Origin of the sequence: Micrococcus sp. Mcc89, assembly GCF_024519795.1 — a bacterium.
Classification (GTDB): Bacteria; Actinomycetota; Actinomycetes; order Actinomycetales; family Micrococcaceae; genus Micrococcus; species Micrococcus luteus.
In genome coordinates this window covers 1-57,330 of the sequence record NZ_JALJRI010000051.1, presented here as the reverse complement: position 1 = coordinate 57,330, position 57,330 = coordinate 1, and the positions used below count along the sequence as shown (strand labels likewise).

The following is a 57,330-nucleotide window of genomic DNA, read 5'->3' as shown; positions in this document are numbered from 1 at the left end:
CCCACTCGAGACCCAGAGGCAGCAGACCCATGACCCGCACCGCAGTGATCACCGGCCTCGGCGCCACCACGCCCATCGGCGGCGACGTGCCCACCTTCTGGTCCCACGCCCTGCAGGGCGTCTCCGGTGCGCGCACCATGGAGCACGACTGGGTGGAGAAGTACGAGCTGCCCGTCACCTTCGCGGCCGAGCTGACCGTGCCCACCTCCGAGGTCCTCTCCAAGGTGGAGCAGAAGCGCCAGGACCCGGCCACCCAGATGGCGACCGTCGCCGCGCGCGAGGCCTGGAAGGACGCCGGCCTCGAGGGCGCGGAGGTCGACGGCGACCGGCTCGCCGTGGCCTTCGGCACCGGCATCGGCGGCGTGTGGACCCTCCTGGACGGCTGGGACACCCTGCGCGAGCGCGGCCCGCGCCGCGTGCTGCCCATGACCGTCCCGATGCTCATGCCCAACGGCGCCGCCGGCGCGCTCTCCCTCGAGTTCGGCGCCCGTGCCGGCGCCCGCACGGTGGTGTCCGCGTGCGCCGCCGGCACCGAGGCGCTCGAGACCGCGCTGCTGCTCGTCCGCTCCGGCCAGGCCGACGTCGTGATCTGCGGCGCCGCCGAGGCCGCCGTGCACCCGCTGCCGATGGCCGCGTTCGCCGCGATGCAGGCGCTGTCCAAGCGCAACGACGACCCGCAGGCCGCGTCCCGCCCCTACGACGTGGACCGCGACGGCTTCGTCCTCGGCGAGGGCGCCGGCGTCATGGTGATCGAGTCGGAGGAGCACGCGAAGGCCCGCGGCGCCCGCATCTACGCCGAGCTGGCCGGCGCGGGCGTCAGCTCCGACTCCCACCACATCACCGCACCCGAGCCCGAGGGCCTGGGCGCGACCCGTGCGATGCGCGCCGCACTGAGGTCGGCCGACATCACCCCCGAGGACGTGTGCCACGTGAACGCCCACGCGACGTCCACACCGAAGGGCGACGCGCCGGAGTACCTGGCCATGCGGGCCGTGTTCGGGGATCACCTGGAGCAGGTGCAGGTCTCGGCCACGAAGTCCCAGACCGGCCACCTGTTGGGCGCCTCCGGCGCGATCGAGTCGATCCTCTCGGTGCTCGCCGTGCACCACGGCCAGGCGCCCGTGACCATCAACCTGGACCACCAGGACCCGGAGATCCCGCTGAACGTGGTCACCGGCTCCCCCGCCCGCCTGCCCGAGGGGCCGCGCGTGGCAGTGAAGAACTCGTTCGGGTTCGGCGGCCACAACGCGGTGGCCGTGTTCCGCAGCGTCTGAGCCGGAGCGCCGCCGGCCGGGCGAAGGCTCAGACGGCGCGGTGCAGCCAGCGCACGTTGGCGTGGGCGGCGGCCAGCCGGAACGGCTCGAGCTCATCGTCCCAGGCCTCGCCGAGCGCGAGGGAGAGTTCGTGCATCAGCACGCTGGGGTCGCCCGCGCCGGCCTCGTAGGCGTACCGGATGCGGTTCTCGGAGACCATGATGTTGCCGGAGACGTCCGTGGTGGCGTGGAAGATGCCGAGGTCCGGGGTGTGGGACCAGCGCGAGCCGTCGACCCCGGCGGACGGCTCCTCCGTGATCTCGAAGCGCAGGTGCGGCCAGCCACGCAGGGCGGAGGCCAGACGCGCGCCGGTGCCGGCGCGCGCCGTCCAGTGCACCTCGGCGCGGTGCTGGCCGGGCGCGACCGGCTGACCCTCCCACTCCACCGAGGTCGCGGGGCCGAGCACGGAGCTCAGCGCCCACTCCACGTGGGGGCAGAGGGCGGTGGGGGCGGAGAGGATGTGGACCACGCCGCGGGTATGGGTGCTGGTCATGGATGCCTCCGGGTGTGCGATGCGGTGCGTCTTCCCCTACGACCACGTCGCGGCTCCGGTGGATCCTGGGGCCATTGTGCACCAGGGATGCCGGGCCGGCAACGAGGCGGCGCGGCGCCCTGCGTGTCGTGGCGGCGCAGGGGACGGGCCGGGGGTGCTCCGGGGAGGCGTCAGGCGCGTGGGTGGGCCTGCCGGTAGCCCTCGCGGAGGCGATCGATCGAGACGTGCGTGTAGACCTGCGTGGTGCGCAGGGACGCATGCCCCAGCAGCTCCTGCACGCTGCGCAGGTCGGCGCCGCCGTCGAGGAGGTGGGTCGCGGCCGTGTGGCGCAGCGCGTGCGGCCCGCGGGCCGCGGTGTCCCCCAGGCCCTCGAGCGCCCGGTCGACGACGGTGCGCGCCTGGCGCACCCCCAGCCGGCCGCCGCGCGCGCCGAGGAAGAGGGCGGGGCCGGAGTCCGGCCGGGCCAGGCGGGGGCGACCGAGCCGCTGCCACGCCTGGAGGGCGCGGCCCGCGGGTGCGCCGTAGGGGACGGTGCGCTGCCGGTCGCCCTTGCCGGTCAGCCGGACGACGCCGCGGCCGGCCTCGAGGTCGTCCACGTCGAGGGCGGAGAGTTCGGCCACCCGGGCGCCGGTGGCGTAGAGCAGCTCGAGCAGGGCGGCGTCCCGCAGGGCCAGCGCGTGGGCGACGGGATCGTCGCCCGCGGCGGCGTCGTCCACACGCTCCTGGGCGGCCGCGAGGAGCCGCCTCGCCTGCTGCTCCTGGAGCACGTGGGGCAGCGTCCCCTCGGGTCGGGGCGAGCGCAGCCGCAGGGCGGGGTCGTCCGAGCGCAGGCCCTCCCGGCGCAGCCAGGCCGTGAAGGTGCGGATGGCGGCCACCCGGCGGGCCAGGGTCGCGCGGGCGAGGCCGGCCCCGCTCATGGCCGCCAGCCAGCCGCGCAGGTCCTCGATGTCCAGCTCGGCGAGGACGTCCGGTGCGCTGGGCGCGTGGCGGGCGGGGGCGTCGTCGTCCGCTGCGGGCGTCCCCGAGGTGCCGGCTGTGCCGGCGACGTGGTCGATGAGGGCGCGCAGATCGGCGAGGTACGCGCGCACGGTCTGGGGGCTGCGGTTCCGCTCGTGGCGCAGGTGCTCCTCGAACGCCTCGAGCCAGGCCGTGTCCCGGGGCGAGGGGGCGCGCGGGACCGGGGCGGGACGGGCGGAGGACGACGGGGCCATCCCCCCACTCTGCCATCCGCCCCAGGGCGGCGCCGCCCGGGAGCACGCGGCCGGAGGTCATCCCCGCCGCCACCGGTCCTCGACCCGTTCGGCCAGGCCCGCCCGCTGCAGCCGGGACAGGCAGGCCAGGACGGTGGGCAGCGCGAGCCCGGCGCTGACGGTGATCCGATCCACGGGCACCGCCTGGCGCAGGGGCAGCGCCTCGTGGACGAGGGCCTCCTCCATCGTGAGCCCGTCGGTGGGCCGCGCGGCGGGCTCGGGAGCTGCCCGGGTAGAGGCCCTCCCGCCCGCGCCGCCGCTCCGGGCGGGCCCCTGACCGAGCAGGGCGAGGGCCTCCTGCTCGGTGGTCACGAGACGGGCGGGGCTCTCCTGCAGCAGACGGTGGCAGCCGGCGGAGCTGGGCGAGGTCACGGGGCCGGGGACCACGCCCACCTCGCGGCCGAGGCCGAACGCGTGGCCCGCCGTGTTCTGCGCTCCCGACCGCCAGCGCGCCTCGACCACCAGCACGGCCCCCGCGAGCGCGGCGATGACCCGGTTGCGCTGCAGGAACCGGTACCGCGTGGGACTCGCACCGGGCGGCATCTCGGACACGAGCAGCCCGGCGGCCATCACCGCGCGAAGCAGGTCCTCGTGGCCGGCCGGGTAGAACCGGTCGAGGCCGCCGGCCAGCACCGCCACCGTGGGCGGGACGCCGTCGCGATCCGCCGCGTCTTCCGGTGCGGCGGGCGCCTGCAGCGCGGCCCGGTGGGCGGCGCCGTCGATGCCGTACGCACCGCCGGAGATCACGCACGCGCCCTGCTGGACGGCGTGGGCGGCGCAGCGGGCGGTCACGGTCCGTCCGTACGCGGTCGCCTCCCGGCTGCCGACGACGGCGAGCATCCGGTCCGCGGGAGGCAGCGTTCCGGAGCCGCGGAACCACAGGCCCAGGGGCGCCTCCTCGCCCAGGTCCGCCAGGGCGGCGGGCCAGGCGTCGTCCTCGGGGATCAGCAGGCCTCCCCCGAGCCGGTGCAGAGTCACGAGGTCACGCTCCGGCTCCAGCCGGGCGGCCCGGGGCGCCCAGCGGGCCAGCCCCGCGGCCCAGCGCCGGGGCAGCGTGTCGGGCGCGCCGGCGAGATCGGCGAGCAGATCGCGCTCGGCGGGCTGGATCGTCTCCCGGCCCGTGAGCAGGGCGAGCGCCCGCTCCGGCCCCAGCGCCGTGACGGTCTGCACCGCGAGCGCGTCCCCGGGCTCGACCAGCCGGGTCAGGGCGGCGCGGGCGAGCCGGGCGGCGTCCGGCCGGCGCGGCCCGGCGACGTGGTCTGCCGCCGGGGTGACGTAGGTGGTCATGCGTCCTCCTCGTTCTGGTGGCGCAGCGTGAGTGCCACGTCGGTGTCCTCGGGTGCGGGCCGTTCGGCGCCGCGCAGGTCTGCCAGGGTCCAGGCGAGGCGCAGGACGCGGGCGTGGCCGCGCGCGCTCAGCAGGCCCTGGTCGACGGCGTCGTCCGCGGGCCGGCGGGCCGCCCGGGGCACGGCGTACGGGCCGTGCCGCAGCACCCCGGCGGGGACGTGCGCGTTGCGGCGCAGCCCGGACGGGGCGAGCCCGCGCTCGGCGGCGGTGGCCCAGCGCCGGGCCTGGCGGTCGGCGGCCGCGGCGACCCGGGCGGCCACCTGCGACGTGGTCTCGGACGCGGGCGCCCCCGTGAGCTGCCGCGCTTCGACGGGCCGCACGGTGACCTGCAGGTCGACGCGGTCCAGCAGCGGCCCGGAGAGCCGCTGGGCGTAGCGGCGGCGTTCGGGCACGCTGCACCGGCACTCGACGCCCGTGCCACCGCCCTTGCCGCACGGGCAGGGATTGGCGGCCAGCACGAGCTGGAACCGGGCCGGGTAGACGACGGCGCCGAGGGCCCGGTGCAGCAGCACCTCCCCGGACTCGAGGGGCTGGCGCAGCGCCTCGAGGGTGCGCCGTTCGAACTCGGGGGCCTCGTCCAGGAACAGCACGCCGCCGTGGGCGAGGGAGGCCGCCCCCGGCCGGGCGAGGCCGCTGCCGCCGCCCACGAGGGCCGAGCGGGACGCCGAGTGGTGGGGTGCCTCGAACGGCGGGGTCCGGTCGATGTCACCGTCGAACCCCTGGGACGTCCCGCCCCTGCGCCGGACACGGGCGTCGCCGCCGCGGAGAGAGCGCAGGGCAGCGCATTCGAGCGCGGTGCGCCGGTCCAGGGGCGGCAGGATTCCGGGCAGGCGCTCGGCGAGCATGGTCTTGCCCGCCCCCGGGGCGCCCATGAGCAGCAGGTGGTGGGCGCCGGCAGCGGCGACCTCCAGCGCGAACCGGGCCTCGGCCTGTCCGGCGACCTCGGCGAGGTCGGGCACCGCACGGGCCGGCTCCGGTTCCGGGGCTGTCACCTGCCGTCGGGCCGGGCGGTGGGGCGGCTCTCCGTCCGGTTCCCCGCCGAAGGCGCGGATGACGTCGTGCAGATGGGCGAAGCCGCGGACCTCGGCGCCGGGGACCAGTCGGGCCTCGGCCTCCGCATCCTCGGCGACGACCACCTCGGAGCACCCCGCGTCGACGGCGGCCATCACCATCGCCACGGTCTCCGGCGAGCGGTGCAGGGCGCCGTCGAGGCCGAGCTCGGCCAGGAACACGGGTCCCTCGACGTTCCGCACCCGCCCGTCCGCGGCGTAGGCCGCCAGGACGATCGCCAGGTCGTGGCAGGCGCCCCGCTTGTGCACCCCCGCCGGCAGCAGGTTCACGGTCAGGTGCCGCCGGGTCAGGGGCAGTCCGGCGTTGCGCGCGGCGGAGCGGATGCGATCCCGGCTCTCCTGCAGCGCCTGGTCCGGCAGGCCGAGGAGGGTGAACCCGGGCAGGGACTGGGCGATGTCCGCCTCGACGTGCACGACCTCCCCGCGCAGACCCGCCAGGGTGATGGAGCGGGTGCGTCCGATGCCGCTCACGGCCGCACGTCCTGCAGCAGATCGAAGCGGATCCCTCCCGTGCGCGGCACCAGCACGGCGACGGCGTCGACGCGCCAGGGCGTTCCCCGGCGGTCCGCGGCGTGGGCCCGCACCCACGCCGCGGTGAGGCGGTGCAGCCGGGTGAGCTTGCGCCGGTCGATCGACTCGAACGGATCGCCGAAGGCCAGGCCCGAGCGGGTCTTCACCTCGACGCCCACCCACCAGCCGGCGTGGTGGGCCACGATGTCCAGCTCTCCGGCCTCGCCCCGCCAGTTGCGGTCGGCGATCACGTAGCCGCGCTCGGCGAGCCAGCGCGCGGCGGCGTCCTCACCGAACCGGCCCAGCGCCGTGTGCGCGCGGCTGGCGCGCCTCTCTCCGGGCGGCTGCGCCCCGATCTGTTCCGCGGTCCCCGTCATCCCGACCACCTCCTGGGCACCAGGGTGGTCCCGGGCGAGGCCGCGGGGTGGGCGGCGGCGGGGATTGTGCGGGGCCGGACGCCTGTGCAGGAGTGGACGTCGGCGTCCCGTCCTCTGGACCGCTCAGGGGTGGGTCAGCTCGGCAGCTGGCCGTCCGGCGGGACCGTCAGGTCCTCGGTGGGCAGCTCCTCGATGTTCACGTCCTTGAAGGTCAGCACCTTCACGCGCTTGATGAACCGCTGCGTGCGGTACACGTCCCACACCCAGGCGTCCTCGAGCAGGATCTCGAAGAACACGTCCCCGTCCGCCTGGCGGGGCGTCAGCCGCACGTCGTTGGCGAGGTAGAAGCGCCGCTCGGTCTCCACGACGTAGCGGAACAGGCCCACCACGTCCCGGTACTCGCGGTAGAGCAGCAGCTCGGCCTCGGCCTCGAAGTCCTCGACGTCGTCTGCGCTCATGACATGCCTCCTCAGTGTTCGCCGCGCACCCGCGACAGTCCGGGCACGCACGGCCTCCATCCTCCCCCGTCCGGGGGTCGCACGTCGAACGGGCGGCCTCGCCCGGCCCCGGGGGCTCAGTCGAACAGCGTGGGCGGCGCCTGCGCGGGCGCGCCCGGCAGCCCGAGGTTCCAGCTGCGCCGGTGCTGCTCGCTCGCCCCGCGCTCGGCCAGGGCGGCCCGGTGCGCGGCTGAGCCGTACCCCTTGTTCCCGGCCCATCCGTACCCCGGGTGCGCCGCGTCGAGGGCGATCATGACGTCGTCGCGGGCCACCTTCGCGGCGATCGATGCGGCCGCCACCGTCGCGCACCGGTCCTCGGCCCGCACCAGCATCGTGGGCTCGGGCGGCAGCGGGCGCGGCGCGGGCGCGGGGCCGGCGTCGGGATCGGAGCGGCTCAGCCAGTCGTCCCGGCCGTCGAGCACGAGGGCGACCGGCTCCTGCCCCACCGCGGCGCACAGCGCCGCCCACGCCCGGCGCCCGGCGAGGCCGAGGGCCGCCGAGATCCCGAGCGCGTCGATCTCCGCGGGGCCGGCCTCCCCGAGCGCCACCCCGGCCGCCCAGTCCTCGATCTGCGGGACCAGGGCGCGCCGGCGTCGGTCCGTGAGCGCCTTGGAGTCGCGCACCGGAGGGATCTGCCCCGCGGCGGGCAGCCACGCGGCGCACACCCCGACGACGACGGGCCCGGCCAGCGCGCCCCGGCCCACCTCGTCCATGCCCGCCACCAGCACCCGGTCCACTCCCCGCGCGGCGAGGACCGGCGCGGCCAGCCCCGCCTCGACGTCCAGACCGGCGCGCACCGTCGGCCGGCCGCCGCCCCGACGGACGGTCACGTGCGAGCCTCCGGCACGGGCGCGTCCGGCACGGCGGCGAACGCGTCGGGGTCGGCGCCGGCGCCGCCGACCCGGTCCAGCGGCCAGACCACGAACCGGGCGCGGCCCACCACGTCGTCGAGGGCCACGAACCCGCCCCCGGGCCCGGCGCGGTGCGCGCGGGAGTCCGCCGACGCCGAGCGATGGTCGCCGAGCACCCACAGCCGCCCCGCGGGGACGGTCACCTCGAACGCCTCCTGCGCGGGCGTCTCCCCCGGCGCGAGGTACGGCTCCTCCACGGGCACCCCGTTCACGCGCAGCGTCTCCTCGCCGGGCGTCCAGGAGACGATGTCCCCCGGCAGCCCGACGGCCCGCTTGATCACGTGGCCGCCCCCGGGCAGCCAGCCCTTCGTGTCCTCGAACACCACCACGTCACCGCGGCGCACCGGGAACGGATCGGGGGTGAGCAGCGTGGCGACCACGCGGTCGCCGGCCCGCAGCCCGGGCTCCATGGACGAGGACGGGATGGCGTACATGCGCGCCAGGAAGGCCCACGCCAGCACGCAGGCGAGCACGGTCACGGCGGCCGCGATCAGCGCGGTGCGGCGCCCCGTCACGGCGTGTCCCCGGAGGGGGCGTCCATGGTCCCGCGGCGGGACAGGGGCCACACGACCTCCGCGGCCCGGCCCTCGACCCGCTCGAGCGGGATCAGCCCGCCGCCGGGGGCGCCCAGCAGTGCGCGGGAGTCCCGGGAGGCGGCGCGGTGGTCGCCCAGGACGACCATGCGCCCGTCGGGCACCTCGAAGGACCAGGTCCCCGCCGCGGCCGGCTCGTCTGCGGTCACGGGCCTGCCGAGATACGGCTCGTCCAGCGGCTCGCCGTTGCGCAGCAGCCGGCCGTCCGGGGCGCAGCACTCGAGGCGGTCCCCCGGCAGGGCCAGCACGCGCTTGACGAAGACGTCCTCGGCCGCGCCGACGCCCCACCACCGGGCGACGTCCTCGAGGCCGCGCTCGAGCGATCCGGCCGAACGGTACGGCGCCAGGCTGCCGGCGCCGTCGAACACCACCACGTCGCCGTGGTGCAGGCCCTGCCCGCCGGCCGCGGCGGCGTCCACCCGCACGCGGTCGCCGGGCTGCAGGGTCGGCTCCATCGACCCGGAGGGGATGAGGTAGACGGGGCCGGTGAGGGCTCGCAGCACCGCGGCCACCACGACGGCGGCCACCACGGTCAGGCCGAGCCACGCCCACCAGCGGCTCGTGCCGGAGGCGGGGGCCGCCGTCGGGCCCGAGGAGGAGCCGGCCCCGGACGCGACGGAGCCCCGTGACCGGCGGGGGTCACGGGGCTCCGAGGTGCGCATGGGTCGATCACCGGTCGGCGGGGCCGACCGGGATGATCACTTGGCGTCGGCGCGCTTCTCGCGGATGCGGGCGGCCTTGCCGTGGCGGTCGCGCATGTAGTACAGCTTCGCGCGGCGCACGTCGCCCTTGGTGACGACCTCGATCTTGTCGATGACCGGGGAGTGCACCGGGAACACGCGCTCCACGCCGATGCCGAAGGACACCTTGCGGACGCGGAAGGTCTCGCGCACGCCGTAGCCCTGACGGCCCATGACGTAGCCCTGGAACACCTGGACGCGGGCGGTCTTGCCCTCGATGATGTTCACGTGCACCTTGACGGTGTCGCCGGGGGCGAACTCCGGGATGTCGTCGCGCAGCGTCTTCTTGTCGAACGAGTCGAGAATGTGCATGTCGTCTCTCCTGGCGGATGCCACAGGTCAACCGCGTGGTATGCGGGCGCACGGCCCGTCCACGTCCGCATGACGAGGGGGCCGGGTCCCGAGCCGAGGGCCGGGCTCCGCACGTGGGGTGCGGTCCCGGGGTCCGATCCGTTGACGCGCGCCCCCTGTGGCAGGTCGGGCGTCCGGCGGACACGAGGACCCATTATGCCACAGCCGACGACGTCGCGACGCCCCTCCGGCCCGTCGGGCGCGGCGGGTCAGTCCTCGGAGTCGTACGCCGCCCACAGGTCCGGTCGCCGCTCGCGCGTGCGCTCCTCCTGCTGGGCCCGACGCCAGGCCGCGACCTTGCCGTGGTCGCCCGAGAGCAGCACGGGCGGCACCGCACGGCCCCGCCAGTCCGCGGGCTTGGTGTAGACCGGGTACTCCAGCAGGCCGTCCTCGTGGGACTCCTCGACGAGCGAGGCCGGGTTGCCCACGACGCCCGGCACGAGGCGGCCGACGGCCTCGATCATCGCCAGCGCCGCGACCTCGCCGCCGTTGAGCACGTAGTCGCCCAGCGAGACCAGCCGCACCTCGAAGAGCTCCTCGGCCCAGCCGAAGACGCGCTCGTCGATCCCCTCGTAGCGGCCGCACGCGATCGCCACGTGCTCCCGGCCCGCCAGTTCCCGGGCGAACCGCTGGGTGAAGCGCTCCCCCGAGGGCGTCGGCACGAGCAGCACGGGGCGGTCCCCCGGCTCCGCCGACGACGACTCGGCGGGGGCCGGTGACACGGGCCCCTGGGCCGCCACGTGCTCGAGCGCGAGCGCCCACGGCTCCGGTTTCATCACCATGCCGGCGCCGCCACCGTAGGGCGTGTCGTCCACGGTGCGGTGCCGGTCGGAGGTGAAGTCGCGCAGGTCGTGGACGTGCACGTCCACGAGGCCCTCGCGGCGGGCACGGCCCAGCAGCGAGACGTCGAGCACCGCGAGGTACTCGGGGAAGATCGTGACGACGTCGAAGCGCACCGCTCAGTCCTCCGCATCCGCATCGGCGGGGCGTGCCACGGCGGGCCCGTCTGCGGCGTCCTCGTCGACGCCGGTGGCGAGCTCGAGCAGCCCCGGCGGCGGGGTCAGCACGAGCACGCCGGCCTCGGGGTCGATCTCCGGGACGATCTCCTCGACGAAGGGCACCAGGGCCTCCTCCTCGACGCCGTCCAACGCGACGTGCAGCAGATCCTGGACCGCCCCGGTGGTCAGGGCCGTGACGACGCCGACGCGCTCGCCCTCGACCCGCACCTCGAGGTCCACGAGGTCCTCCTCGTACCACTCGTCGGACTCCTCGGGCGCGGCGGGAACGGCGAACAGCTGGGCGCCGCGCAGGGTCTCGGCGACGTTGCGGTCCGGCGACTCGCCGAAGCCGACCACGAGGATCTGCTTGTTCCACCGGGCCCGGGTGACGGTGAGCTCCGCCGGAAGGCCCGGGGCGCCGTCGCGCACCACGAGGCGCTCGCCGGGGGCGAAGCGGGCGTCCGGGTCGTCGGTGAAGACCTGCACGGTCACCTCGCCGCGGATGCCGTGCGGCTTGCCGATGCGGGCGACGCGGACGAGGTCGTCCTGGGCTGCGGGACTCATGGGCTCTCCTGGGTGGGACGGTCGGTGGCGGGAGGGGGCGGGGCCGCAGACGACGACGGCCCGCCGGCCCGGTGAGGGGCGGGCGGGCCGTGCGTCACGGGCCGTCAGGAGCGGCGGTCGGTCTCCACCACGTCCACGCGGACGGGGTGGCCGGCCAGGCCGTCCAGCACGGTGCGCAGCGCGGTGGCGGTGCGACCCTGGCGGCCGATCACGCGACCCAGGTCCTCGGGGGCCACGCGGACCTCCAGCATGTCGCCGCGCCGCTGGGAGCGGGCGTCCACGCGGACCGCCTCGGGCGTGTCCACGATGCCGCGCACCAGGTGCTCGAGGGCCTCGGTCAGCATGGTCACTCGGACTTCTCGGCGTCCTCGGCCGGCGCCTCAGCGGCCTCCTCGGCCGGAGCCTCGGCGGCCTGCTCGGACTCGGCCGGGGCCTCCTCCTGCTTCGGCTCCTCCGGCAGGATGACCGAGCCCTTCTCGGGGGCCACGAAGGCCTCCTTCTCGGACTTGGACTTCAGGGTGCCCTCGGCGCCCGACTCGCCCTTGAACTTCTGCCAGTCACCGGTGACCTTCAGCAGCGCGGCGACCTGCTCGGTCGGCTGGGCGCCGACGGAGAGCCAGTACTGGGCGCGCTCCGAGTCGATCTCGATGAACGAGGGCTCCTCGGTGGGGTGGTACTTGCCGATCTCCTCGATGGCACGGCCATCGCGGCGGGTGCGCGAGTCCATGACGACGACGCGGTAGAACGGGGCGCGGATCTTGCCGAACCGCTTCAGACGAATCTTGACAGCCACGAGTGTGGTTCTCCTTCAGTGGATCTGGGGGGCCGGGGCACGACGCCGCGTGGGGGCAGCGGGCGTCGACGACCTGGCACACGGAACGGAGCGCAGCGGAGGATAGAGGGTCGTCCGGGCTCACGCTCAGTACCGTGCCATTCTGCCAGATCGGGCGGGCCGGTGCACACCCGGCGCGCCGCGACCGGGCAGCGGGCGACTCAGCGGTCCTTGAGGTACTTCTCGAAGCCCGCCGGCAGGTTGAGGGTGGACGGGTCGAAGCCGTCCATCCCCGCGCCGTCGCGGCCGAACACCGCCCCGGCCTGTGCCTGGGCGGCGCGGGCGCGCCGCTCCTCGATCGCCTTGCGCTCGGCCGCGGCCTTGGCGGGGTTGCCGGACTTCACGCGATCGCGCTTGGCGTTCTTGCCCTTGCCCTTCGCCTTGCGGGAGGCGCCGCCCGGCATGCCGGGCATGCCGGGGATGCCACCGCCGGCGGCCATGCGCTTCATCATCTTCTGCGCCTCGGCGAAGCGCTCGAGCAGGCCGTTGACCTCGGACACGCTCACACCCGAGCCGCGGGCGATGCGGGCACGGCGCGAGCCGTTGATGATCTTGGGGGCCACGCGCTCGTGCGGGGTCATCGAGTGGATGATCGCCTCGACGCGGCCGATCGACGACTCGTCGAACTGCTCGAGCTGCTGCCGCATGCCCTGGGCGCCCGGCATCATCATGAGCATCTTCTTCAGCGAGCCCATCTTCTTGAGCTGCTGCATCTGGGCGAGGAAGTCGTCGAGGGTGAAGTCCTCCTGGTCCGCGAACTTGCGGGCCATCTTCTCGGCCTCGCTGCGGTCCCAGTTCTGCTCGGCCTGCTCGATCAGGGAGAGCACGTCGCCCATGTCGAGGATGCGCGAGGCCATGCGGTCCGGGTGGAAGACCTCGAAGTCCTTCAGGCCCTCGCCCGTGGAGGCGAACATGATCGGCTTGCCGGTCACGTGGCGGACGGACAGCGCGGCGCCGCCGCGCGCGTCGCCGTCGAGCTTGGTGAGCACGACGCCGGTGAAGCCGACGCCCTCGTTGAACGCCTGGGCCGTGGCGACGGCGTCCTGGCCGATCATCGCGTCGATGACGAAGAGCACCTCGTCCGGGTCCACGGCGGCGCGGATGTCCGCGGCCTGCTGCATGAGCTCGGCGTCCACGCCGAGGCGGCCGGCGGTGTCGATGATGACCACGTCGTGGTACTTGGTGTTGGCCTCGGCGACGCCGTCGCGGGCCACCTGCACCGGGTCGCCCGTGGCGGCCTCGAACTCGGAGGAGACGCCGGGGTGCGGCGCGTAGACCGGGACCCCGGCGCGCTCGCCGCCGACCTGCAGCTGCTTCACGGCGTTCGGACGCTGGAGGTCGCAGGCCACGAGCAGCGGGGTGTGGCCCTGGGACTTGAGCAGGTGGGCGAGCTTGCCGGCGAGGGTCGTCTTGCCGGCGCCCTGCAGGCCCACGAGCATGATGACGGTGGTGCCCGTCTTGGCGTGCTGGATGCGCCGGGTCTCGCCGCCGAGGATGCCCACGAGCTCCTCGTTGACGATCTTCACGACCTGCTGGCCCGGGTTCAGGGCCTGGGCCACCTCGGCTCCGAGGGCGCGCTCCTTGATCTGCGCGATGAACTGGCGGACCACGGGCACGGCGACGTCGGCGTCCAGGAGGGCGCGGCGGATCTCGCGTGCGGTGGCGTCGATGTCCGCCTCGCTCAGCCGCCCCTTGCCCTTGAGGCTGCGGAAGGTGGCTGTGAGGCGGTCGGACAGGGAGTTGAACACGGCGGGTGTGATCCTTCGAAGCGGGGTCGACTGATCCGGACGCGGTCGGTCGCGGGCGCCGCGGCATCCACCGCGGCGCCCGCCAAGCCTAGCAACCGACCGGCCTCACCCGTCCGCGGCGGCTCACCGCGCCTCCGCGGGGACGGGCACCCCGCCGAAGCCGACGTCGTAGGCCGACTCGTCGTGCAGGGTCAGATCGACGCCCCGCTCCTCGTCCTCCTTGCTCACTCGCAGGCCCATGGTCCCGCGCAGGACCAGGGCGATGACCGTGGTCACCACGGCGGTGAAGACCACGGCGACGAGCACGGCCACCGTCTGGGCCACCAGGAGACCGGCGTCTCCGCCGTAGAACAGGCCCGCCCGGCCCTCGTCCGGCAGGGCGAAGAAGCCGATCAGCACGGTGCCCAGGATGCCAGCGGTGAGGTGCACGCCGACGACGTCGAGCGAATCGTCGAAGCCGAGGCGGTACTTGAGGTTGACCGCGAGCGCGCTGGCCGCACCGGAGACCAGGCCGATCACCACGGCCCCCAGGGGGCTCACATAGGCGCACGCGGGCGTGATGGCGACCAGTCCCGAGACGATCCCGGACGCGGTGCCGATCGAGGTCGGCCGGCCGCGGCGCAGCCACTCCACGAACACCCAGCCGAGCATGCCGGCGGCGCCGGCGGCGAGGGTGTCCACCCAGATCAGTCCGAGCTCGTCGACACCGCCCGCCGCGCCCCCGTTGAACCCGAACCAGCCGAACCAGAGCAGGGCCGCACCGAGCATGGTGAACGGGACGTTGTGCGGCCGGTGGCCGGGGTCCACGCCGAAGCCGTGGCGCTTGCCCAGCAGCAGCGCGAGCACGAGGGCGGCCACGCCGGCGCTGATGTGCACCACGAGGCCACCGGCGAAGTCGAGGGCCTCCCCCAGGCGGGCGCCGATGGCGCCGTCCTCGGAGAGGAGCCCGCCGCCCCACACCATGTAGGCCAGCGGGGCGTAGACGACGGTGGTCCAGACGGGCACGAAGACGCACCACGTGACGAACTTGAACCGGTCGGCCACCGCGCCGGAGATGAGGGCGACCGCGATGATCGCGAAGGTGGCGCCGTAGGCCGCGGCGACGAGCCCGCCCTCGGCCATCGTGCCGGTCAGCCCGAGGTCACCGGCGGGGTTCCCCACCACCCCGGCCCACCCGTCGCCACCGGTCATCCCGTGGACCCACAGGACCCAGACGACTCCGACGAGGCCCATCGAGACGAAGGACATCATGATCATGTTGAGCGAGGACTTCGCGCGGGTCATGCCGCCGTAGAAGATGGCCAGTCCGGGTGTCATGAGCAGGACCATCGCCGCGCTCGTCACCATCCACACTGTCCCTGCGTCCAGGACGTTCGACTCCTCCATGGGGGTCTCCTTCGGTCCGGGCCGCGAGCCGGGGGCGAACGCCCGTCCCGCGGCGTCGCTGCCCGGCCCCGATCGGGGCCGATGGAGGGACGATACCGGAGAAGTGGGCCACGCCACACGTCGATGACGTCTCCGTGACAGAACAGGGCCCCTCCCGACGTCGTCGGGAGGGGCCCTGGACCGGGTGCGGGACGTCAGTCGGTCAGCAGCGCGTCCACGAAGCCCTCGGCGGTGAACGGCGCGAGGTCATCGGGGCCCTCGCCGAGGCCGATCAGCTTGACGGGCACGCCGAGCTGGCGCTGGATGGCGATCACGATGCCGCCCTTGGCGGTGCCGTCCAGCTTGGTCAGCACGATGCCGGTGACGTCCACGACCTCGGCGAACACCTTCGCCTGGGTCAGGCCGTTCTGGCCCGTGGTGGCGTCGAGCACGAGCAGGACCTCGTCCACCTCGGCCTGCTTCTCGATGACGCGCTTGATCTTGCCGAGCTCGTCCATGAGGTTGGCCTTGTTCTGCAGGCGGCCCGCGGTGTCCACGAGCACGACGTCGACGCCCTCGGCGATGCCGCGCTCCACGGCCTCGAAGGCGACGGACGCCGGGTCGGCGCCCTCCTTCTCGGAGCGGACGGTCTCGACGCCCACGCGGGCGCCCCACGTGGCGAGCTGCTCGGCGGCGGCGGCGCGGAAGGTATCCGCGGCGCCGAGCACGACGGTGCGGTCCTCCGCCACGAGCACACGGGCGAGCTTGCCCACGGTGGTGGTCTTGCCGACGCCGTTGACGCCCACGACCATGGTCACGGCGGGGCGGTCGCCCTTGCGGGTCGCGGCGAGACGGCGGTCCATCGAGGGGTCCACCATCGCCACGAGCTCCTCGCGCAGCAGGGTGCGCACCTGCTCCGGGTCCCGCGTGCCCTCGACCGTGACACGGGCCTTGAGGCGGTCGACGAGCTCCAGGGTGGGCTCGGTGCCGAGGTCCGCCATCAGCAGCGTCTCCTCGATCTCGTCCCACACGTCGTCGTCGATGCGGTCCTGGGACAGCAGCGCCAGCAGACCCTTGCCGAAGACGTTGTTGGACTTGAGCAGGCGGGCCCGCAGGCGGGCCAGGCGCGAGCCGGCGGCCTCGGGCCGCTCGTACACGGGCTTCGCCGGGGCGGTCTCCACCTCCTCGACGACGGCGGGCTCCGGCTCGGCGACGACGGGCGGCGCCTCGTCGACCTCGGGGCGTTCCAGGACGGCGGTGGAGCCCGACGGGGCCGCGTGTCGCGGACTCGGGCGCGGGTCGTCCGCGTCCCGCACTCCCTGGTACGAGCCCTTCGGCGGGGCGGGGCGCCGGTCCAGCAGGCCGACGAGCACGCCGCCCAGCAGCAGGGCGGCCACGACTGAGACTATGAGCACGATTTCCACGGGTCCAGTCTGTCACACGGGCCGTCGCCCGCCCCGGGCTGCACACCCGGCGCCGTGCGAAGATGGCGGTCATGCCGTTGTCGTCCGCCCGCTCCTCGCGGGTCCCCCTGCCCCGTGAGATCAAGGTCCTCGTCGCCGCCGCGTTCATCATCGCGATCGGCTTCGGGATCATCGCCCCGCTGCTGCCGCAGTACGCGAGCTCCTTCAACGCGTCCGCGACGGCCGTGGCCGCCGTCGTCTCCGCGTTCGGGCTGACGCGGCTCCTGTTCGCCCCGCTCTCCGGACGCCTGACGAACCGCCTCGGCGAGACGCCCGTGTACATGACCGGTGTGCTGATCGTGGCCGCGTCCATGTTCCTCATCGCCTTCGCGCAGACGTTCGAGCAGCTGCTGCTCTTCCGCGCCCTCGGCGGCGTCGGATCCACGCTGTTCACGGTGTCCGCCATGGCGTTCCTGGCGGCGAAGTCACCGCCGACGATGCGCGGACGCGTCTCCGGTGCGTACGCCTCCGCCTTCCTCATCGGCAACATCGTGGGGCCGATTGTGGGCTCCGCCCTGGCGGTCTTCGGCTTCCGTGCGCCGTTCCTGATCTACGGCACGTCGCTGGTGATCGCCGCGGGGATGGTGTTCGTCCTGCTGCGGGACACGCGGCGCGCGGACCGCGGCACCGGCGATCCCCGCCCGACGATGCCCCTGAAGGAGGCGTTCGGCCTGCCGTCCTACCGCGCGGCGCTCGCCTCGTTCTTCGCGAACGGCTGGGCGACGTTCGGTGTGCGCAACTCGGTGATGCCCCTGTTCGCGGCCACCGCCTTCGCCGGCACTGGGCTGCTGGGCTGGCAGGTGGACGGGGCCTTCATGGCCGGACTCGCCCTCTCCGTGTTCGCGCTGGGCAACGTGGTCGCCGTGACCTTCTCCTCGCGACTCTCCGACGTGCACGGCCGCAAGCCGCTGATCCTCACCGGCCTGCTCACCATGGCCGCCACCACCGGGGTGATCGGCTGGATGAGCTCGCCCGCGCTCTTCCTGCTCGCGTGCCTGCTGGCCGGCGCCGGCACGGGCACCCTCAACGCCCCGCAGCAGGCGGCCATCGCCGACGTCGTGGGCCAGGGACGGCGCTCCGGCGCTGTGATGTCCGCCGCCCAGATGTCCGCCGACCTGGGCGCCATCTCCGGCCCGCTGCTGGCCGGCCTCGTGGTGGACACCGCCGGCTACGGGTGGGCGTTCGTGCTCACCGGCGGCGTCATCCTGCTCGGCGCCCTCGCGTGGTGGCGTGCTCCGGAGACCAATCTGCCGATCGTGCCCGGCGGGCCCCGCACCGGGTCCCTGCCGCTGGTCCGCCCGGAGGACGCCCGGGTGACCCCGCGCGAGGACGGGTGAGGCCGGGGCACGCCACGAGGCCGCCGTCCCCGCGGGGACGGCGGCCTCGTGCGTGGACGGGGGTGTCCCCGTCCGGGAGTGCGATGCTGCTCAGGCGCCGTCGAAGGCCGGCAGCCGCTCGCCCACGCCGAGCAGCTCGGCGATCGCCGAGACCGTGCGCTCGGCCGCGCGGCCGTCGCCGTAGGGGTTCACCGCCTGGGACATCGCAGTGTACGCGGCCTCGTCCGTCACCAGGCGGGTGACCTCGGTGACCACGACCTCCTCGTCCGTGCCGATCAGGCGCACGGTGCCGGCGGTCACGGCCTCGGGACGCTCGGTGTTCTCGCGCATCACGAGGACGGGCTTGCCCAGCGACGGAGCCTCCTCCTGGACGCCACCGGAATCCGTCAGCACGACGGTGGCCACGGACAGCAGGTGGGTGAACTCGCCGTAGGCCAGGGGCTCGGTCACGAGCACGTTCTCGCGGCCCTCGATCTCGGGAAGGATCGCTTCGCGAACCACCGGGTTGCGATGCGCCGGCAGCACGAAGGTGACCTCCGGGTGGTCCGCGGCCAGGCGGGCCAGGGCGCGCCCGACGCCGCGCATCGCGTCGCCCTGGTTCTCGCGCCGGTGGGTCGTCACCAGGACGACGCGACGGCCGGACGCCTCCAGCTCGGCCAGACGCTCGTCCTCGAACGGCACCTGGTGGCTGACGGCCTCCAGCAGCGCGTCGATCACGGTGTTGCCCGTGACGTAGATATCCTCCGCGGCCACGGCCTCACGCAGCAGGTTGTCCCGGCTCACGGTGGTCGGGGGCAGGTGCAGCGCCGAGATCTGGCTGGTGATCTTGCGGTTGGCCTCCTCCGGGAACGGGGAGAGGATGTCGAAGCTGCGCAGGCCCGCCTCGGCGTGGACCACGGGGATGCCGCGGTTGAAGGCGGCGACGGCGCCCGCCGTCGAGGTCGTGGTGTCGCCCTGGACCACGACGGCGTCCGGCCGCTCCTGCTCCAGGACGGCGTCGAGCCCGTCCAGGGTGCGGGCAAACACGCCGTTGAGGGTCTGCCGGGGCTGGATGATGTTGAGGTCGTGGTCCGGGACGATGCCGAACAGCTCGTTGACCTGGTCCAGCATCTCGCGGTGTTGCCCCGTGACGGTCACCACGCACTCGAACCGCTCGTCGGCCTGCAGCGCCTTGACGATGGGGGCCACCTTGATCGCCTCCGGGCGGGTTCCGTAGATGGGCATGATTTTCTTCACGGTGTTCCTCGCTGCATCGACGACGGCTCAAAGGGGAGGAGATCAAGTCCAAGCGGCGGGACCTCCAGACGGCTTCACCATAGTCGAAGCCAACAATCCGACCCCCTCAGCAGCTGCGTTCCCGCGCCGCCGTCTCCTACACTAAGGAGGCGGTCGACGCGCCTCCCGCGCGCGGCATCGCCGTCGTGGGGCACCGTCAAGAGAAGTCCCGCATCGACGGCCGGTCCCCCACTCGGGTGGCCCACGCTCAGAAAGGCAGGCGCGAACCGATGACCACACGGCGACCAAGACGACCCTCCGAACCCGTCGCCAGCGCGTTCCGCGCCGCGGCCGTCCAGGCTTATGGTGACGCTTCGCACCTCTCACCTGTCACAGGTCGCCCTGCCCCTCGCCGCTATCTGGTGGAGCTCTGGCAACGCCGACACTTCATCTGGTGGCAGTCCCGAGGACGGCTCGTCACAGGAAACGACGACAGTCGTCTCGGGTCGGTATGGCTCATCCTTCGCCCAATGCTCGACGCGATCTTCTACTGGCTGATCTTCGGTTTGCTTTTGCGTTTCGACCACGGAATGGACAATTTCGTCGCCTTCGTCATCGTGGGTGTGTTCATGTTCCAGATGACCAGCGCCGCATTGACATCTGGCACGCGGACCATCGCGTCGAACCTGTCCTTGACCCGCGCCTTCCGGTTCCCACGCATGGCGCTGCCCTTGGCCGATCTCGTGTACGACGTGCTCCAGCGACTACCGGCGATCGCAGTGATGTTCATCCTCGTCATAGCGATCCCCCCGCATGAGACACCTGAGTGGTCCTGGCTGGTCTTCCCGGGTGTCCTGGGGCTGCACGTGATCCTAAACTTCGGCATCATGCTCCTGCTGGCGCGGCTCAGCACCCTCCTTCCGGATGTGAGCCGCATGGTGCCGTTCGTGTCCCGTCTCCTGATGTACGGCTCCGGAGTCATCTTCCCGATAACGCGTTTCACGGACAACCACCCCGCCCTCCATGCGATCATCCAACTCAACCCGTTGTATGTACTGATCACGATGTACCGTCAGGTCATCATCGAGGGGGTGACGCCGCCGGCGTCGAGCTGGGCGATGCTCGCCGCGTATGCAGTGTGCCTGACGATTGTCGGCGGCATTGTCTTCTGGCTCGGAGAGGAGTCGTACGGCCGTGACCAGTACCGCTAACCAGGACCATGCGCAGCCGCCGGAAGCGTTCGAGGGGGGGCACCTAGCTTCGACTGGCGGCCTCAACCTGCTCGCTACGGACATCATCCTCGATTACCCCGTGAGGATCGCTCGGGACGAGAAATCTCGCGGGCTCTTTTCTCGGGGCGGTGAACTGGACGTCGTCCATGCTGTGAGGGGGGTGTCCTTGGCCGCACGGAAGGGCGAATTCATCGGACTCGTCGGACGCAATGGGTCCGGCAAGAGTGCCCTGCTCCGCGTCCTGGCAGGCGTTGAGGCGCCAACATCTGGGGAGGTCTTTGCCGCTTCTGCGCCCCAATTGATGGGTGTGGGGGCAGCGCTCATGCCCAACCTCACCGGTCTAGACAACATTCGTATCGGTCTACTCGCGATGGGCTTGACCCCAGCCGAGGTCCACGACCGAATCCCACAAGTCGCTGAGTTGGCCGACATCGGAAAATCCATTCGCATGCCCATGCGTACATACTCCTCCGGCATGCGGGCCCGCCTGCGCTTCGCGATCTCAGTAGCGTCGCAACCCGACATCATCATGATTGACGAAGCACTTGCGACCGGCGACGACGCTTTCCGGGAGCGGTCCAATCAAGCAATGCGAGACCTGATCGCCCGGTCTGGCACAGGCTTCCTCGTCAACCATTCCGCCGGAGTGATCCGAGAGATGTGCACCCGCGTCGTCTGGATGGATGAGGGCGCAATCATCGAAGACGGAGACACCCTCGATGTCATGCAGCATTACAGCTATTTCATGAGCGCCCTACGCAAGCACGGGGAAGAGAAAGCGCTCGAAGCCCGGGCACGGTACGAGACGACCGAGGCAGAACGCATCGTTGCTCTCAAGGGCACCACGGGTCATTAAAAGAAGGGGACCGTCTCACACGAGAGACGGTCCCCTTCTTTCTCCGGCGCTACGTCACCGCCGACCCTCTACCACGGCCAGGATCTGGGCACCGATCTCCTCGGGCGAGAAACGCTCCCGCATGAATGCTTGGGCCCGCTCAGACTCCTCGAGGAAGAGGGCCGGGTCTGAAGAGTACCTGCGGATCCGGTCGGCCGCGTCGCGGACGCCCTCGACGACCCATCGATCGTCGTAAACGGCCTCAGCCCCCGCCCACGGAAAGATCACCGGCACACAGCCCGCTGCACCACCTTCCGCGATCGCCTGATGCGTTCCTTCGTGGTCGCTCGTGGACAAGATGATGCCTGGCTTGGCGCGGTACCACTCCGCGATGTCATAGGAGTGTCCGCCGAACCGGACGGCTTCGCGGAGCACCGCAGACGATTCAATCCGCAAATACTGCGCCTCAAAATAACTCCGCTCAGCAGTTCGCTTCATGAGCCACGCGTACTCGTGGTACTCCTTACCCATGACGTCGAGACGGTAAGTCGGGTCGTGCGACGCCAGCAGTTCGGTCACGTCGAGCGCGAGGTCCAGACGCTTCGAATGTGGCACGGAGCCAACAAGACCGAGGGCATGCGGATCCGGTGCGTTCCGAGGCGCCGCAAATCGCTCGAAGTCGAAGGTGTTGCCGATGACCACGGACCGATCCACCGGCACTCCGAAGAGCAACTGCGCCCGCCGCATGCCGACGGGTGACACGAACACGAAGGTGTCCACGGCGGACAGGTCGGCGTCCTTGAGGTAGCGAGTGCGAAGTTCCTGGGCGTGGAGGCGCACCACAAGCCGCTGGTCGTCCTGCTTGTGGTGGCTGTACCACTTCACGTTCCCGAGCGCCCACTCACAGAAGATGACATCCGCTTCGGCGAGGAGTCGGAGGCTGCGTTCCTCGTCGTGGATATCGTGCCCGTCCCACTGGTCGACGATGACACGGTGACCCGCGGCTTCGAGCTGCGCCATGATCTGCGGCAGGAACTTCAGGTCATGGCCAGCGACGAGGACGTTGAGAGGCACCGTCTGAGTCTCCCCTACGGGTGGCCCCGCCTCTCCAGACGCAACGGGCGGAAGGGGGTCTGCCTCCTCGTGGACGACCGCGGTGTCGATCGGGACAGCCGTCGAGTCCGTGTAGGTCACCTTGCCGACGTGTTCGACGACGTGCTGCCAGGCAAAGACCTCGTCATCGGCTAGGGCAGGTCGCTCCCCGAGAACAGAGCCGGCGTAGACGTCGGCGTCCACCAGTACAGTGCCCTCATCGATGTCCGCCGTCAGGGCAGCGATTCGCACGTGTGCGTCGCCCGGCGACCATTCGACGGTGCGAGTGCCCACGGCCTTCCAATGCCCGAAATGCAGAGCGAGCGAGAAGTCCTCCACGAGGTGCTCGTCCAGAGCAGGGGCGCCCTCACGGTGGATGACGACGTTCCGGATGCCGGCCTCTTGCAGCTTTGCCGCCCTCTCCGGAGGAGCGGCGAGGACGACGGGACTGGCGGCATCAACGCCCTCGGTTGTGTCGGTCACCAGGTACAAGGCAGGACGCATGGTCTGGGCCTCGAACAACGGTACGTCTGCGGCGGCGCACTCGACTGCGATCGGCGCGGCCTGCGGACTGCGGACTCGGAACCCAGCGACGCGCATCATGTACACCAAACGGTGAGCACACGTGTGCGTCTCGTAGACGTGGCGGAACGCCTCCCAAAGGCCGGCGTGCCGACGCTGCTCAGACGACTTCCAGCCCTCCAGATAGGCCGCAGCCTCATCGGGGGTGGTCACGGTCGGGACGGTGCCCGCCAACGTCTCGTCTACGCCACGGCCCGCAGAGCTGAGTACCGTCGACCCAGACGCGGTGATCTCCACGACCCGGCGAGAGAACATGCTCGGCGAGTCCACCACCGAATTGCCGTTCAGGTGGATCGGGTGGGCCTTATAGGCCTGGCACATCTCGGGATAGCTCAGGCTTCCTCGGGCGTACCGGCGGAAACGGTCCGGCAGGCGGTACGGCGAGTTGGGATCGTTGTGCACCCGCTCGTAGATCGCCAAGCCGTGTGGGGCAGACTCATAGAACAGGAAATCCAGCCCCTGTTTACGGGTCGCATACTTGTCCCCGTAGTAGGTCCCGCCATACGCGATAGCTTCGTCTTGTGCCCGGGTGCTGGGTAGCGGGTTGTGCAACAGAGGCTGCGCCGCGAACGGGGCCGAGGCGACGGTCGTGATCTGGTTGTCCGGAAGCGCGTTGTAATCAACAATGGTGCGCGCGTCCGTCGTGAACACGTAGTCGCACAGGGCTGCGGTGCGCTTGAACCGATTGAAATGGACCGGATCCTCCTTGTTCCAGAACATCACGGGGATTTCGTGAAGCCTGCAATGCGCGATCAGCTCGACCACCGGCGCGTGAGTCTCGTCATCGTAATACCCAATGATCCCGGTCCAGGCGCTGTCGTTGCCTCGCCAAGCGGACTCAATGAACAGCGCATCCACGCGGTGGTCTTCGAAGGTCTCGCGCCAGTCCTCAGGCCGCACACGCAAGGCGGTCAACTCGGGGACGAAGGTGTCCGTCGTGAATTCGTCGCCGATGAAGGCGACTGTGTAATCGGTGAGCGGGCGTTCTGCGTCGTCCAGTGAGGCCCGGAACTCCTCGGCCAAGGCCATTAGTGAAGCGGCGATGCGCTCGCCCGTGACTGGCCAGCGCCGATTCTCCTTGACCCAGCGTCGAGCACGAACCCCCATGGCGCGAGCAGCATCTGGGGCGGCGAGAGTTTCGCGCAGACGCTCGACGAGGCTCGCCAGGTCGTCCTTCTGGAAACTGACCGCAGTGTCTCCATCAGGCCCGCAGAACACCTTGTGCGGCGAGACATCGGAGAGGACCACCGCCCCGCCGACCGCCATCGCCTCCAGCGGCTTCAATGGCGAAACGAGCTCGGTCACCGGCAAGGACTTCCGGGCCAGGGGGAACACATCGATGCTCGAGAGGTACGCTGGCATGTCTGCGTTCGGAACGTTCATGACGAACCGCGTCTCAGGATCAAGACCGCGTGTGGCGATCCTCGCCTTCAACGTATCGAGATATGCGCCCCCGCCGATGATGAGGAAGTTGAACCGGACTCCCTCTGCCTTGAGTGTCGCGAGCGCGTCGGTGACGAGATCGAGGCCTTCGTAATCGGTGACGCTGCCCGCGAAACCCACGACTGGAGCCTCCGTATCGGTGAATCCCAGGCCGCGCAAGAGCGCGTGATCCTTGCCAAGAGGGGCGAACACCTCTGGGTCAACGCAGTTGGGCGCGACGGTGACCTTGTCCGCATCGATGCCGCGGGCAGCAAGGTCTTCACGCATCTCATCCGTGATGACGACCACTCGGTCGGCTTCGCGGGCGACGAGGTCTTCATAGCGGCGGTCAAGCCGATACTGGTCCGACTGCTCCCAGCCCGGCCGGACGGATGCCGCAGACACTTCCCAGAATCCGCGCATCTCATACACGAACGGCACCCCGAGCCGACGGGCTGCGATCAGGGCGGGCAGAGCGGACAGATAGTTCGAGGCGGCCAGGATGAACTCGGGCTTCTCGATCATGGCTTCGCGGACGTACGCATCGGCAGCCACCTGGAAGAAGACGTCGAGATCGCCCTCCCATGCAGGGAGACCAGGGTTGTGCACGTGGCGTACGCCGTCGATCTCCGACACATCACGACGCTGCTTGACAGGCACTCGCCGCCCGGGGACGACCGACTTCTTGTCCCAAGGCTTGCCTGGCAGGGGCGCTACGACCACGTCCAGCCCTTGGGCCACGAGCCCTGCGGCGACGCCCTTGGTCCGGGACGTGTAGCCATTGGTCACAGACACGGGTGACATGCCCACGGCGTAGAGCACCCGGCCTCGCACGGGGAGGTAATTGCAGGTGCGGTGACGTGCGGGAAGCGGGTAGTCCGCTTCAAGAAGGCGGTTGAGAGAGTCGACGCGACGAACGAAGTTCTCTTCAGAGTCGGTCAGGCCCGACTTTCCACGAAGCTGATCCAGCACCTCCCGCGCGCCACTGAGGTCCCCGCGTTCCTGGATGAGTTTGCGCGCCAGCGGCAGGCCCGCGGCGACGGTCCTCCGGCGGGCGAAAGCGGCCTGGAGCGAGTCGAGCGACTCTTGCGTCGATATTCGACGCCCCGTGGCGGGCCGCGTCCCCCCGCGGCCCGCCACAGCGGAAGACCCCATGCGTGCAGCACGGGCGGTGCGGTTGATCTTTGCGTTGAGACGGCGGTGATACATGATCATTACGAACACCGCAGCGCACAACATCCAGAACAGCGCGACGATGAGGATCGCGTGGTCCACCAGGAAGGCGAGTACCGAACCCACGACAGCGAGCAGAATAAAAAGCCCCATGACGAGTTGCTGGCGTCGTGAGAAGCGAAGAAAGAGTTGGATCATGGGTGCGATTCCTCGGGTGCTGTAATCGGCGGGGCAGGTCTGGCGTCTCTGCGACGAGCAGTCAGGTGACGAGCCGGGGCGGGAAGTCGATGACGGACGTGACAATGTCATCGCGCGTATAACGTGCTACCCATCCGAGTTCCTTCTCAATGAGCGAGACGTTGGCTGTCAAGGCCCCCGGGTCACCCGGGCGGCGGGGCTGGATGTCGTAATCAAGATCCACGCCGGGGCGGCGGCGGAAGGCATCTACGACTTCGAGAACGCTGCTTCCGCTTCCGGTGCCCACGTTGTAGATCCGGGTCGCTGGGTCGGTGCTGCCCTGGACCGCCGGCAGGGCCGCCAGGTGCGCCTCGGCCAGGTCGACGACGTGGACGTAATCGCGTACACATGTGCCGTCGACGGTGGGGTAATCGTCGCCGAAGACCGAGAGACGCTGGCCGCGAGTGATGACATCACGGATCGCCGGCATGAGGTTCGTCGTCGTGGTATCGGCCAGAATGGCGTCTTCCGCGCCGGCGACATTGAAGTAGCGCAATGCCACCGCCCGGAGACCCCAGGCGCGGGAAGCGTTCGCGAGAGCTAGCTCACTCACGAGCTTGGACTGGCCGTACGGATTGATCGGCACCGTCGGGGTGTCCTCGAACACGATCGACGAGTCCGGCTCACCATAGACCGCTGCCGACGAGGAGAAGATCATCGACGCGGCTCCCGCAGCTCTCATGGCAGCCAGCACGTTTACAGTTGCACCGACGTTCGACCGAAAATAATCCTCCGGCTGCACGACGGAGTCCGCGACGACCTTCTTCGCGGCGAAGTGAACGACGACGTCAATCGACTCTTCTTTAAGGAGAGTGGTCAGCGCAGCTACGGCCGCGTCGCTCGCGAGGTCGATCGTGTACACGGGGACATCGGCCGGAACGCGCTGTCTGAGGCCTGTCGAGAAGTCGTCAACGACGACGATGTCGGCCCGGCCCTGTTGCCGTGCTACGGAGACGAAGTGAGACCCGATGTATCCGGCGCCGCCGGTCACGAGCAGGCGCATGTTGTCCTCCTTGGTCGTGGTACTGCCCGTCTGGGACATACGGGGCGGGGCAGCCGTCACCGACCGCCCCGCCACAGGTGCCGAGTTCGTGTCAGCGCCACTGGCCGCGCGTGTCGATGACCTTCTTGCCCTCGGTGGTGGCACCGAGGCTGGCGAACGCATCGTGGTCCACCAGTAGCAGGACGACGTCCGCCTCCCGAATGCCGTCCTCGGCCGGGACCAACTCCACGTTGTCACGGCCGGCCAGCGCAGCGGGCAGCTCCTCCACGTGCGGCTCCACGACGAGGATGCGCGAACCGGTGAACTGCTGCGCCACCTCGATCGCGATGTTCAGGGCAGGCGATTCACGCAGATCGTCGATGTTCGGCTTGAATGCCAGACCGAGGACGGCCACCACGGGGGCACGGCCGGTGGCCTGCTGCACGTCGAACGCGGCGGCCTTGGCCTGGTCCACGACCCACTTCGGCTTGCCGTCGTTGATCTCGCGGGCCGCACGGATGATGCGGGCCGTCTGCGGTGCGGCGTCGACGATGAACCACGGGTCCACAGCGATGCAGTGGCCGCCCACGCCGGGGCCCGGCTGGAGGATGTTGACACGGGGGTGGTGGTTGGCAAGCTCGATGAGCTCCCACACGTCGATCCCCAGGTCGGAGCAGATCAGGGACAGCTCGTTCGCGAAGGCGATGTTCACATCACGGAACGAATTCTCGACCAGCTTGGCCATCTCCGCGGTGACGCAGTCCGTCACGAGGATCTCCCCCTGACAGAACGCCTCATACAGCTGCTTGGCGCGCTGCGCGGCCTCCGGCGTGGACCCGCCCACGATGCGGTCGTTCGTGACGAGCTCGATCATGACCCGGCCGGGCAGCACCCGCTCCGGGCAGTGGGCGAAGTCCAGGGTGACGCCGTCCAGGTCCGGCCGTGCCTCGCGGATGACGGCGGCCATGTGCTCGGTGGCGCCGGGGGGCGAGGTGGACTCCAGGATCACGAGCTCGCCGCCGCGCAGCTGCGGGGCGAGACCGCGGGCCGCAGCCTCGATGTAGCCGAGGTCCGGCGAATGGCCGTCCTTGAAGGGCGTCGGGACCGCGACGATGTACGCGTCGGCCTGCGGCGTCTTCAGGGACGCGGACAGTCGACCGGCCTTGACGTTGCGCTCCACGAAGTCCGCCAGGTCCGGCTCCACGAAGGGCACGGTGCCTGCGTTGACCGCGTCCACGGTGCGCTGGCTGACGTCCACGCCGTGCACACGCACGCCGTTCTCGGCCAGGATGGCAGCTGTCGGCAGCCCGATGTAGCCCAGGCCGATCACGGCCACGTCCTTGATCTGCGTCGTCATCTAGAGGTCCTCGTTCGTCTAAGCGGTGGCAAGGGCAGAATCCGGCGCGGGCCGGACTCCCCGTGATGCTCTGTCGAGTATAAGGATTAGTTCAGGCAGACGGCGCCGTCACGCCCAGGCGCCGGTAGAGGGCGTCATAGCGCCGGGCGTTCGCCGCCCAGGTCCGATGCCCGAGCACCCACTCCCGCGCCCTGGCTCCGAGGCCGCGGGCCGCGGCGGGGTCGTCGAGTAGCGCCGCCAGGGCGGCGGCCCACGCCTCCGGTTCCTCGGCCGGCAGCACCCGTCCGGTCACGCCGTCCTCGACGATCTCGCTCAGCGCGGGCAGGTCCGAGACGAGGACGGGCCGGGACGTGGCCATGGCCTCCAGCGGCTTCATGGGCGTCACCGCCCGGGTCACGCCCGTGTCCTTGCGAGGCACGCAGAAGACGTCGAGGGCCTGGTGCCACACGGGAGCCAGGGAACGGTCCACCCGTCCCGGCGCGAGCAGCCGATCCTCGATCCCCAGGTCGGCCGCAAGCCGGCGCAGGGCCGGCAGGGCAACGCCGTCCCCCACCACGGCCAGCCGCAGGCGCGGCCTCTCGTCGACGAGCGCGGCGACGGCACGCACAAGGTCGTCGAGTCCCTCGTACGGCACCACGGAGGAGACGGTGCCGACGATCTCGTCGTCCATGGACAGCCCGAGACGGCGGCGAGCATCCTCGCGTGGGGCGGGCTCCTCCAGGAAGGCGCCCCCCACCCCGTTAGGGCTGAGCACGACGGCGTCCCGGTCCATGCCGGCCGCGGCGATGCGGCGGGCCATCTGCTCACCGAGCGTCACGACGCCGTCGGCAGAACGCACGGCGTCGTCCTCGCGGGCCGTGAACAGGGCGTAGCGGTCGGAGCGCAGCGCCTCGGGTCCGCGCGTCGAGGCCCAGGTGTCCGCCAGCTGCCCGCGCACCTCGTACACCCACGGGACGCCCACGGCCTCCGCGACCGCGCGGGTCACCACGGCGTTGACCCAGTGGGTGGTGGTGTGCAGGACCGCCGGGCGGCGCTCGAGGACCAGATCGAGGAGCATCCGCGCGTGCTGAGCCAGCCGTCCGTCGAATCCCCGGGCCAGGCTCGAGGGCAGGAGGCGGTGGTACACGATGCCGTCCACCATGTCGCGTCGGGCGGCGGTGAGCACGCCGGTCTGGACCGGCCAACCGAGCCGGGTGACGGCCTCTACGTGCCAGCCCTCGTCCCGCAGCGCGCACGCGAGGCTGTGGCTGCGTTGCGCGTATCCGGAACCGGTGTGGGGCAGGGAGTTGGTCAGGACGAACAGTGCCGAGCCCGGGCGGGGCCGATATCCAACGGCCCGGTCCCGGTCTGCCCGCGGCAACGGCAGGGCGCCCCCGCGCAGAGCACGCACCTCGGAGGCGAACCGGGCTCGCACGACACCGTCCCGGCCGGTGCCGCCGAGCAGGGAGATGGCCGCCTCGACGTCACCGCGGTGCCAGGCCACGCGGGCCCTTGCGGCGGCCAAGCCCGGCGTGTCGACGGGCACGGCGTCGAGGACGGCTTGGGCCCGGTCAGGCTCCTGCGCGGCCGTGAGCACGTCCGCCAGTCGCACCCGATCTGGCGCGCCGGCGGACGGCAGGACCGCCTCGACGTGCTCGAGGAGGTCCACGTGCCGGCCGGCGGCCGCGAGACCCATGGCGCCTAAGACCACGCCGGGGCGTGCGGGCAGGGACTCTGCCAGGCGCCCCAGGCCCACGCGTGCCGCGAGCGGCAGGCGACGGCTGATCTGCAGGCCCAGGACCGCCGGGTCGTCCCGCAGGTGGTCGACCACCGTCCGCAGGACGAGTGGCGCGTGGCCGAGTGCGCGGACGGAATCGAGGAGGATGGAGGTCATGCGTGTCTCCTGTAGTCGGGGACGAGCTGCCCCAGCAGCCGGACGTAACGCCGGGCGACGCTCGGCAGGTCCGCGTGCCGTCGGACCCACGGGCGGCCGCCCTCCCCCACATCAGTGCGAGCCGGATCGTCGGCGAGCGCGGTCAGATGCGCGACGAGGTCAGCTACCCGTGGGCCGATGACGTCGGCTCCCCCGGCGTCCTCGAGGGTGCGGGCCGCCTCGCCGGTGACCATCCCGGTGACGTGCCGGCCGACGGCGAGCACCTCGTAGGTCTTCGACGGCACCGTGTGGCGGAAGCTGGGCCAGTCAGGCCGCAGCGCCACGACGAGTGTGTCCGCCCAGGCGTACTGGGCCGCCGCATCCTCGCCGTAGCAGGCAGGAAGGATCTCGGCCGGGGAGCCGAGCTCCGCGTTACGCGCCTCGAGCTCGCCGCGCCGAGTGCCGGCGCCGACGAGCCGGACCCGCACCCCTGGCCGGCTCTGGCGGAGTTCGGCCGCCGCCTCCATGAGCCGTTCGAGCCCCTGGCTCTCACCCATGTTGCCGAGGTAGAGGACGTGCAGGTCCCCGGGCTCGCGCCTCCGAGCAGGTGCCCACGCCAGGCCTGCGAGTTCGACGCCGTTGCACAAGGTCTCGGCACGCTCGACCCCGCGCCCGCGCAGCGTCTCCGCGAAGCCGTCCGTGACGGTCACCACGAGTCGGGCCGCGCGCTGGCCGCCGGTCACGACGCGTTCCATTGCGGCGCCCAGCAGGCCCTGGTGGACCCCGGCCTCGTGGGCGAGATCCGGCCAGGCGTCGCGCATCTCCAGCACGAGGGGACGGCGCCAGAGACGGGAGAGCACGACGCCGGGCACCACCACGGGCAGGGCGGGCACGGTGGCCACCACCACGTCCGGGCGTCGGGTGGCCATCCCGCGCGGGATGGCGAGCAGCGCGTGCACCACCGCCTCGGCGAAACGACCGTTGCGGCCGGCCTCCCCCAGGGGCAGGCGAGGCGTGGGCAGGACACGTTCGCCGTCGGGCCCGGCGAAGGGGCGCACCCCCCCGGGCGCGACGACGTCGACGTCCCAGCCCGCCGACCGCAGCGCCGCCACGACCGCGCCCCAGCGACGCGCGGGCGGGGTGCGCTCGGGCCGGTAGGAGTGGGAGACCAGCAGGAGGCGGGGGCGGCGCGGCTCAGTCGTCACAGGGGTCCTCCCCGAGGGCGGGTGCGGGCGTGGTGCCGGTCAGCAGGGTCAGCACGGGGGCGGGACCGCCGGCGGCCTGGGCCTTCTTCTCCTTCGTGGGCTCGTGCTCGTCGACGTAGCGCTGGACGTCGTCGTCGGCGAGGGCGGAGCGCAGGTCCGCCAGCTTGTCCTCGTCGAGCTCGACGATGGCGTCGCCGTTCGGGCCCTCCGCGAAGCCCTTGCGCGGCACCGTGAACATCTCGACGTCCTCGCCGCGGACGTCGCGCAGCTGCCACGCGAGCGAGGCGATCACGCCGGACGTGAGCCCCTCGTCCACACCGAGGTGGTCGGAGAACGTGGCGACGACCTCGGTGGTGCGGGCGGGATTGCCCAGGATCTCCGGGCTGAGGAAGCGGTCCATCGCCCCGGCCAGGTAGCGCTGCTGGTTCTTCACGCGGGTGACGTCGCCGTCGTCGAAGGCGTGCCGTTCGCGCACGTAGCGCAGGGCGGCGGTGTCCTGCAGCAGGATGTGTCCGCGCGGGTAGTACGAGGGGTTGGCCTGACCGGAGGAGAAGGCCTGCGGGTTGCAGACCTCGACGCCGCCCAGCGCATTCGTCACGCCCCGGAAGCCCTGGAAGTCGACCTCGAGGACGTGGTGGATCGGCACTCCCAGCAGCAGCTCCACCGTGTCCACGGCGAGCGCGTAGCCGCCCGTGTCGAAGGCCGAGTTGATCTTCGCCTCACCGTGGCCGGGCACGGTGACCCACGAATCCCGCAGCACGGACATGACGTAGACCTGGCGTCGGTCCGCGGGGATGTGCACGAGCATCATGGTGTCCGAGCGCTGGCCCATGTCCTGCTCGCCCTCGCCCTCGCGGGAGTCGGAGCCCAGGACGAGCACGTTCAGCGGGCCGTTGCCGGCCGCCTGCTCGAGCGCCCCCACGTCCACCGTCTGCCGGTGGTCGTCGAAGGTGCGCCCGAGCGAGCCCGCGTACCAGGCGCCCAGACCGAGCAGCGCCGCGAGCAGGACGGCGAGCACGCCGACGACCCACGGCCAGCGCCGGCGGCGCCGCGCGACCGACGAGGCGTCGTCGCGCGGGGACTCGGGACGCGGCAGGGGCTCGGGCGTCCAGGACGCGGCCGGGGGATGGCTCACTCGTGTCTCCTGCTCGAGGTCGGGGGTCAGCCCAGTCTACGGACGCCCCGTCAGGCGTCGGCCACCGCGGCCCGGCGACGGCGCGGCCTGGGCTGGCAGCGCGGGCACAGGTGGCTCGCACGGTTCATGAACGGCTCGCGCACGATGCGGGAGTCGACCCCCTCGGCGGCGCAGCGGCGACACGGCTGCCCGGTGCGCCCGTAGGCCGCCAGGGAGCGGGCGAAGTAGCCCGATCGCCCGTCCACGTTGACGTAGAGCGCGTCGAAGCTCGTGCCCCCCACCTCCAGGGCCCGGCGCATCACGTCCTGGACGGCCGCCAGGAGGCGCAGCGTGTCAGCCCGGCGCATGCGCTCGGTCGGCCGCTCGGGGTGCAGGCGGGCGCCCCACAGGGCCTCGTCCGCGTAGATGTTGCCGATCCCGGAGACCAGCGACTGGTCCAGCAGCGCGCGCTTGAGGGTGGAGCGGCGCCGTGCCAGGCGCGCGTGCACGGCCACGGGGTCGAACAGCGGGTGCAGCGGGTCCAGGGCGATGTGGGCGGCCGTGGTGGGGATCCGCTCGCCGCCGGCGGCGTCGTCGGGCCGCAGCGCGTCGAGCCACCAGCCGCCGAAGATCCGCTGGTCCACGAACCGCAGCTCGCGGGCGGACCCGTCCGCGGCGGTGACGGGCAGGCGCAGGCGCAGGTGTCGCTGGTCGGCGGCCCCCGGTCCGTCCACGAGGATCTGCCCGCTCATCCCCAGGTGCACGACGACGGCGTCGTCGCCCTCGGCCAGGGGCAGCCAGAGGAACTTGCCGCGGCGAGCCGGCTCGGCCAGTCGGGCGCCTCGCAGCCGCTCCCGGAGGGCGTCCGCACCACCGGGGCTGCGACGCAGCGAGCGGGGGTCGAGGACCTCGAGCTCCGCGGCGACGGCGTCCGTGGCCCACCGGGCCAGGCCGCGCCGGACGACCTCGGCCTCGGGCAGCTCCGGCACGGGCTCAGCGCCCCGCGGCCGGCAGGCCCGCTTCGAGGGCGGGCCAGGAGGCGGCCGCGGCGTCCCGCTCGGCCTGCTTCTTGGAGCTGGCGACGGCGGAGCCGTACTCGCGCTCGCCGACGACGAGGGTGGCCCGGTAGCGGGGGTCGTGCGCGGGGCCCTGACCCTCGATCGCGTAGCGGACGGCGCCGAGACCGTGGCGGCTGGCGGCCTCGGCCACGACCGTCTTCCAGTCGGTGCTCTCGCGCAGCAGGTCCGGCTCGTCCAGCAGCGGCACCACGTGGCGGTGCACGAGGGCGGCCGCGGCCACGGCCCCGTGGTCCACGTAGACGGCGCCGATGAGCGCCTCGAGGGTGTCGGCGAGGATCGAGTCCTTGTCCGCCCCGCCGGTGCGGCGCTCCCCCGTGCCCAGGCGCACGAACGGGCCGATGCCGATCCGGCGCGCCACCTTCGCCAGGGCACGCGTGGACACGACGGCGGCCCGGCGGCGGGCGAGGTCGCCCTCGGCCAGGTCCGGGTACACCGTGAAGATGTGGTCGGTGACCACGTAGCCCAGCACCGAGTCCCCGAGGAACTCGAGGCGCTCGTTGGTGGGCAGCCCGCCCTGCTCGTAGGCGAACGAGCGGTGCGTCAGAGCGCGTTCGAGCGTCCCGGCGGTGATGTGCACGCCGAGACGCTCGAACAGCTCTTCTGGCTCGGGCGCGGGCTCAGGCCCGCGACGAGCCGACGGGGACGCCATCTCAGGCGTCGGCGACCTTGCGGCCCTTGTACTCGAAGAACAGGGGGGTGCCGGCGGCGTCGGTCTTCAGCTCGGCCTGGTGGGGCAGGCGGTAGGAGACGCGACCGTTCTCGACGGACTTCACCAGGGCGGGCGCGGTGGCCTTCCACTGCGACCGGCGGGCACGGGTGTTGGCACGGGACATCTTCCGCTTCGGGACTGCCACGACTATCTCTCTTCTGTCTCGGTGATGGAGGTCTCTGAGGTGCCCGCGAGGTGGGCCAGGGCGGCCCAGCGCGGGTCCACGCGCTCGTGGGCGTGCCCCTCGGGCGCGTCCTCGAGGCGGATGCCGCAGTCGGCGCACAGGCCCTCGCAGTCCGGCCGGCACAGCGGCTGGAACGGGAGGGCGATGACCACGGCGTCCCGGAACACGGGTTCCAGGTCCACGGTCTCGCGCACCACGAGCGGCTGCTCGCCGGCGTCGTCCTCGGACGTGCCGGTGAGGTACAGCTCCTGCAGGTCCACGGTGATCCCCTCGTGCAGCGGGCGCAGGCAACGGCCGCACTCGCCCTTCAGGGTCGCGTCCGCGGTGCCGGTGACGAGGACGCCCTCGTGCACCGACTCCAGACGCAGGTCCAGTTCGACGGGGTCCCCCTCGGGGATCCCCAACAGCGGCGTGGAGACGCCCGCAGGGGCGGGCCACTCGGCCGTCAGCTCGCGCTGGACTCCGGCCCCGCGCGTCAGATCGCGCACGGGGATCACCCACGGCGAGTCGGCGCCGTGGTGCTGGATGCTGTCCATGGTCGCTCCTCTCGGCGGGTGGGACGGCGGGGGTACACGGCCCGTCCGCACGCCCTCTGCGGGGGTGCGATGCGGCCTGGACACGGGTCCAGCCACGACGGACCGACAGCCCATCCTACCGGGTGGGTCCGCCTCGGCCAAAGCCGGCCGCGGCCCGCGCGTCGCCGGCCCGGCTCAGAGCCCGGCGGTGAACTCCCGGAGCCAGGCCCGCAGGTCGGCCCCGAGGTCCTCATGCCGCGTCCCGAACTCGATGACCGCCTGCAGGTAGCCGAGCTTGTCCCCCGTGTCGTAGCGGCGGCCGTCGAAGACGACGGCGTGCACGCCGCGGCCTTCGCCGTCCTCCGTGGCCAGCCTCTGCAGCGCGTCGGTGAGCTGGATCTCCCCGCCGCGGCCGGGCGGGGTCTCGTCCAGCACGTCGAACACCTGCGGGACCAGCACGTAGCGGCCGATGATCGCGAGGGTGGAGGGGGCGTCCTCGCGGGCCGGCTTCTCCACGAGGTCGGTGACGCGGACGACGTCGTCGCCCTCCCCCGGCACGGCCTCCACCGCGGCCACACCGTAGGCCGAGACGGCCTCCTCCGGGACCTCCATGAGGGCGATCACGGAGCCGCCGAGGCGCTGCTGCACGTCGATCATGCGCTCGAGCAGCGCCTCGCCGTCGCCGATGATGTCATCGCCCAGCAGGACCGCGAACGGCTCCTCGCCGACGTGGCGGCGTGCGCAGTTCACCGCGTGGCCGAGCCCGAGGGCCTCGCCCTGACGGACGTAGTGGATGTCCCCCACCAGGTCCGACTCGTGGATCTGCGCGAGCCGCGTGGTGTCGCCCTTGTGCTCCAACGCGGCCTCCAGCGCGGGATGGCGGTCGAAGTGGTCCTCGAGGGCCCGCTTGTTCCGGCCCGTGATCATCAGCACGTCGGCGAGGCCCGCACGCCGGGCCTCCGTCACCACATACTCGATGGCCGGCCGGTCCACCACCGGCAGCATCTCCTTCGGCATGGCCTTGGTGGCCGGCAGGAAGCGGGTGCCCAGGCCGGCGGCCGGGATGACGGCCTTGCGGGTGGGGGGGGGGGAGGGGGGCGGGACGGTCATCGGCGGTTTTCCTGCGGTGGATGCGGTGGGACGAGCGGAAGGGTGGCCCGCGGGTGGGCCGGGCGGGGTCAGGCCCCGCCGTCGAGGCCGCGCAGGACCGCGGCCGGGACGAACTCGGCGACGTCGCCGCCGAGTCCGTGGACCTCCTTGATGAGCGAGGAGGACACGTGGGTGTACCGGGTGTCGGCCGGGAGGTAGACCGTCTCGACCCCGGTGAGGTGGCGGTTCATCGCGGCCATCGGGGCCTCGAACTCGAGGTCGGCGCCGCCGCGCAGCCCCTTGACGATCGCGTCCGCGCCGATCTGCCGGCAGAACTCGGCCAGCAGGCCCGGGCCCATGGGCCGGACCACGACACCGGCGAGGGAGGACACCGTCGCCTCGATCATGGCGATGCGCTCGTCCACGCTGAAGCGGTACGTCTTGGCCGGGTTGGAGGACACGGCGACCACCACCTCCTCGAAGAGGTTCGCGGCTCGCGCGATCACCTCGACGTGCCCCTTGTGGAGGGGATCGAACGAACCAGGGCAGACGGCACGACGCATGGGTGCCAGCCTAGCGGGGGCCGCGCCGAGCGGCGACGGACGCCCGTCCGGTCCGGCTCCGGCGCGTCGCGGTCGTGACGGACGCGGCGCGCGCCGCCGTGTGCGGTCCGCCGCGATGGGTACAGTGCGGCCATGGACGGAACGCAGGACACCCCCGGATCAGCACGGCACGACGTCGACGTGGACGCGCCGTGGCGACGCACGGCGGCGGCCGCGGGCCTGCTCGGCGACGCCGGCCCCGTGCCCACCGTGTTCGAGACGATGACGGGCCTCGCCGCCGAGCACGGGGCCGTGAACCTCGGCCAGGGATTCCCCGACGCCGACGGCCCCGACGCGCTGCTGCGCCTGGCGGCCGACGCCGTGCTGGCCGGCCCCAACCAGTACGCCCCCGGCACGGGCGACCCCGCGCTGCGGCAGGCCGTCGCGGAGCACCGCCGGCGCCACTGGGGCGTGACGGAGGACCCCGCCACGCAGGTCATGATCACCACGGGCGCGACCGAGGGCATCGCCGCGACGGTCCTGGCGTTCGTGCGCCCGGGCGACGAGGTCATCACGGTCGAGCCGTTCTACGACTCGCACGCCGCCACGATCGCCCTGGCCGGCGGCCGACACGTGAGCGTGCCGGTGGAGGCCCCGGACTTCCTGCCGGACCCGGCACGGGTGGCGGACGCGATCACCGACCGCACGCGCCTGCTCATCGTGAACACGCCGCACAACCCCACGGGCGCGGTCTATCCGCGGGAGCTGCTCGAGGAGCTCGTGGCCCTGTGCCGGCCCCGGGGCGTGCTGATCCTCTCGGACGAGGTCTACGACCACCTCGTCTACGAGGGCGAGCACGTCAGCCTGCGCTCGGTCGCGGGCGCGGAGGACATCGCCCTGACGGTCTCCAGCGCGGGCAAGGCGTTCGCGGTCACCGGGTGGAAGGTCGGCTGGCTGACCGGCCCGGCCGAGCTCGTCGGGGCCGCGCGCGCCGTCAAGCAGTTCCTCACCTACTCCTCCGGCCCCGCCTTCCAGCGCGCGCTGGGCGCCTACCTGCCCACCGAGGACGCCGGGCGACACCTCGCCGGCCAGCGCGAGCGGTACCGCGACGCCCGGGATCGGCTCGTGGCGGGCCTGCGGGAGGCGGGCCTGGACCCGGTCGTCCCGGCGGCGGGCTACTTCGTCGTCGTGGACCTGGCCCCGTGGGGTGTGACGGACGCGGCCGAGGCCGCGTTGCGGTGGACGCGTGACGCCGGCGTCACCGGCATCCCCGTGGGCGCGCTCTGCCGCCCGGACGGGGGCCACCTGCGGTCGTGGCTGCGGCTGGCGTTCTGCAAGTCCCCGGATGCGATCGACGAGGCGATGCGCCGCCTGGCCGAGGCGGCCCCGCGGCTGCGCGCGGCCTGACCCCCGACGCTTTCGTTGACGAAACGGCGGCCCCCGGAGCACTTTCGTTCGGGAAACGGCGGCCCCCCGAGCATTTTCGTTCGGGAAACGGCGGCCGCCGTGCTCGCGGTTCCGTGCTGAGCCCAGTCCGTTCCGCCCTCCCGTCTCCCCGGTGAGAACGGGCCGAGACGCCGCCGTTTCCCGAACGAAAACGGGCCGAGACGCCGCCGTTTCCCGAACGAAAACGGGCCGACACGCCGCCGTTTCCCGAACGAAAGCGGGTGGGCGGGGTCAGCGCTCGTCCTGCCAGAGGTACAGGGCGGTCTCGCCGTAGACGCGCACCTCGACCTCCTCGAGGCCGCGCGGCCGGCGCGGCGCCACGTCCCGGGCCGCCCGCTCGAGCACGAGCAGCCCGCCCGGGGCGAGCCGCCCGGCCGCCGCCTCCACCACCGCCTCGAGCGGCGGGCCGGCGACCGGGTACGGCGGGTCGGCCAGGACCAGGTCCACGGGTGCGGCCTCCGCCGCGAGCGCCTGCTCCACGCTTCCGGCGCGCACGCGCACGACGTCGGCCCCGCGCGCCCGGTTGACCAGCGCGGCGTTCGCGCGGCACGCGGTCAGGGCCTTCCGGTCCCGCTCGACCAACAGCACCGATGCCGCTCCGCGGCTGGCGGCCTCGCACCCCAGGGCGCCGGAGCCGGCGTAGAGGTCGAGCACGGCCGTCCCGTCCAGCCAGTCGCGGGCCTCGAGCCAGGAGAACAGGGCCTCCTTGGTGCGATCCGTGGTGGGGCGCGTGCCCGTGCCGGGGACGGCGGTCAGGGGCCGCCCGGCGGCCGCGCCGGCGATGATGCGGGACATGGCTCAGCCCTTCTCGAGGTAGTCGGCGGCGGTGAGGTGCTCAGCCTCCCAGCGGGCCACCTCGGCGGCGAGCGCCGGGTGGGCGGAGAGCCCCGGGCCGGCCGCCATGACCTGCGCGACGGCGTCGGCGGCCACGGCGATCAGCGGGGCGTCGGCGATGACGTCCACGTGGTGCAGCCCCGAGGCGAGCCCGGACTGGGCGGCGCCGAGCACGTCGCCGACACCGCGCTGGGCGAGGTCCTCCTGCGCGATGCGCATGCCGTCCTGCTCCTGGGCCAGGACCTCGAGCCGGCGCAGCGACGGGTGCCCGTCCGGCAGGCGCGTGGCCAGCAGGCAGACCGCCGCCCCGGGCCCGCGGCCCACGCGGCCGCGCAGCTGGTGCAGGGTGGACAGGCCGAAGTCGTCGGCGTCGAGGATCGCCATGACCGTCGCGTTGGGCACGTCCACGCCCACCTCGATGACGGTGGTCGCCACGAGCACGTCCGTCTCCCCGCGCGCGAAGGCCTGCATCGCCGCGTCCTGCTCGGCCTGGTCCATGCGCCCGTGCACGGCGTCGATCCGCAGCCCCGCCAGCGCCGGGAGACCCCGCAGCCGGGGTGTCATCTCCTCCACATTGGCGTGGCCCGGGTCGGCGTCGTCGGGGTCGATGCGCGGGCACACCACGAACGCCTGGTGGCCGGCCGCCACGTGCTCGGCGATCAGCTCCCACACCCGGCCGATCACGCGCGGGCCGTGGGCCATCCGCGCCACGTGCGTGGTGACCGGCTGACGCCCCGAGGGCAGCCCCTCGAGCACCGACAGGTCCAGGTCGCCGAACACCGTCATTGCCACGGAGCGCGGGATGGGCGTGGCGGACATGACGAGCAGGTGCGTGCCGGGGTTGGCCCGCCGCAGGGCCTCGCGCTGGTCCACACCGAAGCGGTGCTGCTCGTCGACGACGGCCAGGGCCAGCTCGGCGAAGCCCACCTTCTCGGAGAGCAGCGCGTGCGTCCCGACGGCGATGCCTGCCTCACCGGAGGCCAGGGCCAGCAGCGCCTCGCGGCGTGCGGCGGTCTTGAGCGAGCCGGTGACCAGCACGACCCTCGTGGCCGGGCCGTCGCCGGCCCCGAGGGTGCCGGCCTCGGCGAGGGGGCCCATCAGGCGCAGCAGGGCGCGGTGGTGCTGCGCGGCGAGCACCTCGGTGGGCGCCACCAGGGCGGCCTGGCCGCCGGCGTCCACGACCTGCAGCATCGCCCGCAGGGCCACGAGCGTCTTGCCCGCGCCCACGTCCCCCTGCAGCAGCTGGCTCATCGGGGCGTCCCGGGCCAGCTCGGCGGACAGCTGCTCCCCCACCGCCACCTGGCCGGGCGTCAGCGCGAACGGCAGGCGGGCGTCGAGGGCCTCGAGCAGGCCGCCGGGCCGCGGCGGGCGGGGCACGGCGGGCACCGCCCGCTCCCGGTCCCGGCGCCAGGCGAGCGCGGCCTGGACGAGCAGCGCCTCACGCAGGGCGAGCGCGGTCCGCGCCGGACCGGTGGCGGCGACGTCGTGCGGGGCGTGCAGGTCCCGGTACGCCTGGGCGGTGCCCGGCAGCGGCGCGTCCAGGTCGAGCGCCGCGGCGGCCTCCGCGCGGATCCGCTCGGTGAGCAGTTCCGGGATGCGGCCCAGGTCGACGGTCTCGAGCACTCGGGCGACGGCGGAGCGGACCGTCCACGACGGCAGCTTCCCCGTGGCCCGGTAGAGCGGGACCGGTCGCACGTCCACCTCCCCCGGGGTGACGTCGTCGTCCAGGAGGGCGAAGTCCGGGTTGTTCAGCGTGATCCGGCCGCGGTACTCGGTCGTGCGGCCCTGGAACATGGCGGTCATGCCGGGGGCGAGGCGGCGGCGGGCGTCGTGGCCGTTGAAGAAGGCCATAGACAGGCTCGCCCCCGGCACGCCCGCCACGGACGGGTCCGCGACGGTGACGTCCACGATGAACCCGGGCCGGCTGTGCATGCGCCGCGTGGTCACCGACTCCACGACGGCGACGACGGTCACCTCGGCGTCGTGCGGCAGCGCGGCGATGGGGGTGAGCTCGCCGCGCTCGATCCAGCGGCGCGGCACGTGGTCCAGCAGGTCCCCGACCGTGGTCAGCCCGAGCTCCTTCTCGAGGCGGGCGGGCAGCTTCCCGCCCAGCACCTCGGACAGGGGCAAGTCGGTGACCGGGGCCTCAGCGGCCATGGCACCCGTCCGGTGCGGCGTCGCCGTGCGACGGCCCGGCCAGGTCGGTGACGGTCAGGCCCTCGACGTCGCCGGCGGCCCGCAGGGGGCCGATCGCGTCCTCGGCGCGGGGCACGTGCACGTGGACCCGCCACGGGACCCGGCCCTGCCCGTCACGGGCGGTCCCGAGGGGGGCCAGGATCACGGCGTCCCCCACGTCGGCCAGCCGTCGGCGCAGCTCGGCCGCGGCGAGCGGGGTCAGGGCCAGGGTGCCCATCACCTCGACGGCCCCCTCGGCCGGCGCCTCCGCCTCGGCGACGGGCTCGCCCTCCGCGGCGTGGGCGCCCTCGACGTAGCCGGGGAGCGCGGTGGCCAACTCCTCGTCCACGGGCGTGCCCGTCACGACGGAGCGCAGCGCCTCGAACACCCAGAGCAGCCCGACGGCACCGGCGTCCACGACCTGCGCCCGGGTCAGCGGGGCGAGCAACGACTCGGTCTCCTCCACGGCCTGCACGCAGTCGGCCAGCATGACGGTCACGGCCGGGCCGAGCCGCACGGCCGGGTCCGCGTCCCCGGCCACCGCGGGGGTGTCGGGGGCCTGGGTGGACGAGCGCGCGAGGCTGCGGGCGGCCGCGGAGAGCACCGTGAGGATCGTCCCCTCGCGCGGATCCGACAGGGCCTGCCGGGCGGCCCGGTCGGCGGCTCCGAACGCCGCCGCCAGGGCGAACGCGTCGACACGCTCCCGGCCGCGCAGGGGCTCGGCCATCCCCGCCAGGCTGACCGCCAGCAACATGCCCGAGTTGCCCCGGGCCGAGTCCAGCGCGGCCGCCCCCGCGTGCGCGAGCACGGCGCCGGCGTCGTCCTGTGCGGGGCAGGCGTCGGCCGCGGTGCGGGCCGCCGTCAGCGTGGCGAGCATGTTCGTGCCCGTGTCCGCGTCCGGGACCGGGAAGAGGTTCAGGGCGTCGAGTCGCGGTGCGGCCCGGCCCACGAGCTCCTCCGCGAGCGCGAGCCAGTGCCGTACCAGTGACGGCCGGGACGGCGTGCTCACTGCGCGACGGCCTCCCCCAGGGTGCCGGTGCGGATGCCCTCGCCCAGGCGGGCGATCGCCGCCCAGTCCGGCCACACGACGTCCTCGCCGGTGTCCGTGTAGCCCACGCCCACGGACGGCACCGTGCTGGTCACGATCGGGGCATCGCGCGCATCGCGCAGGGACCACGCCAGGTTCGCGAGGGTGCCGGAGTCGAGCTCGTCGTCGAGGGTCAGGAAGGGGGCGAACTCCTCGACGGCGGCCTGCACGCGGCTCGGGTCCGAGAGGGTGTCCCGCGAGAGGAACGCGGCCACGATGGCCTTGACCAGGCGCTGCTGGTTCTCCACGCGGTCGAAGTCGCTGCGCGGCAGGTTGTACCGTTCCCGCGCGTAGGCCAGGGCCTTGTCCCCGTCCATCTGCACGGTGCCCGCGGGGAAGTCGATGCCGCCGGTCGAGACGAAGGCGGCAGGGTTGTCCACGCTGACGCCGCCCAGGGCGTCCACGAGGCCCTTGAAGCCGGCGAGGTCCACGGCGATCACGTGGTCCACGCGTGCCTGGAACATGTTCTCCGCGGTGGCCACCGTCAGCGGGATGCCGCCGTACTGGTAGGCGGCGTTGACCTTGTGGTCCCCGTGCCCCGGGATCGGCACCCACATGTCACGCATGATGGACATGACCTGGATCTCGCTGCGGTCCCCGGGCACGTGGACCCACATGAGGGTGTCCGATCGGCCGGCGGAGTCACGGCCCTCCGCGCCCGCGTCCTCGCCGACGAGCAGCACGTCGAGGGCCTGCTCGTCCGCCTTCTCGTCCGCGCCCGGGGCGACGGGGCCCTGGGCGCCCTCGGCGGCCTGTTCCGCGTCCATGCCGGGCGGCGGCGCGGTGGGCTGCTGGGCGGACGCCCCCGCGGCGCCCGGGCGGCCCGACTCGGCGGGGAACGCGCCGCCGTCGAAGCGCTGGGTGTCCTGGTCGATGATCCGGGCGATCCCGCCGACGTACACCGCCGCCGCGATGCCCACGGCCAGCAGCGCCACGAGCACCACCGCCAGGGCGATCAGCCACGGGCGGCGACGACGACGGCGCCGCCCGACGGCGACGTCCTCCTGCGGGGGGCGGGGGCGGGGGTCCGCGGTGCTGCTCACGTGGGCTCCTGAGGCGGGGACGGGAATGGTCCCGCCCATGCTAGGGCACGGGCCCCCGCGGGTCCCGGCGCCGCACGTATCCTGGGCGGATGGAATCCCGCCGTCTGCGTCGTCTCGTGCCCCTCCTGACCGCGATCGCCCTCGGCGCCACGGCCTGCACCGGACGGGTGGCCACGGTGGAGGCCGCGCCCCACGCCGCTGACCCGGCGTGTGCCCCGGCCATGGTGGCCATGCCCGACGCCCTGGGCGACCTCGACCTGCGCCCCACCGACAGCCAGGCGACGGCCGTGTGGGGTGACCCGGCCGCCGTCGTCCTGCGCTGCGGCGCCGAGGTCCCCGGCCCCACCACGGACCGCTGCATCTCCGTGGACGGGATCGACTGGGTCATCCGGGACGAGGACGAGAACTGGCGGATCACCACCTACGGCCGTGACCCGGCCGTGGAGGTGCTGTTCGGCAAGGACCAGGCCAGCTCGGACACCGTGATGGTGGGCCTGTCCTCGGCGGTCGCGCAGATCGAGCCCAGCGGCGGCTGCGTCGGCGTGCAGGACGCCACACCCGTCGGCTGAGACCGGCGCGGGCCGCGTCAGTGCAGGCCGACGCCCCGCTCGAGGGCGAGGTCCAGCAGCTCCGAGATCAGATCGTCGTAGGACAGGCCCGTCCGCTCCCACATGGCCGGGTACATGCTGATGGGCGTGAAGCCCGGCATGGTGTTGATCTCGTTGACCACCCAGCGCCCGTCCGGGGTGAAGAAGAAGTCGCAGCGGCCCAGGCCGGACCCGTCCACGGCCTCGAAGGCGCGGATCGCCAGGGCGCGCAGCCGCTCGATCTCCTCCCCCGGCAGCTCGGCCGGGCAGGACAGCTGGGTGGTGCCGGTGTCCTGGTACTTCGACTCGAAGTCGTAGAACTGCGTCTCGCCCTCGTCGTGGGCCACGACGATCTCCCCCGGCAGCGAGGCGCGCGGGGCGGCGGCGCCGTGCCCGTCGAGGACGGCGCACTCGATCTCGCGGCCGACGATGCCCGCCTCCACCACGACCTTGGGGTCGAAGCGACGGGCCTCCTCGACGGCGGCGCGCAGACCCGCGGGCTCGGTGACGCGGGTGATGCCGAAGGAGGAGCCGGCGCGGGCGGGCTTGACGAACAGCGGGTAGGCGAGCGCCCCGGCGCGGGCGAGGGCCGCCTCCGGATCGCGCGCCCAGTCGCGGGCGGTGATGGTCTCCCACGGGCCGACCTCGAGGCCGGCGGCCTGGAAGGCGACCTTCATGAAGTGCTTGTCCATGCCGACCGCGGAGGCGAGCACGCCGCAGCCCACATAGGGCAGACCCAGCGACTCGAACATGCCCTGGAGGGTGCCGTCCTCGCCCCAGGGGCCGTGCAGCAGCGGGAACACGACGTCCACCGGGCCCAGCGAGGAGCCGTCGGCCGCGGTCAGCTCGACGGTGCCGTCCGGCAGGGCGCGCAGGCTCACCGGGGCCTCGGGCTCCGGCACCTCCGGCAGGGCGTCGCCGTCCAGGCGGAACGAGGCCACGTCCAGCTCGTCGTGCGACCACAGGCCGGAGCGGGCCACACCCACCGGCACGACGTCCCAGCGCTGACGGTCGGCCGCGTGCAGCACGCCCGCCGCGGTCACGCAGCTGATGGGGTGCTCGCTCGAGCGGCCGCCGAAGAGCAGGAGCACGCGGGGACGCGCGTCGGCGGCGGCCTCCGGGGCGGGGGTGGCGGTCATGCGGTGCGTCCTTCCGACTTCAGGTCACGGGCGAGCAGCAGCTCGGCGAGGCGGTCCACGGCCACGTCCCCGGCGACCACCCGGTCCATCAGCTCGCTGATGGGCATCTCCACACCGTGGGCGCGAGCGGCGTGCACGATGGCGGAGACGGACTTGATGCCCTCGGCCGTCTGGCTCATGGCGGCCACCGCCTCCTCCGCGCTGAGGCCGGTGCCGATGTGGCGGCCGGCCGTGCGGTTGCGGGAGAGGGGCGAGGCGCACGTGGCCACGAGGTCGCCCAGGCCGGCGAGCCCGGCCATGGTGGCCGGGTCGCCGCCGAGCGCGACGGCCAGCCGGGTGGTCTCGGCCAGGCCCCGGGTGATGACGGAGGCCTTGGAGTTGTCCCCCAGCCCCTGCCCATCGCAGATGCCCACGGCGAGCGCGATGACGTTCTTCACCACCCCGCCGATCTCCACGCCCACGACGTCCGTGTTCGTGTAGGGCCGGAAGGTCCGGCCGGCCGTGAGGGCGGCGATGCGCTCCGCCGTCGCGCGCGAGGCCGAGGCGACCACCGTGGCGGTGGGCTCGCCGCGCGCGATCTCGAGAGCGAGGTTGGGTCCGGAGACCACCGCGAACCGGTCCGGGCTGAGGCCCAGCTCCTCCGCGCAGACCTGCGACATCCGCGCGTCGGTGCCGCGCTCGAGGCCCTTGACGAGGGAGACCACGACGGCGTCCGGGGCCAGGTCGGCGCGCACGGTGCGCAGCGTCTCGCGCACGTGCTGCGCGGGCACGGCCACCACCACGACGCCGGCGCCCCGGACCGCCTCGGCGGCGTCGGTGACGGCGCGCACGCAGGTGGGCAGGGTGATGCCGGGCAGGTACTCGGGGTTCTCGTGTCGCTCGGTGATGGCCTCGGCGACCTCGGCCCGCCGGGACCACATCACGATCTCGGACGCGCGGGCGGACTCGGGGCTGGTGCTCAGGCCCAGGACGCGGGCGAAGGCCGACCCCCAGCTGCCGGCCCCGAGGACGGCGACGGTGCGCGGATCGCTCATGCCCCGATCACCCGCGCTCCGGTCGTGGGATCCCAGCGGCCCTCCGGGGCCGGTTCTCCGCGCAGCTCGGCGACCAGGTCGGTGATCGCGGCCATCATGCGGCCGGTGCCCTCGCGCAGGGTCGCCGCCGTCACGGGGCGGTCCCGCAGGTCCGCGAGGTCGACGGGCGCGCCGACCCGGATCCGGGCGGTCTTGCGCGGGAGGACGCGGAGGGAGCGGCCGCCGTACGGCAGCAGCTCCTGGATGCCCCACTGACCGACGGGGATGAGCGGGGCGCCGGTCTGCAGGGCGAGGCGCACGGCCCCGTTGCGCCCGGCCATGGGCCAGCCGTCGGGATCGCGGGTGACGGTGCCCTCCGGGTAGACGATGATCGCCCGGCCCGTGGCGACGGCCTCGCGGGCGGCGGCGAGCGAGCGGCCGCCGTCGCGGGTGCGCTCGACCGGGATCATGCGGGTGGCCTCGAGGACCTGCTTGAGCACGGGCACCTTCCAGAGCTCGGCCTTGGCGAGGAAGGTCGGCAGCAGGCCCTGGTTGTAGACCATGTGGGCCACGGAGAGCGGGTCCACCTCCGAGATGTGGTTGACGGCGAGGATCGCGCCGGTCTCGGGCAGGTGCTCGGTCCCCTCCCACACCTGGCGGACGAGGGCCCGCATCGCCGGTCGCACGATCACCCCCGGGATCACGTAGGGGGCCCGCGCGGCACGCGTCGGACGACCCCCCGCGGCGGCAGGGCTCTGCGCGTCCACGCCGCTCACCGGTCGCGTTCGGTCAGCTCGACGTCGGCGCCGAGGCCCTCGAGCTTCGCCATGAAGTGCTCGTAGCCGCGGTTGATGATCTCCAGGCCCGTCGCCGTGGAGGTGCCCTCGGCGGTGAGGGCGGCGATCAGGTGGGAGAAGCCGCCGCGCAGGTCCGGGATGTCGAACTCGACGCCGTGCAGCGGCGTCGGGCCGGAGATCACGGCCGAGTGCAGGAAGTTGCGCTGACCGAAGCGGCACGGCACGGAGCCGAGGCACTCGCGGTGCAGCTGGATGGAGGCGCCCATCCGCACGAGGGCGTCGGTGAAGCCGAAGCGGTTCTCGTACACGGTCTCGTGCACGATGGAGACCCCCTTGGCCTGGGTCAGCGCCACCACGAGGGGCTGCTGCCAGTCGGTCATGAAGCCGGGGTGCACATCCGTCTCGAGCACGAGCGGGTTGAGATCGCCGCCGGCGTGCCAGAACCGGATGCCGTCGTCGACGACGTCGAACTCGCCGCCGATCTTGCGGTAGGTGTTCAGGAACGCCGTCAGGTCGCGCTGCTCGGCGCCGCGGACGTAGATGTCCCCGCGGGTGGCCAGGGCGGCGGAGGCCCACGAGGCGGACTCGTTGCGGTCGGGCAGCGCGATGTGGTTGTAGCCGCGCATCTCGCTCACGCCCTCGATGCGGATGGTGCGGTCCGTCTGCACGGTGATGATCGCGCCCATCTTCTGCAGGACGGCGATGAGGTCGTGGATCTCCGGCTCGACGGCGGCGCCCTTGAGCTCGGTGATGCCCTCGGCCTTCACGGCGGTCAGCAGCACCTGCTCGGTGGCGCCGACGGAGGGGTACGGCAGCTCGAGCTTGGCGCCGTGCAGGCCCTTGGGGGCGGAGATGGAGATGCCGCCCGGGCGCTTGTCCACGACGGCGCCGAAGTTGCGCAGCACGGCCAGGTGGTAGTCGATCGGGCGGTCGCCGATCTTGCAGCCGCCGAGGTCGGGGATGAAGGCCTCCCCGATCGCGTGCATGAGCGGGCCGCAGAAGAGGATCGGGATGCGCGAGTCGCCGGCATGGGCGTCGATCTCGGCGGTCAGGGCCGACTTCACCCCGGCCGGGTCCATCGTGATCCGCCCGGTCTCCTTGTCCCACTCCACGGACACGCCGTGGATCTCGAGGAGGGAGCTGACGACGTCCACGTCCTTGATCTCGGGGATGTTCCGGAGCACGGACGGCGAGTTGCCGAGCAGGGCGGCCACCATGGCCTTGGGCACCAGGTTCTTGGCGCCGCGCACGGTCACCTCACCGGTCAGCGGCTTGCCGCCATGGATGGTCAAGAGCTTCGCCATGCGCGTCCTTCCTCAGCGCGGCCGCAGGGCCACGGTCTCGGCCACTCCGCCGGAGCGGGGAGGTCTCTGAACGGGACCGCCCGCCGTGTGCGGCGGGCGGTCCCGGAATCGCCTCCCAGCATAGGGCGTCGCCGGGCACGGGCGGCAATGGTGCGCTCCCGGCGGCGGCCGGTCAGCCGGCCGTGCGGGCCGGCAGGGTGGTGGGCTTGTACGCGGGGCGGTCCGCCTCGTAGGCGTCGATCTCGGCCTGGTGCCCCAGGGTGACGGCGATGTCGTCCAGGCCCTCGAGCAGCCGGTGACGGGTGTCGTCGTCGATCTGGAACGGGGCGGTCACATCCCCGCACTCGACGGTGCGTGTGACGAGGTCCACGGTGACCGGGGTCCCGGGACGGTTCTCCAGCTCCTTCCAGATGCGCTCGACGTCCTCCTGCTCCACCTGGGCCGCGACGAGCCCCTGCTTGGCGGAGTTGCCGCGGAAGATGTCCGCGAAGCGCGGGGAGATCACGGCGCGGAAGCCGTAGTCCTTGAGCGCCCACACGGCGTGTTCGCGCGAGGAGCCGGTGCCGAAGTCCGAGCCCGCCACGAGCACGGTGCCCCCGCTGAACGGCTCGGTGTTCAGGATGAAGTCGGGGTCCTGGCGCCAGCCTGCGAACAGGGCGTCCTCGAAGCCCGTGCGGGAGATCCGCTTGAGGTACACAGCCGGGATGATCTGGTCCGTGTCCACGTTCGAGGCGCGCAGCGGCACGCCGACGCCGGTGTGGGTGGTGAACTTCTCCATGGCTCAGGCCTCCTGGGGGGTGAGGGCGGGCAGGTCGGACGGGCTGGCGAGGCGGCCCAGCACGGCGGTGGCCGCGGCGACCACCGGGGACACCAGGTGGGTGCGCCCGCCCTTGCCCTGCCGGCCCTCGAAGTTGCGGTTGGAGGTGGACGCGCAGCGCTCCCCCGGGGAGAGCTGGTCCGGGTTCATGCCCAGGCACATGGAGCAGCCGGCGAACCGCCACTCGGCCCCGAAGTCCTCGAACACCCTGTCCAGGCCCTCGTCCATCGCCTGCAGACGCACGCGCGCCGAGCCCGGCACGACCATGACGCGCAGCCCCTCGGCCTTGCGCCGGCCCCGGACGACCTCGGCGAACGCCCGCAGGTCCTCGATGCGGGAGTTGGTGCACGAGCCCATGAACACGGTGTCGACCTCGACCTGCTTCATCGGGGTCCCGGGGGCCAAATCCATGTAGGACAGCGCCTTGCGGGCCGCCTCCTGGGCCACCGGGTCGGCGAAGTCCTCGGGCGCGGGGACGGTGTCGTTCAGGCTCACGCCCTGCCCCGGGTTGGTGCCCCACGTGACGAACGGCTCCAGCGTGTCCGCGTCGATGACCACCTCGGCGTCGAACTCCGCCCCCTCGTCCGTGGCGAGGGTGCGCCAGTGCTCGACGGCGGCGTCCCAGTCGGCGCCCTCGGGGGCATGGGGCCGTCCCTTCAGGTAGGCGAAGGTGGTCTCGTCCGGGGCGACCATGCCGGCGCGGGCGCCGGCCTCGATGGACATGTTGCAGATGGTCATCCGGCCCTCCATGGAGAGGTTCCGGATGGCCTCACCGCGGTACTCGAGCACGAAGCCCTGGCCCCCGCCCGTGCCGATCTTCGCGATGACCGCGAGGATGATGTCCTTGGCCGTCACACCCGGGCGCAGCGTGCCGTCCACGGTGACCGCCATGGTCTTGAAGGGCTTCAGCGGCAGGGTCTGGGTGGCCAGGACGTGCTCGACCTCGGAGGTGCCGATGCCGAACGCCAGGGCGCCGAACGCACCGTGGGTGGAGGTGTGGGAGTCGCCGCAGACCACGGTGAGGCCGGGCTGGGTCAGGCCCAGCTGGGGGCCGACGACGTGGACGATGCCCTGCTCGGCGTCGCCCAACGGGTGCAGGCGCACACCGAACTCGGCGCAGTTGGCCCGCAGGGTCTCGATCTGGGTGCGCGAGGTGGGATCCGCGATCGGCTGGTCGATGTCCAGCGTCGGGGTGTTGTGGTCCTCCGTGGCGATGGTCAGGTCGGGCCGACGCACCGGACGCCCGGCCAGACGCAGCCCCTCGAAGGCCTGCGGGCTCGTCACCTCGTGCACGAGGTGCAGGTCGATGTAGAGCAGGTCGGGGGTGCGGGAGGCGCCCTCGCCCTCGCCACGCACCACCACGTGCTCGTCCCAGACCTTCTCGGCCAGCGTCCTGGGCCGCGTCGTCGCCGTCGTCATGTGCCGCACCTTCCTGCTCACGCACCTGTCGGTCGTCGCCCGGCGCGGGGCGCCGGTGCTCACGGACCACTGTGGGGCGCGGCGAGGCCGTTCTCGACCACGCGGCGCAATATTCCATATCGTGAGATTTCGTCTCATATGCCGGACCCGGCGCCGGCCGGCGCGGTCACATGCGACGCACACCGACACCCCCGGTCCGTCCGAGCAGTGAGACGACTACGATCACCCCATGACCACCGAGCCCGTGCGCCCGCCCACCGAGGACGACCTCATCGGCCCCTCGCTCCACCGGCATCCCAGCGGCGTCGGCGTGGTGGACAAGTCGGTGGCGATCCTCGACGCGCTCGAGTCCGGCCCGGCCACGCTCGCCCAGCTCGTCACCGCCACCGGGATCGCGCGGCCCACGCTGCACCGGCTCGCGGCCGCCCTCACGCACCACCGCATGGTGGGCAAGGACCTGCAGGGCCGCTACGTGCTGGGCACCCGCCTGGCCGAGCTCGCCTCCGCCGCCGGCGAGGACCGGCTCACCACGGCCTCCGGCCCGGTGCTGCTGTGGCTGCGCGACGCCACGGGAGAGAGCGCCCAGGTGTTCCGTCGGCAGGCGGACTCCCGCGTGTGCGTGGCCAGCGCGGAGCGGCCCTGGGGCCTGCGCGACACCATCCCCGTGGGCGCCCGCATGTCCATGAAGGCCGGCTCCGCCGCGCAGGTGCTCCTGGCCTGGGAGGACCACGAGCGGCTCGTCGAGGGACTGGCCGGCGCCGTGTTCACACCCACCGTCCTCGCGGCGGTGCGGCGGCGCGGCTGGGCCCAGTCCCTGGCCGAGCGCGAGCCCGGGGTCGCCTCGGTGTCCGCACCGGTGCGCGGCCCCAGCGGACGCGTCATCGCGGCGGTCTCGATCTCCGGCCCCCTCGAGCGGCTCTCCCGCCAGCCGGGCCGACTGCACGCGGACGCCGTCGTCTCCGCCGCGACGCGACTCACCGAGCTCATCCGCGCCGGCGAGGCCTGAGGCCCGCCCGCGCCACCGACGGGATGCGCCGCGGAGACACCCCGTTCTTCCCGCGTTCACCCGCGGGGCCTAGCGTCAGCCAAGTCCCCGACCGCCGCCCCCCGCACCACCGAGGAGTCCGCCGTGACCGAGACGACCGCGCCCGCCGCCCCCGCCGAGCAGGAGGCCGCGCCGCGGCTGTCCGTGATCGGCACGGGCTATCTGGGCGCCACGCACGCCGCCTGCATGGCCGAGCTGGGCTTCGAGGTCCTCGGCGTGGACGTGGACCCGGCCAAGATCGAGCGCCTGGCCCGCGGCGAGGTGCCCTTCCACGAACCCGGCCTGCCCGAGCTGCTGCGCACCCACGTCGCCTCCGGGCGGCTGCGCTTCACCACCGACGTCGCGGAGGCGGCCCGCTGGGCGGGCGTCCACTTCATCGGCGTCGGCACCCCGCAGAAGGTGGGCGAGACCGCGGCGGACCTGAGCTACGTGGACGCCGCCGTCGCCTCCCTCGCCGCGGCGATCGACCGCGACGCGCTGATCGTCGGCAAGTCGACCGTGCCCGTGGGCACGGCGCGCCGCCTGGCCGAGCTCGTGCGCACCGTGCGCGCCGAGGCCGGACTGCCGGGCGAGGTCGAGCTCGCCTGGAACCCCGAGTTCCTCCGGGAGGGCTTCGCCGTGAGGGACACGCTCACCCCGGACCGCCTCGTCATCGGCACGCACGGGCCCCGCGCCGAGGGCATCCTGCGCCGCGTCTACGCGCGGCAGCTCGCGGCCGACACCCCGTGGATCAGCACGGACCTCGAGACGGCCGAGTTGGTGAAGGTGGCCGCCAACGCCTTCCTGGCCACGAAGATCTCGTTCATCAACGCGTTCTCGGAGATCACCGAGAACGTGGGCGGGGACATCGGCACCCTCGCGGACGCGATCGGCCACGACGCGCGGATCGGACGCCGGTTCCTCAACGCGGGCGTGGGCTTCGGGGGCGGCTGCCTGCCCAAGGACATCCGAGCGCTCCAGGCCCGCGTCTCCGAGCTGGGCCTGGACCGGACCATGCGGTTCCTGGCGGAGGTGGACGACATCAACCTGCGCCGCCGTGACCGCGTGGTGGACCTGGCGGTGCAGGTGCTCTCCGCGGCTCGCGACGGCCGCGTCCGCCGGGCCGACGCCTCCGGGCCCGCCCCCACCCCCGCGAGCGTGCAGGTGCTCAACGGCACGCGGATCGCCGTGCTGGGCGTCACGTTCAAGCCGGACTCCGACGACGTCCGGGACTCCCCCGCCCTCGACGTCGCCAACCGTCTCTACACGGCCGGCGCCGACGTCCGGGTGTACGACCCCGAGGGCAATGCCAACGCGGCCGCCCGCTTCCCGCGGCTCGACTACGTGGACTCTCTCGAGGCGGCCGTGGACGGCGCCGAGCTGACCCTGCTGCTGACCGAGTGGCGCCAGTTCCGCGAGATGGATCCGAACGCCGTGGGCGCACGCGTGGCCTCCCGCCTGCTGATCGACGGGCGCAACGTCCTGGACGTCGCCGCGTGGCGCGAGCACGGGTGGGACGTCATCGGCCTCGGCCACCGCTTCGACCCGGAGCGACTCCTCCGCGCGGCCTGACCCGCCCGCGGACCCCGGCCCGGGCGCTCAGCCGGCGAACGGGTCCCAGCCGGACTCGGACAGGGGCCGGTGCCCGGCCGGCGGCCGGGCCCCGGCCGGCACGAGCCGGCCGATCCGCGTGAACCCCCGGGGCAGCTCGGTCTCGGGCCACGCCAGCCCCAGGAGGCCGTAGTCCTCGCCCCCGCCGGTCACGAGCGCCTCCGGGCTGGTCCCGGCCAGGGCGGCCACGCGGCGCAGGGGTGCGGCGGCCTCCGCCAGCCAGGCCTCGCCCAGCCACGGTGCCGGCGCGGGGCCGGCCCCGCCGGTGGCGGCCGCCATGCGGTGCGCGTCCTTGCCCAGGCCGTCGGAGACGTCCATGAGGGTGAGCAGGCCGGCCGTCACCGCGGCGGGCCCGAGGGCCAGCGGCGGGCGGGGTCGCAGCTGGGCGCGGACGGCGCGGGCGAGCTCCCGCGGTGACGGCCGGTCGGCGGCGGGGAGGGCGTCCGCCCGTCGCTCCAGCTCCGCGCGGTCGGTGAGCAGCAGGGTGAGCCCGGCGGCGGCCCACCCCGGCCCCGGGGGCGCGGCGGCCCGGGGACCTCCCGGCACCACCTGGGCATGGACGAGGTCGGCGCCCTCGGCGAGCACGCGGTCCCGGTCCGCCGCGGCCGGCGTGCGGCACAGCACGCCGCCGGGGTGCGGGTCCCCGAGCACCGTCACCGCGGCGTGGACCCGTCCGCCGGTGCCCAGGTCGCCCCCGGCCACCCGGCAGTCCGGCGCGCCGAGGTGACGCACCGCGCCCACGATGCCCGCGGCGAACGACCGCACCCAGGCGACCGACGTCGTCGGCGGCAGGGTGAGGGCGGTGACGAGCGCGGAGGCGGTCCCGCCCATCGCGTTGACGTCCGAGAGGTTCTGGGCGACGGCCTTCCAGCCGGCGTCGTGGCCGCGGGTGCGGGGGCCGGCGGGCCAGCGGTGCAGGAAGTCCGTGCCCTCCCCCATCGCGTCCGTGGAGATGAGCGTCCCGCCGCGGGGCGCGGGCACGAGGGCGGCGTCGTCGCCCGGGGCGACGGTGCCGGCGGGCCAGTGGCCGTCCCGGACGGCGGGGGCGAGCCCGGTCAGGACGACCTCCAGCAGCTCGGCCTCCGTGAGGTCGCCGACGGTCGCCCCCGCCGCGGCCGCGGGGTCGCACACCGTCATCGGCGGCCCCGCCGGACCGGGACGCCGGAGGCCCGGGCGAGGGCGTCGCGGAAGGCGTGGAAGCGGTCCACCTCGGCGCGCACCGGGTCGACGACGAGCCGTCGGCCGACGTCCGTGGTCGCCTCCTCGAGGCGGCGGCGCGCGCGGCGTCCCCGCGCCGCGGCGGTCCACCGGGTCAGGGGGATCGCCAGCAGGGCCAGCAGCACGCCGAGCGCGAGGCCGCCGACGAGCAGCAGCGTCGGGAGGGGGAAGCCCTCGACCGTGGGCGCGGGCGGCAGGGGGAACTGCAGGTACCCGGCCAGGGCGAGGACGCCCAGCCAGCCGGCGCCGACAACGGCGGTGAGGAGGGCGAGCCACTGCAGCACGTCGAGCACGGGGTGCCACCAGCTGCCCCGACCGGCCCCGAGGTCGGTGGCCGCGATCGCCTGGTCCACGGCGCCGGGGAGCTCCTCGGCGTGCTCCCGGCCCGCGCGGCGGATGGCGGCAGCCCACGGCTCGGCGGCCCCCGCGCCGGCCGCGGCGGCCAGCGTGCGGACCGCGCCGTCGACGACGGCCCGCTGGGTGCCCGAGCGCTCGGGCAGGGAGGTGCGGTGCAGCGCGGGGTCGCGGGCGACCTCGTCCCGGTCGCGGCGAGGCGCGGCGCTCTCAGGCATCAGGTGCAGGCGCCGCAGGGGGTCCGCGCGGAAGGAGTGCATCCAGCGCAGCACGGGCCAGCTGGTGCGCTTGGCCGAGCGCAGCCGGTACGAGCCCTCCACCGCCCGGACGACGGCCGGCACACCGCCGGCCACGGCCAGCTCGCGCCCGAGCCGCTGCTCGTCCCCGGGCCCGACACCGGCCGGCTCGCCCTCGCCCGAGGCGGCGGCGAGGTCCGCGGCACGGGCCGCGACGTCCGCGCCCAGGCGTTCGGCGGCCGCGCCGCGCTGGGCGACGATCGCCGCGACCTGCCGGCCGACCTCCTCCAGGCCCTCCCCCGTGCGCGCGGACACGGGCAGCACCCGGACGTCGCCGAGACCGTGCCCCGAGAGCATCCGGCGCAGCGAGGCCAGCACGACGTCCCGGTCACGCACCGAGAGCCGGTCCACCTGGTTGAGCAGCACGAGGGTCACGGCCGCGTGCGAGCCCATGGTCGCCAGGAACTCGCGGTGCAGCACGGCGTCCGCGTACTTCTCCGGGTCCACGACCCACACCAGCACGTCCACGTGGCCGGCCAGCCGGGAGGTGATCTCGCGGTTGCCCCGCTCGACCGAGTCGATGTCCGGCAGGTCCAGCAGGATCAGGCCGGTGGCGTCGGCGCCGTCACGGCGGCCGAAGCCGAGGAAGCCGGGGCGGCCGTCGTCGAGCACGGGCGCCTCGTCCAGCAGGTGGCGGCGGCGCACGCCGAGCCAGTCGAGCAGGGCGGCCGCACCGCCGCCCTCGCCGGTGCCGTCGCCGTGCTCCGCGTCCGGGTCCAGCCCCTGTCCCCGGCCCACGCCCCAGACCGCGGCGAGCGGCTCGGACGTGGTGGGCCGGGTGGCGGCCACGCGGGCCAGGTCGCGGCCGGTGAGCGCGTTGAACAGGGAGGACTTGCCGGAGCCCGTCGCCCCGAAGAACCCGACCACGGTGTGCTCCGCGGAGAGTGCCTGGCGCTCCCCGGCCGCGCGCACGACGGCGTCGGCCCCGGCCACGACGTCCTCGGGCAGGCGACCCGCGGCCAGCTCGGCGGCCTCGCCGAGGGCGTCCAGGCGGGGGGCCAGGGCGGGGGTGTCGCGGCGGCTCATCGGGGCTCCTCCCCCGCCTCGGCGGCGGACGGGGCGTGCTCGGGCCCGGTCGGGCCGTCGACGCCGGCGGCCACCCCGCGGCGCAGCACCGGCACGAGGGCGCGCAGCTCCTCGGTGGCCTGCGGCTCGCGCTCGAGGTGGAGCAGCGGCAGGAAGCGGTCCGCGAGCACGGTCTCGAGGAAGGCCCGCACGCGGCGCTCGAGCAGCTCATCGGCACGCCGGGCCATGCGGCGCACGGCGTCCTCGCCGAAGATCGACTCGAGCAGCTTCTGACCGACGACGGCGGCGCCGCCGGCGATGCCGACCTCGATGCCCGCGAGTCCGCCGGTGGAGGCGAACGAGATGATCATGAGGGCCACGGCCGCACCGTTCACGCCGGTGGCCGCCAGGCGGGCGCGCGTGCGCTTGCCCGCACCCTCCTCCTGGATCAGCGCCAGCACGTCCGACTGCCAGTCCCGCACGACGTCGGCCGCCCGCGCCGACGCGTCCGGCGCCAGGGCACCCAGGTCGCGCCCGGCCACGAGGGCCCGGCCCGCCGGCTCGGACGCCCAGCGCCGCTCGATCTGCTCGGCGGCCGCGGCGGCCGCCTCGACCATCACGGCGTGCAGGCCGGTCTCCAGTGCGGACTCGACCTCTTCGGGCGGGGCCGGGCGCCCGCGCACGAGGGCGCCGAGGCGGTCCCGCAGCCGGCCGATCGTGGTCTCGACGCCGCGGAAGAACTCCCCCGTGCCGACGAAGTCCTGCCAGCGGGAGAGCACCTCGCCGCGCAGCAGCGTGCCGTCCGAGGTGGCCTCACGGACCCGGCCGACGGCCTGGTCCGTGGAGTCCGCCACGATCCGGGCGAGCAGGTCCGCGGCGTGCCGCTGCTCCTCCTCGGCGCGGGCCAGGTCGGCGACGCGGGCGGCCAGCTGGCCCAGCACGCCGTCCACGGTCCGGCGGGCGACGGCGCCGCGCGCCTGGGCGTCGGCGGCGAGGGTCTCGAGCCACGCGCGCAGGCCCGCGACGTGCTCCTGCGGGAGCAGGCCGCGCTCGTCGAAGCGGGTCTCGGGGATCACGTGGATCCGGGCGTCGGCGAGGCCACGCTCGGTGAGCATGCGCCGCAGGTCCGGGGTGATGTCCTCCGCCGCGCCCTCGGGCACGCGGCCGAGCACGACGGCCACGGTGATGTCGCGGGCGGCGGCCTCATCCAGCAGCTGCCAGGGCACGGCGTCGGCGTAGCGATGCGCCGTCGTCGTGAAGATCCACAGGTCGGCGGCCTCGAGGAGCTGCCGGGCCAGCGCGCGGTTCTGGTCCGCCACGGAGTCGATGTCCGGGGCGTCCACGAGGGCGATGCCCGAGGGCAGCGCGGGCTCGGCCACGAGCGCGACCGTGTCCATCGCGGACTGGTCGGGTTCGACGGGGCCGGCGGCCGCATCGCGGTGCACACTGACGCGGGCGAGGTCGGGCAGCACCCGCGGGCCCGTGAACCAGTGGGAGTCGGCGGGGTTGTGCAGCAGCAGCGGCTGGCGCGTGGTGGGCCGCAGGGCGGAGGAGCGGGAGACCTCGTGGCCGACGAGCGCGTTCACCAGCGTGGACTTGCCCGCACCGGTGGAGCCGCCGACGACGGCCAGCAGCGGCGCGTCGAGCGAGTCGAGGCGGGGCAGCACGTAGTCGTCGATCTGGTGCAGGGTGCGCTCGCGCTCGGCGCGGTCCTGCCCCGCGGTGACGGTCTCGAAGGGCAGCTCGAGCGCGGCGAGGTGCTCGCGCACGCGGCGGACGGCCGTGTCGACACCGAGGTCTGGGGCGTTCTGATCCGTGTGTGGCACGTGGGCCATCGTCTCACGGGCGCGCGCCGGCCGCCCATCCCGCCGGCCCGGCCGACGGAGACGACGGAAGCCCGGTCCGCACGGACCGGGCTTCCTGTCACTCGGGTGACCCCAGCGGGATTTGAACCCGCGTTACCGCCGTGAGAGGGCGGCGTACTAG

At 73.4% G+C, this 57,330-nt stretch carries 51 protein-coding genes; 8 read left to right on the top strand and 43 right to left on the bottom strand.

Annotation, left to right across the window (positions count from 1 at the left end; translation table 11 throughout):
* Positions 1–29: 29 nt before the first annotated feature.
* Positions 30–1,274 carry a beta-ketoacyl-ACP synthase II gene (fabF, locus tag NR072_RS06180; protein ID WP_256836533.1) on the top strand — a complete coding sequence of 415 codons (1,245 nt, stop codon included), beginning with the start codon at positions 30–32 and terminating at the stop codon, positions 1,272–1,274.
* 28 nt (positions 1,275–1,302) lie between these two features.
* Here the strand turns inward: fabF and NR072_RS06175 are convergent, their stop codons facing one another.
* From NR072_RS06175 to ftsY, 17 genes are all read right to left on the bottom strand, one after another.
* Positions 1,303–1,806, bottom strand: coding sequence for a DUF3145 domain-containing protein (locus NR072_RS06175; protein WP_256836531.1), 504 nt, complete (start codon positions 1,804–1,806; stop codon positions 1,303–1,305).
* A 170-nt stretch (positions 1,807–1,976) separates the two neighbouring features.
* Complete coding sequence (locus tag NR072_RS06170; protein ID WP_158183690.1) at positions 1,977–3,017, bottom strand: tyrosine recombinase XerC; 1,041 nt, start codon at positions 3,015–3,017, stop codon at positions 1,977–1,979.
* Positions 3,018–3,074: 57 nt separating this feature from the next.
* Positions 3,075–4,343: a DNA-processing protein DprA gene (locus NR072_RS06165; protein ID WP_256836525.1), complete on the bottom strand. Its 1,269-nt coding sequence runs from the start codon at positions 4,341–4,343 to the stop codon at positions 3,075–3,077.
* Complete coding sequence (locus NR072_RS06160; protein ID WP_206480821.1) at positions 4,340–5,944, bottom strand: YifB family Mg chelatase-like AAA ATPase; 1,605 nt, start codon at positions 5,942–5,944, stop codon at positions 4,340–4,342. The genes NR072_RS06165 and NR072_RS06160 overlap by 4 nt, the downstream gene beginning before the upstream one ends.
* Entirely contained in the window at positions 5,941–6,360 is a 420-nt protein-coding gene (locus tag NR072_RS06155) for a YraN family protein (protein ID WP_036312824.1), read from the bottom strand. The genes NR072_RS06160 and NR072_RS06155 overlap by 4 nt, the downstream gene beginning before the upstream one ends.
* 134 nt (positions 6,361–6,494) lie before the next feature.
* Positions 6,495–6,818 carry a DUF2469 domain-containing protein gene (locus NR072_RS06150; RefSeq protein ID WP_002853817.1) on the bottom strand — a complete coding sequence of 108 codons (324 nt, stop codon included), beginning with the start codon at positions 6,816–6,818 and terminating at the stop codon, positions 6,495–6,497.
* Between the two features lie 116 nt (positions 6,819–6,934).
* Positions 6,935–7,687 carry a ribonuclease HII gene (locus NR072_RS06145; RefSeq protein ID WP_256836522.1) on the bottom strand — a complete coding sequence of 251 codons (753 nt, stop codon included), beginning with the start codon at positions 7,685–7,687 and terminating at the stop codon, positions 6,935–6,937.
* Positions 7,684–8,283 (bottom strand): signal peptidase I, encoded by a 600-nt coding sequence (gene lepB / locus NR072_RS06140; RefSeq protein WP_256836520.1) that lies wholly within the window; start codon positions 8,281–8,283, stop codon positions 7,684–7,686. Before lepB (NR072_RS06140) ends, NR072_RS06145 begins: the two co-directional genes overlap by 4 nt.
* Positions 8,280–9,023 carry a signal peptidase I gene (gene lepB / locus NR072_RS06135; RefSeq protein WP_256836518.1) on the bottom strand — a complete coding sequence of 248 codons (744 nt, stop codon included), beginning with the start codon at positions 9,021–9,023 and terminating at the stop codon, positions 8,280–8,282. The genes lepB (NR072_RS06140) and lepB (NR072_RS06135) overlap by 4 nt, the downstream gene beginning before the upstream one ends.
* Positions 9,024–9,059: 36 nt before the next feature.
* Entirely contained in the window at positions 9,060–9,413 is a 354-nt protein-coding gene (gene rplS / locus NR072_RS06130) for a 50S ribosomal protein L19 (protein ID WP_002853821.1), read from the bottom strand.
* A 248-nt stretch (positions 9,414–9,661) separates the two neighbouring features.
* Positions 9,662–10,408, bottom strand: a complete 747-nt coding sequence (gene trmD / locus NR072_RS06125) for a tRNA (guanosine(37)-N1)-methyltransferase TrmD (RefSeq protein ID WP_256836516.1) — start codon at positions 10,406–10,408, stop codon at positions 9,662–9,664.
* A 3-nt stretch (positions 10,409–10,411) separates the two neighbouring features.
* On the bottom strand, positions 10,412–11,014 hold the full coding sequence (gene rimM, locus NR072_RS06120) for a ribosome maturation factor RimM (RefSeq protein WP_256836514.1): 603 nt from the start codon (positions 11,012–11,014) through the stop codon (positions 10,412–10,414).
* A 104-nt stretch (positions 11,015–11,118) separates the two neighbouring features.
* The gene (locus NR072_RS06115) at positions 11,119–11,358 is read right to left on the bottom strand and encodes an RNA-binding protein (RefSeq protein ID WP_029248213.1); all 240 of its coding nucleotides are present in this window, start codon (positions 11,356–11,358) and stop codon (positions 11,119–11,121) included.
* Positions 11,359–11,360: 2 nt separating this feature from the next.
* A complete protein-coding gene (rpsP, locus tag NR072_RS06110; protein ID WP_020628324.1) occupies positions 11,361–11,807 on the bottom strand; it encodes a 30S ribosomal protein S16 in 447 nt (148 codons plus the stop codon).
* A gap of 200 nt (positions 11,808–12,007) precedes the next feature.
* Positions 12,008–13,594 (bottom strand): signal recognition particle protein, encoded by a 1,587-nt coding sequence (gene ffh / locus NR072_RS06105; protein WP_115165098.1) that lies wholly within the window; start codon positions 13,592–13,594, stop codon positions 12,008–12,010.
* Positions 13,595–13,717: 123 nt separating this feature from the next.
* Positions 13,718–14,980 (bottom strand): ammonium transporter, encoded by a 1,263-nt coding sequence (locus NR072_RS06100; protein ID WP_163720867.1) that lies wholly within the window; start codon positions 14,978–14,980, stop codon positions 13,718–13,720.
* Positions 14,981–15,174: 194 nt separating this feature from the next.
* Entirely contained in the window at positions 15,175–16,383 is a 1,209-nt protein-coding gene (ftsY, locus tag NR072_RS06095; RefSeq protein WP_205521327.1) for a signal recognition particle-docking protein FtsY, read from the bottom strand.
* A gap of 71 nt (positions 16,384–16,454) precedes the next feature.
* On the opposite strand from ftsY, the gene NR072_RS06090 reads away from it, so the two are divergent.
* The gene (locus NR072_RS06090) at positions 16,455–17,759 is read left to right on the top strand and encodes an MFS transporter (RefSeq protein ID WP_240335696.1); all 1,305 of its coding nucleotides are present in this window, start codon (positions 16,455–16,457) and stop codon (positions 17,757–17,759) included.
* A 90-nt stretch (positions 17,760–17,849) separates the two neighbouring features.
* Here NR072_RS06090 and wecB read toward each other — a convergent pair whose 3' ends face one another.
* On the bottom strand, positions 17,850–18,995 hold the full coding sequence (gene wecB / locus NR072_RS06085) for a non-hydrolyzing UDP-N-acetylglucosamine 2-epimerase (RefSeq protein ID WP_163720871.1): 1,146 nt from the start codon (positions 18,993–18,995) through the stop codon (positions 17,850–17,852).
* Positions 18,996–19,264: 269 nt separating this feature from the next.
* On the opposite strand from wecB, the gene NR072_RS06080 reads away from it, so the two are divergent.
* Positions 19,265–20,185, top strand: coding sequence for an ABC transporter permease (locus NR072_RS06080; protein WP_044659147.1), 921 nt, complete (start codon positions 19,265–19,267; stop codon positions 20,183–20,185).
* Positions 20,169–21,062, top strand: a complete 894-nt coding sequence (locus NR072_RS06075) for an ABC transporter ATP-binding protein (RefSeq protein WP_061867850.1) — start codon at positions 20,169–20,171, stop codon at positions 21,060–21,062. Before NR072_RS06080 ends, NR072_RS06075 begins: the two co-directional genes overlap by 17 nt.
* 54 nt (positions 21,063–21,116) lie before the next feature.
* Here the strand turns inward: NR072_RS06075 and NR072_RS06070 are convergent, their stop codons facing one another.
* The 12 genes from NR072_RS06070 to coaD form a co-directional block, all read right to left on the bottom strand.
* On the bottom strand, positions 21,117–25,508 hold the full coding sequence (locus NR072_RS06070; protein ID WP_061873168.1) for a glycosyltransferase: 4,392 nt from the start codon (positions 25,506–25,508) through the stop codon (positions 21,117–21,119).
* Positions 25,509–25,569: 61 nt separating this feature from the next.
* Entirely contained in the window at positions 25,570–26,550 is a 981-nt protein-coding gene (galE, locus tag NR072_RS06065; protein ID WP_041103153.1) for a UDP-glucose 4-epimerase GalE, read from the bottom strand.
* A 91-nt stretch (positions 26,551–26,641) separates the two neighbouring features.
* On the bottom strand, positions 26,642–27,886 hold the full coding sequence (gene wecC, locus NR072_RS06060; RefSeq protein WP_061867852.1) for a UDP-N-acetyl-D-mannosamine dehydrogenase: 1,245 nt from the start codon (positions 27,884–27,886) through the stop codon (positions 26,642–26,644).
* Positions 27,887–27,977: 91 nt separating this feature from the next.
* Positions 27,978–29,759, bottom strand: a complete 1,782-nt coding sequence (locus NR072_RS06055) for a glycosyltransferase (RefSeq protein WP_084776597.1) — start codon at positions 29,757–29,759, stop codon at positions 27,978–27,980.
* The gene (locus NR072_RS06050; protein WP_061867853.1) at positions 29,756–30,943 is read right to left on the bottom strand and encodes a glycosyltransferase family 4 protein; all 1,188 of its coding nucleotides are present in this window, start codon (positions 30,941–30,943) and stop codon (positions 29,756–29,758) included. Before NR072_RS06050 ends, NR072_RS06055 begins: the two co-directional genes overlap by 4 nt.
* On the bottom strand, positions 30,933–32,078 hold the full coding sequence (locus NR072_RS06045; protein ID WP_061867854.1) for an LCP family protein: 1,146 nt from the start codon (positions 32,076–32,078) through the stop codon (positions 30,933–30,935). Before NR072_RS06045 ends, NR072_RS06050 begins: the two co-directional genes overlap by 11 nt.
* 50 nt (positions 32,079–32,128) lie before the next feature.
* The gene (gene mutM, locus NR072_RS06040; RefSeq protein ID WP_044659151.1) at positions 32,129–33,046 is read right to left on the bottom strand and encodes a bifunctional DNA-formamidopyrimidine glycosylase/DNA-(apurinic or apyrimidinic site) lyase; all 918 of its coding nucleotides are present in this window, start codon (positions 33,044–33,046) and stop codon (positions 32,129–32,131) included.
* Between the two features lie 4 nt (positions 33,047–33,050).
* Positions 33,051–33,713: a ribonuclease III gene (rnc, locus tag NR072_RS06035; protein ID WP_020621711.1), complete on the bottom strand. Its 663-nt coding sequence runs from the start codon at positions 33,711–33,713 to the stop codon at positions 33,051–33,053.
* A 73-nt stretch (positions 33,714–33,786) separates the two neighbouring features.
* Positions 33,787–33,990 (bottom strand): 50S ribosomal protein L32, encoded by a 204-nt coding sequence (gene rpmF / locus NR072_RS06030; RefSeq protein ID WP_002856390.1) that lies wholly within the window; start codon positions 33,988–33,990, stop codon positions 33,787–33,789.
* Between the two features lie 2 nt (positions 33,991–33,992).
* A complete protein-coding gene (locus NR072_RS06025) occupies positions 33,993–34,565 on the bottom strand; it encodes a DUF177 domain-containing protein (protein WP_002856392.1) in 573 nt (190 codons plus the stop codon).
* Between the two features lie 174 nt (positions 34,566–34,739).
* Entirely contained in the window at positions 34,740–35,654 is a 915-nt protein-coding gene (gene galU / locus NR072_RS06020; RefSeq protein WP_256836503.1) for a UTP--glucose-1-phosphate uridylyltransferase GalU, read from the bottom strand.
* A gap of 68 nt (positions 35,655–35,722) precedes the next feature.
* Positions 35,723–36,196: a pantetheine-phosphate adenylyltransferase gene (gene coaD / locus NR072_RS06015; RefSeq protein WP_044659154.1), complete on the bottom strand. Its 474-nt coding sequence runs from the start codon at positions 36,194–36,196 to the stop codon at positions 35,723–35,725.
* 132 nt (positions 36,197–36,328) lie between these two features.
* Here coaD and NR072_RS06010 point away from each other — a divergent pair, with 132 nt between their 5' ends.
* Complete coding sequence (locus NR072_RS06010; RefSeq protein WP_256836502.1) at positions 36,329–37,582, top strand: aminotransferase class I/II-fold pyridoxal phosphate-dependent enzyme; 1,254 nt, start codon at positions 36,329–36,331, stop codon at positions 37,580–37,582.
* A gap of 270 nt (positions 37,583–37,852) precedes the next feature.
* Here NR072_RS06010 and rsmD read toward each other — a convergent pair whose 3' ends face one another.
* From rsmD to NR072_RS05990, 4 genes are read right to left on the bottom strand one after another with little or no spacing between them, the layout of a single operon-like run.
* Positions 37,853–38,416: a 16S rRNA (guanine(966)-N(2))-methyltransferase RsmD gene (rsmD, locus tag NR072_RS06005; RefSeq protein ID WP_256836501.1), complete on the bottom strand. Its 564-nt coding sequence runs from the start codon at positions 38,414–38,416 to the stop codon at positions 37,853–37,855.
* A gap of 3 nt (positions 38,417–38,419) precedes the next feature.
* Complete coding sequence (locus tag NR072_RS06000) at positions 38,420–40,612, bottom strand: ATP-dependent DNA helicase RecG (RefSeq protein ID WP_256836499.1); 2,193 nt, start codon at positions 40,610–40,612, stop codon at positions 38,420–38,422.
* Positions 40,602–41,639, bottom strand: coding sequence for a DAK2 domain-containing protein (locus NR072_RS05995; RefSeq protein WP_256836498.1), 1,038 nt, complete (start codon positions 41,637–41,639; stop codon positions 40,602–40,604). Before NR072_RS05995 ends, NR072_RS06000 begins: the two co-directional genes overlap by 11 nt.
* A complete protein-coding gene (locus NR072_RS05990; protein WP_242934240.1) occupies positions 41,636–42,760 on the bottom strand; it encodes an LCP family protein in 1,125 nt (374 codons plus the stop codon). The genes NR072_RS05995 and NR072_RS05990 overlap by 4 nt, the downstream gene beginning before the upstream one ends.
* An 89-nt stretch (positions 42,761–42,849) precedes the next feature.
* On the opposite strand from NR072_RS05990, the gene NR072_RS05985 reads away from it, so the two are divergent.
* On the top strand, positions 42,850–43,329 hold the full coding sequence (locus tag NR072_RS05985; RefSeq protein ID WP_069941790.1) for a DUF3515 family protein: 480 nt from the start codon (positions 42,850–42,852) through the stop codon (positions 43,327–43,329).
* Positions 43,330–43,346: 17 nt separating this feature from the next.
* Here the strand turns inward: NR072_RS05985 and NR072_RS05980 are convergent, their stop codons facing one another.
* The 6 genes from NR072_RS05980 to leuC all read right to left on the bottom strand — a co-directional run bounded on the left by NR072_RS05980 (position 43,347) and on the right by leuC (position 49,836).
* Positions 43,347–44,486, bottom strand: coding sequence for a D-alanine--D-alanine ligase family protein (locus NR072_RS05980; RefSeq protein WP_256836494.1), 1,140 nt, complete (start codon positions 44,484–44,486; stop codon positions 43,347–43,349).
* Positions 44,483–45,520, bottom strand: a complete 1,038-nt coding sequence (locus NR072_RS05975; protein ID WP_036382068.1) for an NAD(P)H-dependent glycerol-3-phosphate dehydrogenase — start codon at positions 45,518–45,520, stop codon at positions 44,483–44,485. The genes NR072_RS05980 and NR072_RS05975 overlap by 4 nt, the downstream gene beginning before the upstream one ends.
* Entirely contained in the window at positions 45,517–46,191 is a 675-nt protein-coding gene (locus tag NR072_RS05970) for a 1-acyl-sn-glycerol-3-phosphate acyltransferase (RefSeq protein ID WP_095347316.1), read from the bottom strand. The genes NR072_RS05975 and NR072_RS05970 overlap by 4 nt, the downstream gene beginning before the upstream one ends.
* Positions 46,192–46,271: 80 nt before the next feature.
* Positions 46,272–47,600, bottom strand: coding sequence for a UDP-N-acetylglucosamine 1-carboxyvinyltransferase (gene murA, locus NR072_RS05965; RefSeq protein WP_002856412.1), 1,329 nt, complete (start codon positions 47,598–47,600; stop codon positions 46,272–46,274).
* Between the two features lie 172 nt (positions 47,601–47,772).
* On the bottom strand, positions 47,773–48,378 hold the full coding sequence (gene leuD / locus NR072_RS05960) for a 3-isopropylmalate dehydratase small subunit (protein ID WP_036338085.1): 606 nt from the start codon (positions 48,376–48,378) through the stop codon (positions 47,773–47,775).
* A gap of 3 nt (positions 48,379–48,381) precedes the next feature.
* Positions 48,382–49,836 (bottom strand): 3-isopropylmalate dehydratase large subunit, encoded by a 1,455-nt coding sequence (leuC, locus tag NR072_RS05955; RefSeq protein WP_060973445.1) that lies wholly within the window; start codon positions 49,834–49,836, stop codon positions 48,382–48,384.
* A 229-nt stretch (positions 49,837–50,065) separates the two neighbouring features.
* On the opposite strand from leuC, the gene NR072_RS05950 reads away from it, so the two are divergent.
* Together NR072_RS05950 and NR072_RS05945 are read left to right on the top strand one after the other, a co-directional pair.
* Positions 50,066–50,842: an IclR family transcriptional regulator gene (locus NR072_RS05950; RefSeq protein ID WP_002856418.1), complete on the top strand. Its 777-nt coding sequence runs from the start codon at positions 50,066–50,068 to the stop codon at positions 50,840–50,842.
* 123 nt (positions 50,843–50,965) lie between these two features.
* Entirely contained in the window at positions 50,966–52,432 is a 1,467-nt protein-coding gene (locus tag NR072_RS05945) for a UDP-glucose/GDP-mannose dehydrogenase family protein (RefSeq protein ID WP_061867861.1), read from the top strand.
* A gap of 27 nt (positions 52,433–52,459) precedes the next feature.
* On the opposite strand, the gene NR072_RS05940 is transcribed toward NR072_RS05945, so the two are convergent.
* The 3 genes from NR072_RS05940 to NR072_RS05930 are packed head-to-tail and all read right to left on the bottom strand — an operon-like array spanning position 52,460 to position 57,170.
* Positions 52,460–53,608 carry a thiamine-monophosphate kinase gene (locus NR072_RS05940; RefSeq protein ID WP_061867862.1) on the bottom strand — a complete coding sequence of 383 codons (1,149 nt, stop codon included), beginning with the start codon at positions 53,606–53,608 and terminating at the stop codon, positions 52,460–52,462.
* The gene (locus NR072_RS05935; RefSeq protein WP_061867863.1) at positions 53,605–55,365 is read right to left on the bottom strand and encodes a GTPase; all 1,761 of its coding nucleotides are present in this window, start codon (positions 55,363–55,365) and stop codon (positions 53,605–53,607) included. Before NR072_RS05935 ends, NR072_RS05940 begins: the two co-directional genes overlap by 4 nt.
* Complete coding sequence (locus NR072_RS05930; protein WP_373021498.1) at positions 55,362–57,170, bottom strand: dynamin family protein; 1,809 nt, start codon at positions 57,168–57,170, stop codon at positions 55,362–55,364. Before NR072_RS05930 ends, NR072_RS05935 begins: the two co-directional genes overlap by 4 nt.
* Between the last annotated feature and the right edge of the window lie 160 nt (positions 57,171–57,330).

Bases quoted from the DNA above. Each gene is read 5' to 3' on its own strand.
- lepB (WP_256836518.1), bottom strand. From the start codon at position 9,023: ATGCGCACCTCGGAGCCCCGTGACCCCCGCCGGTCACGGGGCTCCGTC.
- NR072_RS06000 (WP_256836499.1), bottom strand. From the start codon at position 40,612: ATGGCCGCTGAGGCCCCGGTCACCGACTTGCCCCTGTCCGAGGTGCTG.
- NR072_RS05975 (WP_036382068.1), bottom strand. From the start codon at position 45,520: ATGAGCGATCCGCGCACCGTCGCCGTCCTCGGGGCCGGCAGCTGGGGG.
- NR072_RS06025 (WP_002856392.1), bottom strand. From the start codon at position 34,565: ATGGACAGCATCCAGCACCACGGCGCCGACTCGCCGTGGGTGATCCCC.
- NR072_RS06070 (WP_061873168.1), bottom strand. From the start codon at position 25,508: ATGATCCAACTCTTTCTTCGCTTCTCACGACGCCAGCAACTCGTCATG.
- NR072_RS05950 (WP_002856418.1), top strand. From the start codon at position 50,066: ATGACCACCGAGCCCGTGCGCCCGCCCACCGAGGACGACCTCATCGGC.
- NR072_RS06165 (WP_256836525.1), bottom strand. From the start codon at position 4,343: ATGACCACCTACGTCACCCCGGCGGCAGACCACGTCGCCGGGCCGCGC.
- NR072_RS06155 (WP_036312824.1), bottom strand. From the start codon at position 6,360: ATGACGGGGACCGCGGAACAGATCGGGGCGCAGCCGCCCGGAGAGAGG.
- NR072_RS05940 (WP_061867862.1), bottom strand. From the start codon at position 53,608: ATGACGGTGTGCGACCCCGCGGCCGCGGCGGGGGCGACCGTCGGCGAC.
- NR072_RS06080 (WP_044659147.1), top strand. From the start codon at position 19,265: ATGACCACACGGCGACCAAGACGACCCTCCGAACCCGTCGCCAGCGCG.
- NR072_RS06090 (WP_240335696.1), top strand. From the start codon at position 16,455: ATGCCGTTGTCGTCCGCCCGCTCCTCGCGGGTCCCCCTGCCCCGTGAG.
- NR072_RS06100 (WP_163720867.1), bottom strand. From the start codon at position 14,980: ATGGAGGAGTCGAACGTCCTGGACGCAGGGACAGTGTGGATGGTGACG.
- NR072_RS05985 (WP_069941790.1), top strand. From the start codon at position 42,850: ATGGAATCCCGCCGTCTGCGTCGTCTCGTGCCCCTCCTGACCGCGATC.
- fabF (WP_256836533.1), top strand. From the start codon at position 30: ATGACCCGCACCGCAGTGATCACCGGCCTCGGCGCCACCACGCCCATC.
- NR072_RS05935 (WP_061867863.1), bottom strand. From the start codon at position 55,365: ATGAGCCGCCGCGACACCCCCGCCCTGGCCCCCCGCCTGGACGCCCTC.
- NR072_RS06170 (WP_158183690.1), bottom strand. From the start codon at position 3,017: ATGGCCCCGTCGTCCTCCGCCCGTCCCGCCCCGGTCCCGCGCGCCCCC.
- rplS (WP_002853821.1), bottom strand. From the start codon at position 9,413: ATGCACATTCTCGACTCGTTCGACAAGAAGACGCTGCGCGACGACATC.
- galU (WP_256836503.1), bottom strand. From the start codon at position 35,654: ATGACCGTCCCGCCCCCCTCCCCCCCCCCCACCCGCAAGGCCGTCATC.
- NR072_RS06055 (WP_084776597.1), bottom strand. From the start codon at position 29,759: ATGACCTCCATCCTCCTCGATTCCGTCCGCGCACTCGGCCACGCGCCA.
- NR072_RS06010 (WP_256836502.1), top strand. From the start codon at position 36,329: ATGGACGGAACGCAGGACACCCCCGGATCAGCACGGCACGACGTCGAC.
- NR072_RS06115 (WP_029248213.1), bottom strand. From the start codon at position 11,358: ATGCTGACCGAGGCCCTCGAGCACCTGGTGCGCGGCATCGTGGACACG.
- NR072_RS06150 (WP_002853817.1), bottom strand. From the start codon at position 6,818: ATGAGCGCAGACGACGTCGAGGACTTCGAGGCCGAGGCCGAGCTGCTG.
- coaD (WP_044659154.1), bottom strand. From the start codon at position 36,196: ATGCGTCGTGCCGTCTGCCCTGGTTCGTTCGATCCCCTCCACAAGGGG.
- galE (WP_041103153.1), bottom strand. From the start codon at position 26,550: ATGCGCCTGCTCGTGACCGGCGGCGCCGGATACATCGGGTCTCACTTC.
- NR072_RS06175 (WP_256836531.1), bottom strand. From the start codon at position 1,806: ATGACCAGCACCCATACCCGCGGCGTGGTCCACATCCTCTCCGCCCCC.
- leuC (WP_060973445.1), bottom strand. From the start codon at position 49,836: ATGACGACGGCGACGACGCGGCCCAGGACGCTGGCCGAGAAGGTCTGG.
- NR072_RS05980 (WP_256836494.1), bottom strand. From the start codon at position 44,486: ATGACCGCCACCCCCGCCCCGGAGGCCGCCGCCGACGCGCGTCCCCGC.
- murA (WP_002856412.1), bottom strand. From the start codon at position 47,600: ATGGCGAAGCTCTTGACCATCCATGGCGGCAAGCCGCTGACCGGTGAG.
- rimM (WP_256836514.1), bottom strand. From the start codon at position 11,014: ATGAGTCCCGCAGCCCAGGACGACCTCGTCCGCGTCGCCCGCATCGGC.
- wecC (WP_061867852.1), bottom strand. From the start codon at position 27,886: ATGACGACGCAGATCAAGGACGTGGCCGTGATCGGCCTGGGCTACATC.
- rsmD (WP_256836501.1), bottom strand. From the start codon at position 38,416: ATGTCCCGCATCATCGCCGGCGCGGCCGCCGGGCGGCCCCTGACCGCC.
- leuD (WP_036338085.1), bottom strand. From the start codon at position 48,378: ATGGAGAAGTTCACCACCCACACCGGCGTCGGCGTGCCGCTGCGCGCC.